At 46.7% G+C, this 57,671-nt stretch carries 48 protein-coding genes (2 of these 48 only partly in view); 35 read left to right on the top strand and 13 right to left on the bottom strand.

The features are described from left to right. The 8 genes from hppD to BLR32_RS25840 all read left to right on the top strand — a co-directional run. Window positions 1-61, top strand: partial view of a 4-hydroxyphenylpyruvate dioxygenase gene (hppD, locus tag BLR32_RS25875; RefSeq protein ID WP_089836071.1) — the end only. 1,076 nt of this gene lie to the left of the window's left edge; only the last 61 of its 1,137 coding nucleotides appear in the window; its start codon lies off the left edge, out of view; its stop codon occupies window positions 59-61. Between the two features lie 313 nt (window positions 62-374). Then, window positions 375-593, top strand: coding sequence for a hypothetical protein (locus tag BLR32_RS25870; protein WP_089836070.1), 219 nt, complete (start codon window positions 375-377; stop codon window positions 591-593). Between the two features lie 43 nt (window positions 594-636). Then, window positions 637-1,413 carry a L,D-transpeptidase family protein gene (locus BLR32_RS25865; protein ID WP_089836067.1) on the top strand — a complete coding sequence of 259 codons (777 nt, stop codon included), beginning with the start codon at window positions 637-639 and terminating at the stop codon, window positions 1,411-1,413. 160 nt (window positions 1,414-1,573) lie between these two features. Continuing rightward, window positions 1,574-2,149, top strand: coding sequence for a gluconate 2-dehydrogenase subunit 3 family protein (locus BLR32_RS25860; protein WP_089836065.1), 576 nt, complete (start codon window positions 1,574-1,576; stop codon window positions 2,147-2,149). Window positions 2,150-2,198: 49 nt separating this feature from the next. Then, window positions 2,199-3,896 carry a GMC oxidoreductase gene (locus tag BLR32_RS25855; protein ID WP_089836063.1) on the top strand — a complete coding sequence of 566 codons (1,698 nt, stop codon included), beginning with the start codon at window positions 2,199-2,201 and terminating at the stop codon, window positions 3,894-3,896. Window positions 3,897-3,977: 81 nt separating this feature from the next. After that, window positions 3,978-5,675 carry a GMC oxidoreductase gene (locus BLR32_RS25850; protein ID WP_089836061.1) on the top strand — a complete coding sequence of 566 codons (1,698 nt, stop codon included), beginning with the start codon at window positions 3,978-3,980 and terminating at the stop codon, window positions 5,673-5,675. Between the two features lie 716 nt (window positions 5,676-6,391). Continuing rightward, window positions 6,392-9,940, top strand: a complete 3,549-nt coding sequence (locus tag BLR32_RS25845; RefSeq protein WP_143011594.1) for a hypothetical protein — start codon at window positions 6,392-6,394, stop codon at window positions 9,938-9,940. A 262-nt stretch (window positions 9,941-10,202) separates the two neighbouring features. Beyond that, window positions 10,203-12,008 (top strand): glycoside hydrolase family 35 protein, encoded by a 1,806-nt coding sequence (locus BLR32_RS25840; protein WP_089836057.1) that lies wholly within the window; start codon window positions 10,203-10,205, stop codon window positions 12,006-12,008. A gap of 194 nt (window positions 12,009-12,202) precedes the next feature. Here the strand turns inward: BLR32_RS25840 and BLR32_RS25835 are convergent, their stop codons facing one another. Then, complete coding sequence (locus tag BLR32_RS25835) at window positions 12,203-12,562, bottom strand: winged helix-turn-helix transcriptional regulator (RefSeq protein ID WP_089836055.1); 360 nt, start codon at window positions 12,560-12,562, stop codon at window positions 12,203-12,205. A 151-nt stretch (window positions 12,563-12,713) separates the two neighbouring features. Here BLR32_RS25835 and BLR32_RS25830 point away from each other — a divergent pair, with 151 nt between their 5' ends. Continuing rightward, window positions 12,714-13,511 carry an SDR family oxidoreductase gene (locus tag BLR32_RS25830; RefSeq protein WP_089836053.1) on the top strand — a complete coding sequence of 266 codons (798 nt, stop codon included), beginning with the start codon at window positions 12,714-12,716 and terminating at the stop codon, window positions 13,509-13,511. Window positions 13,512-13,579: 68 nt separating this feature from the next. Here BLR32_RS25830 and BLR32_RS25825 read toward each other — a convergent pair whose 3' ends face one another. Both BLR32_RS25825 and BLR32_RS25820 read right to left on the bottom strand, forming a co-directional pair. Continuing rightward, window positions 13,580-15,526 (bottom strand): glycoside hydrolase family 97 protein, encoded by a 1,947-nt coding sequence (locus BLR32_RS25825; protein ID WP_089836051.1) that lies wholly within the window; start codon window positions 15,524-15,526, stop codon window positions 13,580-13,582. Window positions 15,527-15,561: 35 nt separating this feature from the next. Beyond that, the gene (locus BLR32_RS25820) at window positions 15,562-16,692 is read right to left on the bottom strand and encodes a glycoside hydrolase family 88/105 protein (RefSeq protein WP_089836049.1); all 1,131 of its coding nucleotides are present in this window, start codon (window positions 16,690-16,692) and stop codon (window positions 15,562-15,564) included. A gap of 190 nt (window positions 16,693-16,882) precedes the next feature. On the opposite strand from BLR32_RS25820, the gene BLR32_RS25815 reads away from it, so the two are divergent. After that, complete coding sequence (locus tag BLR32_RS25815) at window positions 16,883-17,323, top strand: CBS domain-containing protein (protein WP_089836046.1); 441 nt, start codon at window positions 16,883-16,885, stop codon at window positions 17,321-17,323. Here BLR32_RS25815 and BLR32_RS25810 read toward each other — a convergent pair. From BLR32_RS25810 to BLR32_RS25800, 3 genes are read right to left on the bottom strand one after another with little or no spacing between them, the layout of a single operon-like run. Beyond that, entirely contained in the window at window positions 17,320-19,737 is a 2,418-nt protein-coding gene (locus BLR32_RS25810; protein WP_089836044.1) for a TonB-dependent receptor, read from the bottom strand. The two genes, BLR32_RS25815 and BLR32_RS25810, sit on opposite strands and share 4 nt — an antisense overlap. Before the next feature lie 4 nt (window positions 19,738-19,741). Next, window positions 19,742-19,939, bottom strand: a complete 198-nt coding sequence (locus tag BLR32_RS25805) for a hypothetical protein (RefSeq protein WP_089836042.1) — start codon at window positions 19,937-19,939, stop codon at window positions 19,742-19,744. Between the two features lie 60 nt (window positions 19,940-19,999). Then, complete coding sequence (locus BLR32_RS25800) at window positions 20,000-21,265, bottom strand: aspartate kinase (RefSeq protein WP_089836040.1); 1,266 nt, start codon at window positions 21,263-21,265, stop codon at window positions 20,000-20,002. A gap of 174 nt (window positions 21,266-21,439) precedes the next feature. Here BLR32_RS25800 and fbp point away from each other — a divergent pair, with 174 nt between their 5' ends. The 5 genes from fbp (at window position 21,440) to BLR32_RS25775 (ending at window position 25,485) form a co-directional block, all read left to right on the top strand. Beyond that, window positions 21,440-22,444 carry a class 1 fructose-bisphosphatase gene (fbp, locus tag BLR32_RS25795; protein WP_089836115.1) on the top strand — a complete coding sequence of 335 codons (1,005 nt, stop codon included), beginning with the start codon at window positions 21,440-21,442 and terminating at the stop codon, window positions 22,442-22,444. Between the two features lie 93 nt (window positions 22,445-22,537). Beyond that, window positions 22,538-23,068 (top strand): CAP domain-containing protein, encoded by a 531-nt coding sequence (locus BLR32_RS25790; protein ID WP_089836038.1) that lies wholly within the window; start codon window positions 22,538-22,540, stop codon window positions 23,066-23,068. Window positions 23,069-23,229: 161 nt separating this feature from the next. Further along, entirely contained in the window at window positions 23,230-23,994 is a 765-nt protein-coding gene (locus BLR32_RS25785) for an ABC transporter ATP-binding protein (protein WP_089836036.1), read from the top strand. A 377-nt stretch (window positions 23,995-24,371) separates the two neighbouring features. After that, window positions 24,372-24,908, top strand: a complete 537-nt coding sequence (locus BLR32_RS25780; RefSeq protein ID WP_089836034.1) for a YfiT family bacillithiol transferase — start codon at window positions 24,372-24,374, stop codon at window positions 24,906-24,908. Between the two features lie 19 nt (window positions 24,909-24,927). Next, window positions 24,928-25,485 carry an NUDIX hydrolase gene (locus BLR32_RS25775; protein ID WP_089836032.1) on the top strand — a complete coding sequence of 186 codons (558 nt, stop codon included), beginning with the start codon at window positions 24,928-24,930 and terminating at the stop codon, window positions 25,483-25,485. 196 nt (window positions 25,486-25,681) lie between these two features. On the opposite strand, the gene BLR32_RS25770 is transcribed toward BLR32_RS25775, so the two are convergent. The 3 genes from BLR32_RS25770 to BLR32_RS25760 form a co-directional block, all read right to left on the bottom strand. Beyond that, window positions 25,682-26,968: a bifunctional folylpolyglutamate synthase/dihydrofolate synthase gene (locus tag BLR32_RS25770; RefSeq protein ID WP_089836031.1), complete on the bottom strand. Its 1,287-nt coding sequence runs from the start codon at window positions 26,966-26,968 to the stop codon at window positions 25,682-25,684. A gap of 81 nt (window positions 26,969-27,049) precedes the next feature. Then, on the bottom strand, window positions 27,050-28,519 hold the full coding sequence (locus BLR32_RS25765) for a DUF5723 family protein (RefSeq protein ID WP_143011593.1): 1,470 nt from the start codon (window positions 28,517-28,519) through the stop codon (window positions 27,050-27,052). A 128-nt stretch (window positions 28,520-28,647) separates the two neighbouring features. Next, on the bottom strand, window positions 28,648-29,523 hold the full coding sequence (locus BLR32_RS25760; protein WP_089836026.1) for a hypothetical protein: 876 nt from the start codon (window positions 29,521-29,523) through the stop codon (window positions 28,648-28,650). Between the two features lie 150 nt (window positions 29,524-29,673). On the opposite strand from BLR32_RS25760, the gene BLR32_RS25755 reads away from it, so the two are divergent. Beyond that, the gene (locus tag BLR32_RS25755) at window positions 29,674-30,918 is read left to right on the top strand and encodes an MFS transporter (protein WP_089836024.1); all 1,245 of its coding nucleotides are present in this window, start codon (window positions 29,674-29,676) and stop codon (window positions 30,916-30,918) included. A 273-nt stretch (window positions 30,919-31,191) separates the two neighbouring features. Here the strand turns inward: BLR32_RS25755 and BLR32_RS25750 are convergent, their stop codons facing one another. The 3 genes from BLR32_RS25750 to BLR32_RS25740 all read right to left on the bottom strand — a co-directional run bounded on the left by BLR32_RS25750 (window position 31,192) and on the right by BLR32_RS25740 (window position 34,267). Beyond that, window positions 31,192-32,493 carry a radical SAM family protein gene (locus BLR32_RS25750; protein WP_176842431.1) on the bottom strand — a complete coding sequence of 434 codons (1,302 nt, stop codon included), beginning with the start codon at window positions 32,491-32,493 and terminating at the stop codon, window positions 31,192-31,194. A 46-nt stretch (window positions 32,494-32,539) separates the two neighbouring features. Continuing rightward, window positions 32,540-33,130 (bottom strand): hypothetical protein, encoded by a 591-nt coding sequence (locus BLR32_RS25745; RefSeq protein ID WP_143011592.1) that lies wholly within the window; start codon window positions 33,128-33,130, stop codon window positions 32,540-32,542. Between the two features lie 93 nt (window positions 33,131-33,223). Beyond that, entirely contained in the window at window positions 33,224-34,267 is a 1,044-nt protein-coding gene (locus tag BLR32_RS25740; RefSeq protein ID WP_089836020.1) for an agmatinase family protein, read from the bottom strand. Between the two features lie 316 nt (window positions 34,268-34,583). Here BLR32_RS25740 and BLR32_RS25735 point away from each other — a divergent pair, with 316 nt between their 5' ends. The 19 genes from BLR32_RS25735 to BLR32_RS25640 all read left to right on the top strand — a co-directional run bounded on the left by BLR32_RS25735 (window position 34,584) and on the right by BLR32_RS25640 (window position 57,121). Beyond that, window positions 34,584-34,976: a cytochrome c maturation protein CcmE domain-containing protein gene (locus BLR32_RS25735; RefSeq protein ID WP_089836017.1), complete on the top strand. Its 393-nt coding sequence runs from the start codon at window positions 34,584-34,586 to the stop codon at window positions 34,974-34,976. Between the two features lie 85 nt (window positions 34,977-35,061). Further along, window positions 35,062-37,575 (top strand): cytochrome c biogenesis protein CcsA, encoded by a 2,514-nt coding sequence (gene ccsA, locus BLR32_RS25730; RefSeq protein ID WP_245705520.1) that lies wholly within the window; start codon window positions 35,062-35,064, stop codon window positions 37,573-37,575. A gap of 65 nt (window positions 37,576-37,640) precedes the next feature. Beyond that, the gene (locus tag BLR32_RS25725; protein ID WP_089836109.1) at window positions 37,641-38,645 is read left to right on the top strand and encodes an alpha/beta hydrolase; all 1,005 of its coding nucleotides are present in this window, start codon (window positions 37,641-37,643) and stop codon (window positions 38,643-38,645) included. 1,072 nt (window positions 38,646-39,717) lie between these two features. Continuing rightward, a complete protein-coding gene (locus BLR32_RS25720) occupies window positions 39,718-40,338 on the top strand; it encodes a DUF4294 domain-containing protein (RefSeq protein ID WP_089836015.1) in 621 nt (206 codons plus the stop codon). 272 nt (window positions 40,339-40,610) lie between these two features. Further along, window positions 40,611-43,016 (top strand): ABC transporter permease, encoded by a 2,406-nt coding sequence (locus BLR32_RS25715; RefSeq protein ID WP_089836014.1) that lies wholly within the window; start codon window positions 40,611-40,613, stop codon window positions 43,014-43,016. A gap of 65 nt (window positions 43,017-43,081) precedes the next feature. Continuing rightward, complete coding sequence (locus tag BLR32_RS25710; RefSeq protein ID WP_143011590.1) at window positions 43,082-43,606, top strand: hypothetical protein; 525 nt, start codon at window positions 43,082-43,084, stop codon at window positions 43,604-43,606. Between the two features lie 41 nt (window positions 43,607-43,647). Then, window positions 43,648-44,379 carry a bacillithiol biosynthesis deacetylase BshB1 gene (gene bshB1 / locus BLR32_RS25705; protein ID WP_089836010.1) on the top strand — a complete coding sequence of 244 codons (732 nt, stop codon included), beginning with the start codon at window positions 43,648-43,650 and terminating at the stop codon, window positions 44,377-44,379. 1,095 nt (window positions 44,380-45,474) lie between these two features. Further along, on the top strand, window positions 45,475-46,038 hold the full coding sequence (locus BLR32_RS25695) for a peroxiredoxin (protein ID WP_089836006.1): 564 nt from the start codon (window positions 45,475-45,477) through the stop codon (window positions 46,036-46,038). An 84-nt stretch (window positions 46,039-46,122) separates the two neighbouring features. Beyond that, window positions 46,123-46,710 (top strand): carboxymuconolactone decarboxylase family protein, encoded by a 588-nt coding sequence (locus BLR32_RS25690; protein ID WP_089836004.1) that lies wholly within the window; start codon window positions 46,123-46,125, stop codon window positions 46,708-46,710. A gap of 243 nt (window positions 46,711-46,953) precedes the next feature. Further along, entirely contained in the window at window positions 46,954-47,190 is a 237-nt protein-coding gene (rpmB, locus tag BLR32_RS25685) for a 50S ribosomal protein L28 (RefSeq protein WP_089836001.1), read from the top strand. Window positions 47,191-47,221: 31 nt separating this feature from the next. Then, window positions 47,222-47,404 carry a 50S ribosomal protein L33 gene (rpmG, locus tag BLR32_RS25680; protein ID WP_012790733.1) on the top strand — a complete coding sequence of 61 codons (183 nt, stop codon included), beginning with the start codon at window positions 47,222-47,224 and terminating at the stop codon, window positions 47,402-47,404. Between the two features lie 110 nt (window positions 47,405-47,514). Continuing rightward, window positions 47,515-47,688, top strand: coding sequence for a DUF4295 domain-containing protein (locus BLR32_RS25675; RefSeq protein WP_089835999.1), 174 nt, complete (start codon window positions 47,515-47,517; stop codon window positions 47,686-47,688). Window positions 47,689-47,809: 121 nt separating this feature from the next. Beyond that, on the top strand, window positions 47,810-48,772 hold the full coding sequence (gene ftsY, locus BLR32_RS25670; protein WP_089835997.1) for a signal recognition particle-docking protein FtsY: 963 nt from the start codon (window positions 47,810-47,812) through the stop codon (window positions 48,770-48,772). A 205-nt stretch (window positions 48,773-48,977) separates the two neighbouring features. After that, window positions 48,978-49,853 (top strand): cupin-like domain-containing protein, encoded by an 876-nt coding sequence (locus tag BLR32_RS25665; protein WP_089835995.1) that lies wholly within the window; start codon window positions 48,978-48,980, stop codon window positions 49,851-49,853. Between the two features lie 182 nt (window positions 49,854-50,035). After that, a complete protein-coding gene (gene rimO, locus BLR32_RS25660) occupies window positions 50,036-51,343 on the top strand; it encodes a 30S ribosomal protein S12 methylthiotransferase RimO (protein ID WP_089835993.1) in 1,308 nt (435 codons plus the stop codon). A 112-nt stretch (window positions 51,344-51,455) separates the two neighbouring features. Further along, window positions 51,456-53,198: a DEAD/DEAH box helicase gene (locus tag BLR32_RS25655; protein ID WP_089835991.1), complete on the top strand. Its 1,743-nt coding sequence runs from the start codon at window positions 51,456-51,458 to the stop codon at window positions 53,196-53,198. Between the two features lie 214 nt (window positions 53,199-53,412). Continuing rightward, complete coding sequence (gene glgB / locus BLR32_RS25650; RefSeq protein WP_089835989.1) at window positions 53,413-55,353, top strand: 1,4-alpha-glucan branching protein GlgB; 1,941 nt, start codon at window positions 53,413-53,415, stop codon at window positions 55,351-55,353. Window positions 55,354-55,510: 157 nt separating this feature from the next. Beyond that, a complete protein-coding gene (locus tag BLR32_RS25645) occupies window positions 55,511-56,413 on the top strand; it encodes a DUF4382 domain-containing protein (RefSeq protein WP_089835987.1) in 903 nt (300 codons plus the stop codon). Window positions 56,414-56,512: 99 nt separating this feature from the next. Then, window positions 56,513-57,121 carry a toxin-antitoxin system YwqK family antitoxin gene (locus tag BLR32_RS25640; protein WP_143011589.1) on the top strand — a complete coding sequence of 203 codons (609 nt, stop codon included), beginning with the start codon at window positions 56,513-56,515 and terminating at the stop codon, window positions 57,119-57,121. A 124-nt stretch (window positions 57,122-57,245) separates the two neighbouring features. On the opposite strand, the gene BLR32_RS25635 is transcribed toward BLR32_RS25640, so the two are convergent. After that, window positions 57,246-57,671, bottom strand: the 3' portion of a protein-coding gene (locus BLR32_RS25635; protein ID WP_089835982.1) for a phosphatase PAP2 family protein. Its footprint extends 243 nt past the window's final position; only the last 426 of its 669 coding nucleotides appear in the window; the start codon falls outside the window, past its right edge; the stop codon is at window positions 57,246-57,248.

Below are 57,671 nucleotides of genomic sequence, written 5' to 3'. Positions count from 1 at the left end.
CAATTTTAAGGCGCTGTTTGAGTCGATAGAAAGGGAACAGGCCCTGAGAGGGAATTTGTAGAGCCCTGGCTTTTGGAGGGATATACCGCTATAATGCCTCTTTGTGTGACTGGCCTCGAGACCGTATAATACTGGCCTTGTGACAGGTAGGGAATCCTTCCAGCGCCGACAGGCAACTATAAAGCTTTCATTTCTCTGAGAATAGATCAGGGATCTGGATATCATGCCGCTAATACTTCGGGTCCCCCGGGGTAGAAGCGGGCCAAGACCACTGGCAGCCATGATATTCCGGTTCCTGATTTTTCATTTGACCATTTCATGGTATTGTAAATGTTCCGGAATTTAAAATAATTTGCATAAGAGATCGTTTTCTTATGAGAGTACAAACTTTGTTAGGGGTATTATTTCTGCTGGGTGGAATTTTTCAATGTATAACGGCTGTATTGATCTACCAGGGCGAGCGTCACTACATTTTACGCTTTGCCAACCGTAAGGTAGGTATGGTTATATATGCTATTTTTGCATTGTTGCTTTTCTTCCTGGCTTACCGGACTTTCAATATGCAACCACAGCAAAATGCTCCCGTAAGATAGGTTTTAAGCGTACGTGAATTTGTAAAATTGTGTTAAAATATCTATGAAGCAGGTCGTTTTAGCAGTTTTAATCCTGTTGGGAATAGGCAAGGTGCAGGCCCAGCAGCAATCATTCCTGGACAACCAGAAAATGTTCCCGAAAGTGGGGTATGCCTACAGGGACAAAGAAGAACAGCTGAAGGAGGAATTTAAGAAGAAGGGACTGGTCTATCCGGCTAAATACATCTTCTTAAGATCTTTCAAACTGGACAGTGAACTGGAGATCTGGGTGAAAAATAAAGCCTCGGATACATTCCAGCTGTTTAAATCATACAGGGTATGTACGCTGTCAGGGAAAATGGGCCCTAAACGGAAGGAAGGAGACAGGCAGGTACCGGAAGGTTTCTACTATATCAACGATTTCAATCCAAATAGTAATTATCACTTATCACTGGGTATTAACTATCCCAACTTTGCCGACAGGATCCTGAGTGACCCGAAAAAACCGGGAGGGGAGATCTATATTCATGGCAGCTGCCTGACTATCGGTTGTATTCCTCTGACAGACGATTTTATCGAAGAAGTATATATCCTGGCGGTGAATGCCAAGAATGCCGGACAGGATTTCATTCCTGTACATGTATTCCCGGTTAAGTTCGGAAACTCCCGTTCTATGGACTATCTGACTAATTTCGCAACGAGAGAGAAAGAGAAAGATAAAGACAGCACAGCAGTAGCTGAGAAGCTGTGGGCTGAGCTGAAAGGGGCGTACGAATATTTTGAGACCCATCATAAGTTACCGGTTATACTGGTAGACGAAAAGGGCAAATACATCATGTAAGATATCTCAACCAAATGGATAGAAAGGGCGTTTCGTTTTAAATGAAACGCCCTTTCGCTTTTTTACATTTTTCAGATTTTAACCTTCCATTTGATTATTTTTTTATGAAAAGTCATTTTTTTTTTGAAACTTAGGGCGAAAGGTCAAATCAATTTACTATATGAATAGAAGAGAAGCCATCCGGAACGTTGCCCTGTTACTGGGCACCGCTATTTCCGCGTCCACGTTGTCAGCCCTGGAAGGCTGTAACCCGAAGGCACCTGATAACTATGCCCTGCAGGCGTCTGAGACTAAGAAAATCCTGGCAGAGATAGCTGAGACGATCATTCCGGAAACGACTACACCCGGAGCTAAAGCGGCTAAAGTAGATGAATTCATCGTTGTGATGCTGAACGACTGTTATAAGGCAGAAGACCAGAAAGTTGTACTCGACGGTCTGAAAAAGATCGATGAGGCGAGTGAAAAACAATTCAAGAAGCCTTTTGTAGACCTGTCTGACGAGCAAAAGAACACGGTACTTACTGCAATTGATAAAGAACGTGTTGACTACAATAAAAGGGAAAATAAGAAGGAAGGCGATCCTACCCATTATTTCCAGATCCTGAAAGAACTGACCCTGACCGGTTACTTTACTTCAGAACCAGGCGCTACGAAAGCCCTGCGTTATGTACCGGTACCTGGTAAGTTTGAAGGTTGTATCCCTTATAAGAAAGGGGACAAAGCCTGGGCTGTATAAGTCCTTGTAAGGAAGAGAATAAGTATGTCAACAAAAAAACAAGAATTCCATGAATCTGAATATGAAAGCTCAGGAGCAGAACACGTATGATGCAATCGTAGTTGGCTCCGGCGTAAGCGGTGGATGGGCTGCCAAAGAGCTCACCGAGAAAGGTCTCAAAGTATTAATGCTGGACAGAGGAAAAAAATTAGAGCACGTTAAGGATTACGAAACTGCCACAAAAGATCCCTGGGAATTTAAACATCGCGGACGTATTACCATTGATCAGCGTGAAACGCATCCTAAACTGAGCCGCGATTATCCATATAGTGAGCACAACGAGAAATACTGGATCAACGACTCTCAAAGCCCATATAATGAAGTGAAACGTTTTGACTGGTACCGTCCTGACATCGTAGGTGGTAAATCCATCATGTGGGGCCGTCAGTCTTACCGTTGGAGCGATATCGATTTTGAAGCGAACCTGAAAGATGGTATTGCGATCGACTGGCCGATCCGTTATAAAGACCTGGCGCCATGGTACGATTATGTAGAGAAATTTGCAGGTATCAGTGGTTCGGCAGAAGGTTTGCCGCAATTGCCTGATGGCCTGTTCATGCCTGCCATGGAAATGAACTGTGTAGAGAAAGATGTGAAGGGGAAAATAGAGAAGGCTTTCGCCGGTCGTAAAATGACCATGGGCCGTGTGGCTAACATCACGCAGCCATTACCAGGCCGTACGCAATGTCAGTTCCGTAACCTGTGTAGCAGGGGCTGTCCGTTCGGCGCTTACTTCAGCACACAGTCATCCACACTGCCGGCAGCTGTGGCCACTGGCAACCTGACCCTGCGTCCGGACAGTATCGTGAACTCTATCATTTACGATGAGAAGCTGGGCAAGGCTACAGGCGTGCGTGTGATTGACAAGCATAGCAAACAGATGACTGAATATTACGCGAAGGTCATCTTCGTGAATGGTTCTACACTGGGTACTACCTTCGTACTGATGAACTCTATCTCCAGCCGTTTCCCGAATGGTCTAGGCAACGATAGTGGTGTACTGGGTAAATACCTGATGGACCACCACTTCCGTACCGGCGCATCCGGTCGTGCTGAAGGCTTTGACGATAAGTACTTCTTTGGCCGCCGTGCGAATGGTATTTACATTCCACGTTACCGTAACATCGGCAGCGATAAACGTGATTACCTCCGCGGTTTTGGTTACCAGGGAGGCGCCAGCCGTGGTGGTTGGCAGCGTGGTATTGCTGAAATGGGTGTGGGTAAAGACTTCAAAGACGGACTGTCTGAACCTGGCTACTGGAGCATGGGACTGGGTGGTTTCGGAGAGTGTCTGCCATATGAAGACAACAAAGTAACGCTGGATACATCTGTGAAGGATGACTGGGGACAACCGGTATTGAAATTCGATGCAGAATTCAAGGAGAATGAAATGAAGATGCGTAAGGATATGATGAATGATGCAGCGGAAATGCTGGAAGCTGCCGGTCTGAAAGATGTAAAAACATATGACGGCGGTTCTTATCCAGGTATGGCGATCCATGAAATGGGTACTGCCCGTATGGGACGCGATCCTAAAACTTCCATCCTGAACGGCTGGAACCAGGTGCATACTGTAAAGAACGTATTTGTAACTGATGGCGCCAGTATGACGTCAGCAGCCTGTGTGAATCCGTCGCTGACCTATATGGCAATGACTGCCAGGGCAGTGGATTATGCGGTGAAAGAACTGAAGAAAGGAAATATCTAATATCGGTTAGGAATCAGGAATGGGTGATTACCGGAAATATTCCGGAACCCTTACTCCTGGTTCCTAATTTAATTTAAGACTATGCATCTCAACATTAGAGCGGAGAAAGAAAATACCTATGATGCTATTGTGGTTGGCTCAGGTATCAGTGGTGGATGGGCAGCAAAGGAGCTGAGTGAGAAGGGATTGAAAACACTGGTGCTTGAACGTGGCCGTAATGTAGAACATATAAAGGATTACACCACCGCTATGAAGGCACCCTGGGAGTTCCAGCACCGCCTTAACCAGACATTAGAACAGAAGGAGAATCATCCCATACAAAGTCAGTGTTATGCTTTTGACGAAGCAACACAGCAGTTCTGGGTAAACGACAAAGAAAATCCATACAATCAGATTAAACCATTCAACTGGCTCCGTGGCTATCACGTAGGCGGACGTTCCCTGATGTGGGGCCGCCAGGTGTACCGCTGGAGCGATCTTGATTTTGAAGCGAATGCGAAAGACGGTTTCGGTGTTGACTGGCCGATCCGTTATAAAGATATTGAGCCCTGGTATGATTATGTGGAGACATATATCGGTATCAGCGGACAGGCAGAAGGGCTGCCACAGTTGCCCGACGGGAAGTTTCTCAAGGCGATGGAAATGAACTGCCTGGAGAAACATGTAGCCGGCAGGATCAAAGAACAATACAAGGACCGTATCATGACCATCGGTCGTGTGGCCCATGTGACCGAGAAACATAACGACAGAGGGCCTTGCCAGTTCCGTAATCTTTGCGCCCGCGGATGCCCTTTTACGGGTTATTTCAGCAGCAATGGGGTAACATTGCCGGCGGCAGCCAAAACAGGGAATATGACCCTGCGGCCTGATTCTGTTGTGCTGGAAGTGATCTATGATGAGCAGAAAGGTAAGGCTACCGGCGTGAAGATACTGGATACACATACCATGCAGACGATAGAATATTATGCGAATATTATATTCCTGAATGCATCTACATTGGGTACCGCGTCTATCCTGCTGAATTCTGTTTCCCACCGTTTCCCGAATGGATTTGGTAATGACAGTGAGCAGGTAGGGCATAACCTGATGGATCACCATTTCGGCGTGGGCGCTGGTGGTGAGTTTGATGGTTTCCAGGATGAGTATTATAGCAGCGGACGCAGGCCTAATGGTATCTACATCCCCCGCTTCCGTAATGTGAACGCGGCTACCAAACGTACTGATTATGTGCGTGGTTTTGGTTACCAGGGAGGCGCTGATCGTAATCGTGGTACCTCTTTCGATGGTATTGGCGGTGCATTCAAGGAATCGCTTTCTGAACCTGGTACCTGGACATTCGGTGTCGGTGCATGGGGTGAGCACCTGCCTTACTATGAGAATAAAGTAACGCTGAATAAAGACAAAAAAGATAAATACGGTCTGCCTACTCTGGACATTGACTGTTCTTTCAAAGAGAATGAACTGGCTATGAGAAAGGATATGGCGGAGAGTGCGAAAGAGATGATGGAAGCTGCGGGGCTGAAGAATGTGGGTACTTATGATAGTATGCCGCCTCCCGGACACTGTATCCATGAAATGGGGACTGCGAGGATGGGACGCGATCCGAAGACTTCAGTGCTGAATGGCTGGAACCAGGTGCATGCAGCGAAGAATGTATTTATTACAGATGGTGCGTGTATGGCGTCTTCTGCTTGTCAGAACCCGTCTATTACTTATATGGCGTTGACGGCGAGGGCGTGTGATTATGCGGTGAGAGAGCTGAAGAAAGGTAATTTGTAGTTTGTTGAATTGAAATAATGGAAGTTGTATCAAAGGTAATTTGGTACAACTTCTTTTTTTATGCTTCTTTTTTGCGCTAAGTAGCTTCGGTTTACGCTAAGTAGCTTCGGTTTACGCTAAGTAGCTTCGGTTTGCGCTAAGTAGCTTCGGTTTCAGTATGGGATGTCGGTCGGCGCCTCTCCTGTCTGGAATACTATTTGGCGTTGTCAAGCGAATAGGGGCTGGAATTAGATTGGGCAGCATCGGTCGTGTCGCCGGAGAGCCGAAGGCCCGACATTCCCATCTGAAACCGCGTGCTACTTGCGCGCTCCTATTAATGGGTAGGTGGCTAACTTGTCAGAGGGAAGGAGTTTGAGGTTGAGATTGAGATTGAGGGTTGATATTGAGGGTTGATATTGAGATTGCATCAAATTACGTTTGATATAATCTCTTTTTGTTTGAAAGAATAGTGGTAATATTTTTTTTGTTGGATGTTTCTAAATTTATTTACTTCGTATAAACGTCGCTTTTTCTGTTAATCCTTTTTGTTCGCGTGCAATCATCATTTCAAATCTGACCATACGTAACGTACATGTGAATGTGTGATCGTTATAAGCTTGCTTATAATGACAATCGCGTGCTATTATTTTAGTAGTAGCCTGGCGAATATGATGTCGTTACTGCAGATAAATCAGATAATAGTTAATCCTGTAAATCCAATAAATAACCATACTGCTATGAGATACCATCAATGGATTGTTAACACAATTGCAGCGGCAACATTGTTTGTGAAAGTTGTATCAGGGCAACAACCAGCTATGCCTGATCCCTTTTCCAGATTGTCTGCACCGTCACCGACTACGGCTTCTTTAGTGAAGTTTACAGATATTCCTGTGAGTGGTTTTAGCGGCATGCCCGAGATCAATATTCCGTTATACGAGATCAGTACATCCTTTGTTAAAGTGCCTGTTTCATTGAACTATCATGCGGCTGGTATTACTGTTGGTCAGGAGGCATCCAATATTGGTCTTGGCTGGGCGCTGAATGCGGGTGGTGTGATATCGAGGACTGTTTACGGTAGTGCTGATAACAGTACCTGGCAGCTGTATCGGATGGGTAGGGAGAACGCTTTTGATGTCAGGGATCCTGTAGATTATCAGCAGGCATATTCTCTTTCGCAGAACACGATTGATGGAGTGCCTGATCTCTATATGTATAATTTCCCCGGCTATAGCGGGAAGTTTATTATTGCAGATCAGATCAGGCAATTACCAATGACTAATCTCAGGATAACGAAGGCCAGCAATAATGAATTTCATATCGTGACGCCTGATGGCAATAAGTATGTTTTTGGTGCCACGGAGAGCAGTTATAATAAGTCGGATGGCGCCGGGAACATGAATGTTGTAGGATGGTACCTGACTAAAATCCTCTCTGCGGATAGATCGGATTCTGTCGTTTTTACCTATGCAGATACCCATTATATCAATAGCGGAGGAGAGAGTTTCATGCAGGAATTCTATCAGGGTGGTACCGGTGCCTGGGATGGGGAAGGAGTGGAGTCGCATAGTTTCTTTACGAATACACTGAGTGGTAAACAGCTTACAAAGGTTACATTCAGCCAGGGTAGTGTTGAGTTCAATATTTCCTGGAATACAAGAGAGGATATTGCCGTAGGAGACGCTGGAATGGTACCACTGATCAATACAATGATGGTGAAAAATAAGATAGGAACAGTACTCCGGACGATTAGTTTCAGGTATGGATATTTTACCAATAATGGTACCGGAACGGACAATAAGCGGCTTAAATTAACTGGTGTATACATCAATGGTGGCAACAGTACGGATACACTGAAAGCACAGCGATATAACCTATTGTACAATGGAATGATGCTGCCGTCTAAAAGCTCCAAAGGAGAAGATCATTGGGGATATTATAATGGCGCTGATGGCAATACAACATTGATCCCTTCTTATACGAATTGTGTTGATCGGCCATCGCCGCCGGATTGTTATAGTTGTGCGGGACAGCTGGGTACCTTGCGCTTTACAGGTGCTAACAGGGAATCGGATGGCGCTTATGCAGCAGCAGGTATGCTGGAAAGGATCACTTATCCTACAGGAGGGTATACTCATTTTGAATGGGAACCACATGACGTGGTGAATAACGATCCACCTGTAGTTACTTATCAGACAAAGACTATTGGATCGACAGGATCTTATCCCACCAGTACGACTTTTAAAAGGGACAGCTCTGCAGATTATTATGTTGATCCTGTCGCCAATCCAAATGGTATTTGCGCCACATTTACCGGTAGATTGAATATCCCTGCAAATGCGATAGATGATGCTGCAAAGATAGATCATGCTGCGGGAAGTGTTACTGTTTACAGGCGTGCTGGCAGAGTAGCTGTGGCCACTTTTGTATTTTCTTACAATGAGAATAATCAGTATAACCAGACAAGTAACCTTAACCTGGAAGGTGGTCAGCGTTATTTTATAATGACAGAAGTGAGGGACAACGGGTTTTCCGTAGTGGGCAATCTGAGTGGTAAGGTAGGCAGCACTACTACTGCCACGCCGAATAAAATAATAGGAGGTTGCCGCCTGAAAAGAATGACCTTCCGGGAGCCTGTGGCTGGCAAGTATATTGTCAAATCATATACATACAGAATACCTGGCGATACCGCCCATTCAAGCGGAAGATTATACAGGACGCCGATGTACAACAGGCCCGTCGTGAAGTTTGTGCAAACAGGTACAGGATGTGCTTACGCGATGTATACGGGCATCCGTTTATCTTCGAATAGTATGATATCGTTGGGGGCTGGGACGCATATAGGATATACTTATGTGCAAGAGAAGATGGGAGATAGCGCGCAGAATGGATACATCCTCTACAACTATCAGAACAGTATGAGCTTTCAGGGAGAATTTAACCCGGCCTGGAGAAATGGTTATCTGCGTTCAAAGACAATGTACAATAACCTATCGCAGCCTGTCAGCAAAGAGCGGAACGTGTATAGCCTGGATAGCAGGGGATTTACGGCTTTTGCCTGCAGCACCGTTGACTACTATGTGAAGCACCCATGTGCACCTACTGACAATTTCGAAAGTGATAAACCTGTTTTCGCAGGAGGAAAGAACTGGTTGTATCCTTCAGAATGGTTCCACCTGGATTCTACGGTAACAGAAGTGTATGATATGGATGTTCCTTCAAGGGTACTTACTTCTTCAAAAGCGTTTTCTTATGATAATGTATTGCATCTACAGACAAGTAAGATTATCACAAAGATTTCCGATGGAACAGAGCTGAGTACGATTGTGCGTTATCCGCTTGATTATACACTGCCGGCCGGAACGCTCACGACAGAAGCACAAGCGATCAAAAATATGCAGGCCGCCAATATGCATCTGCCTGTTGAATCGTATGAACAGCGGAAACTGGCGTCGCAGGTATTGCAGACAAGAGAGGCAACTTATATGGCGTATAAGTCGCTTACTACAGCATCCGGCCCGGTAGTAGTATTTGACAAACAGTATGACGCCGAAACGGACCTTCTTCCGGGAACCTTTGTGCCGTCGGCAGTGTCAGGCAATGGTATCACGAAGAGCGCGGCTTATGTGTTAAAGGTAACAGCGCATAAATATGATGCAGGTTACAATATCACTGAAGCTGAAAAGCAAGGAAGTGATCTGAGTGCTTATATATGGGATTACAACGGCAATTACATGGTAGCACAGTTCAGGAATGCCCGGCAGGCAGACGTTGCTTATGCTGGCTTTGAAGCGGATGGAAAAGGGAACTGGACATATACCGGCGCTGCTGTTCCGGATGCGACAACTATCACCGGGAAGAATTGTTATAACCTGGCAGCGGGAGCGATCACTAAAACAGGATTGACAACCGCTAAAAGTTATACGGTATCTTACTGGACAAAAAATGCGGCGCCATATAGTATTACAGGAACGGTAGCTGGTTATCCGCTGAAAGGGGAGACGACTAATGGCTGGACCTGTTATGAACATAAAATAAGTGGTCAGCCGGCGGTAACTGTCAGTGGCGCGGGACTCATTGATGAGTTGCGTCTTTATCCAGCGGATGGGGCTGCGATCACTTATACGTATGAGCCAATGGTGGGAGTGACCAGTATCTGTAATGAAGGGAATAAAACCAGTTATTACGGGTATGATAGTGATGGCCGGTTGGTGACGATAAAAGACCAGGATGGAAAGATATTGAAGCAGATGGAATACCAGTATCAGGGGGCTGTAGGGAGATGACTTCAGGTGCAGCAGGGATGATACCGTCTGCATTTTCAGCGCCTGCTGGTTCCGCGGCCTTGTTTTCTTTGAAATGCTTGTCAGGGGGAACCATCCTGATATGAATGATCTCCGGGGAATAATGGTACCATGCTTCATGCAGATAACGCTCCCCGGAGGATAATCAATATTATTTTCACTCATCTCCCAACAATCTTCCCAACCTTTTTATTATGACAGTCACATTTCCTATTTTACTTCCTCACTCAAGTTTACAGGCTCAATGAGAAAGATTGTAGTAATGAGCGCATTGGCACTGTGCGCGCTTACCACCACGGTATCCGCCCAGTCTAAGCACTCTTTCACCCTCGCAAAAAAAGACTTCCTGCTCGATGGTAAACCTTACCAGATCATCAGTGGAGAAATGCATCCGGCACGTATCCCGAAAGAATACTGGCGACACAGGATTCAAATGGCTAAAGCCATGGGATGTAACACCATCGCTGCTTATGTGTTCTGGAACTATCACGAACAGGAGGAGGGTAAGTTCGACTTCGCTTCTGAGAACAGGGATATCGCCGCATTTGTGAAGCTGGTACAGGAAGAAGGCATGTGGGTGTTATTACGTCCGGGGCCTTATGTATGTGCGGAATGGGAATTCGGTGGCTTACCGCCGTACCTGTTGAGAATTCCTGACATTAAAGTACGTTGCCTGGACCCGCGGTATATGGCAGCCACTGAGCGTTATGTGAAGGCACTGGCAGAACAGGTAAAGGGCCTGCAGATAACCAATGGCGGTCCTATCCTGATGGTGCAGGTAGAGAACGAATACGGCAGTTTTGGTAACGATAAACAGTATCTGTACAAACTGAAGGAACTGTGGGAACAGAATGGTATTAACGTACCATTCTATACAGCGGATGGTCCCGCAGCGCCATTACTGGAAGCAGGCTCAGTACCGGGTGCTGCTATCGGACTGGATTCCGGTAGCTCAGAAGGCGACTTTGCCGCTGCTAACAAGCAGAACCCGGATGTGCCATCGTTCAGCAGTGAGTCTTATCCCGGCTGGCTGACACACTGGGGAGAGAAATGGGCCCGTCCTGATAAGGCAGGCATTGTGAAGGAAGTGAAGTTCCTCATGGATACAAAACGCTCCTTCAACCTCTACGTGATCCACGGAGGAACCAATTTTGGCTTCACTGCGGGCGCTAACTCCGGCGGTAAGGGGTATGAGCCGGACCTGACCTCTTACGACTATGACGCGCCCATAAATGAGCAAGGCGGGGCTACTGAGAAGTACATGGCATTACGTGAAGCGATCGGCTCTTATAGCAAGAAGAAACTGCCTGCTATTCCGGCGGCAATCCCAACTATCACTATCCCGGATATCACACTGAAGCCTTACACCAGCGTATGGGAAAACCTGCCTGCTGCGGTGAAGTCTGTTCAACCTAAAACCTTTGAGGCTTATGGACAGGACTATGGCTTCATGGTGTATAAAACAACCCTCGTCGGTCATAAGAGCGGTAAGCTGGATATTGTCGAATTACATGACTACGCAACAGTATTCCTGAACGGACAATATGTAGGTAAGATTGATCGCCGACTGGGAGAACACAGCATTGAACTGCCTAAATCAGACGTGAAAGATCCTGTACTGGAAATACTGGTGGAAGGCATGGGTCGTATCAACTTCGCACAGGCACTGATCGACCGTAAGGGGATTACTGACCGTGTGACCCTGAACGGTATGACACTGATGAACTGGGAAGTATTTGGTCTGCCAATGAAGAGCGAATTTGTACAGCAGCTGCAACCTGCTAAGTCAGGAGATATAAAGCCAGGTGAGTTCTTTAAAGGTACCTTTACCCTGACCAACACAGGTGATACCTACCTGGACATGACCAACTTCAAGAAAGGCATGGTATGGGTAAATGGGCATAACCTGGGTCGTTACTGGGAGATCGGTCCGCAGAAAAGACTATATTGTCCTGCGCCATGGCTGAAGAAAGGTGAGAATGTGATTGTGGTGTTGGATCAGCATCAGCTGGACGCTGCGACAGTGAAAGGGGAGAAGACATTGGAGTAAGACCGATGATCATCAACGCCAGGAAGACAAAACATTTAACTAAGCAATAGAAGATCATTTCAGCAATGAAACAAGGGTGTATCATACTTTTGATATACCCTTGTTTCATTCGTATACCTGATGGGGATAGGTAGCTATTTAAGCGATTCCGAGGACCTTCGTTTATTTTTGATACATCTTTTTTTAATACAGATTCATCCCCTCTGTTTAACACTATTCTTATACCGGGTAATAGCATCATGCATTTGCCCACCCAATTCTGTCATAGCCATTAAAACCGGAATAACTGTTTGGCCGATCTCACTTAACTCATATTCGACGCGCGGTGGTTTTTCGTTATAGCTATGCCGTAGGATCAATCCGTCATCCTCTAATTCCTTGAGCTGTTCAGTCAATATTTTGCGCGATATATCCGGTATTTGTACTGCGAGCTTTCCAAAACGAACAGCACCATTTACCAGCCGGCCCAGAATAATCGGTTTCCACTTTCCCCCGATATAGGTCATCGTGTGAACAATCGGGCAGGTCGATGTATGTTCTTTAAATTTCTTCATTGGTTACATGAATGTTACCACTTTTGGCCTTTTAGTTACATGAACGTTACCGCCTATTTATGTGGTGAGAACGAATAGCAGCAACCGTTTCGGTTACTTTGTGGACTAATGTAAATCAAAGCTAACGATAAGGTAATAAAAAACAAATAGCATGAAAAGTAAACCAACAATTGATGCGGTATTAGCGGGTAAAATAGCACTGGTAACCGGCGGAACAAAAGGAATTGGTAAAGCGGTAGTTAAAAGACTGGAGCTGGCAGGCGCCACTGTTATCGTCACAGCCCGTAATCAACCGGAAGAACCCGATGCAACATATACATTTATTGCAGCAGACCTATCACGGGCTGAAGAGGTCAGCAAAGTAGCGAATATTATTCATAAGCAGTTTGGGAGGATAGATATCATTATCAATAACATGGGAGCAAACGTGTATCCGGGTGGAGGATTCAGTACTTTGACAGACGAACACTGGGATCAGGCGCTGCAGGTTAATCTGCTTTCTTCTGTTCGGCTGGACCGGGCCTTGTTGCCTGCAATGCTGGCACAAAAGAGTGGTGTGATCATTCACATATCATCTACCAGCAGCCAGTTCCCAATATGGGAGTCGACGATGGCTTATAGTGTTGCAAAGTCTGCGTTGAATACTTATAGTAAAGCATTGGCTACAGAAGTAGCTGGTAAAGGGATAAGGGTAGTAACCGTATCTCCCGGCTTAAATAAAACTGAGGCGATGACGTACTTTTTGGAAGATTATGCGAAACAAAGCAATATCAGTGTGGAGGAAATGACGCAGAATCTTTTTGAAAGGGTAGGGGGTGTACCAATGGGCAGAATGGCGGAGCCGGAAGAAACGGCGGAGCTGATCTACTTCCTTGTTTCACCTGCAGCTTCTTATATCACCGGCGCGAATTTAGTTATCGATGGAGGGAACTTTCCGGTGGTGAAGTAATAGTGTGCTTAGTAGTTTTCTTGCCGGCGTTTTTCAGCAGCTGCGCCGGCAAGAAAACATTGAGTTAATTATTGCTTCGTAATCCTCGCTACATAACCACCACCTTTCGCCAGCTTCAAAGTGATCTTCGAATGATTGTCTATCGTGCCGGATTCCATTTTACAATCTTTTGCATTCCTGTCTGCATTGATCCCATCTTTCCAGCTATCGATCTTATAACTGCCTTCCGACAGGAAAGAGAGATCGATGGTCAGCTCGCGTGGTGTCCAGTTGGTCATCGCACCAATGTACCAGTCGCCGTTGGGGGCTTGTCTGGCGACAGCTACATATTCGCCCACTTTTGCGTGTAAGGGAATTGTTTGTTGCCAGGTGGTAGGCACTGTTTTCAGGAATTCCATGGCCACAGGCTCATGATAGTAATGTGTAGGCAGGTCGCACAGCATCTGCAGCGGACTTTCAAACACAACGTACATCGCCAGCTGGTTGCAGCGGGTACCCAGCGTCATTGGTTCGGAAGGTACTGCTGCCCAATCATCACGTTGTACATTCAGCATACCGCCGGGGGTGAAGTCCATCGGACCGGCCGCCATCCTGATAAAAGGAATGGTGGTAGTATGTTCCGGCGTGATCCAGTCGGCAAACTTACTGATCTCGTTACCCAATACGCCTTCGGATGTCAGCACATTGGGATAGGTGCGGAGCCAGCCGGTAGGTTTGTAGGCGCCATGAAAATCTACCATCAGCTGACGGGCGGCCGCCGCTTTGGATACCTTTTCGTAGTAGTTGACCATATCCTGGTCATCACGCTGCATAAAGTCGACTTTAATACCTTTTACGCCCCATTCCCGGAACTTGTCCAGGGCCATGTCCAGTTGTTTGTCAAGCACCAGCCAGCTGGTCCAGAGCAGGATGTTCACGTTCTTTGCTTTGGCATAGTCTACCAGCTCTTTCACGTTGATACCCGGTGTTAACTTCATCAGGTCGCGTGTATCGCACCAGCCTTCATCCAGCAGCACGTACTCAATACCATATTTCGAGGCGAAGTCGATATAATACCTGTAAGTATCGTTGTTGATACCGGCGCGGAAATCTACGTCGTAGATGTTGTTATAATGCCACCAGTCCCATTGTACCTTACCAGGTTTTACCCAGCTATAGTCGCCTGTAGCAGGTGGGGCCAGCTGATATACCAGTTGATTGGTCAGCAGGTCGCCATCCTGGCGGGCTATCATCACAATCCTCCAGGGGAAGGATTGAGGGCCCTGAATGGCAGCCAGGTAATTTTCACGGGAAGTAACCTGTTCGTCCCTGTCGCTGGTAACTTTCTTTTCATGCGGATAGGCGGGGAAGACGGCTTTCAATTTACCGCCACCCTGACCCAGCAGCCACATGCCGGCATAGTTGAACAGACCGGATTCTGTGATCAGCAGTTTGGTGTTTTTTACTTCAAATAAAGCCGGCAGACTGGCCAGCTTTTTATCATCCAGGCTGTCCAGCTTATAATGGATGTATTTGCGTTCGTTGTGGGAGAACATGGCATCTTCCTGCGGATACCAGGAGCGGCCTTCTTTATCCATTACGAAACCAGCCTGTTCATCCAGCACTTTATAAGGCTTCTTACTGCTGGTAATCCAGTGCCAGGCGATGCCATTATCATAGGCTCGCCATTCCAGCGCCAGGCCATTGGTAAAATCGAGATGCAGTTCATTGTACTTGTCGGCGATGGACTTCGTCTTCTGCATAATAACAGGAGTGAGGGTACCATCGTGAGTGCCGGGTTTGGCTTTGCTGACTTTCCATGCGCCCGGTTTTTCTGCGTCCGTTCTGAACGATACCACTGAGGGTGCGATCAGTTCCTTATTGTCCTGCGAGAGACTATAGGAAATGTCTGTACCAACGGTGACCCTGAGTGTTACCGATTTGTCGGGAGAAACAACGGTGTATTGTTGCTGGGCGTGGATTCCGGATAAGTAAAAAAGAAAAATTCCTGTTATGGACAGGCCTTTGTACGTCATTATTCGTGGAAGTTTAGTGTCTCTTTTTGGTGCGATCAGTTGGCTATCAGCGCGGCAGCAGCCCATAGTATAGGCGCCTGGCCGTGGAGATCGCCGGTCACACGTGAACGGTTCAGATAGTACTGCTGATCGTTCTTTTTGTTGGTGCCTTCGCAAACGTCTTTCACGTCGCCGGCTTCATTGATATACCTTACCAGTGCGGTCCATGCGTTCTTGGCTACAAGGCCGTACTCTTTTTCTTCCAGCCAGCCTTTCTTTACGCCCACTATTATAGCGTAAGTGAACATGCCGGAGCAGGAAGTCTCTGCAAAGGAGGTAGGATCGTCGAGTAGCTGATGCCACATGTAGTTTTTGTCCTGCAGTTTCTTCAGGGAGGCCATCATTTTCTTATAGCCGTCCATAATCCTTGGTCTGTCGGTATGAGCAGCTGGCAGAACGCTGAGCAGTTCTGTCATACCTGCGGCCATCCAGCCATTACCGCGACCCCAGAGAAAGGGAGCGTCTGTAGCATGGTAGAACAGGCCATCCGGCTGTTGGATAGCATCCAGGTATACGACCATTTCCCTGGCGGCACGGTCGAGGTACTCCTTATTGCCGGTAGCGCGGAAAGCTTCCACCTGCAGCAGGGTGATCATGTACATGTCATCGATCCACATACGGGTTTGCCAGGAGAGGCCTTTGGATTGCAGTTCCTGCTGATTGGGCAGGGGATTTTCAGGTAGTTCCCATTGCTTGTCAGCAAAGCTTTTACCTTCTTCCAGATACTTCGACTGGTTAGTCTGCATGTACAGTTCCAGAGGAACTGCGCCAAATACGCTGTGGTCTACATGGTCTGGCTTAGGCACCAGGCTGTGGGATTGTGCGGTCAGTGGTTCATAGCGTGCAGCCAGTTTTTCTGCCAGCTCTCTGTTACCGCTTGCTTTTGCAAACTGCAGCGCGCCATACCAGGTACATACTTCGGGATAGGTAATGGATTGCGGAGCACCGGGATTGCCAAAATTTGAAAATGGTCCCGCCACATAGTGATTGGCAACGAATAACCCAATTACGGCTGGCTCTGTCCCCATTGGCCAGTCTTTAAAAATCTTCTGAGCAGATACGGTACCAGACGGTACCAGCAGGCCCATTAAGGCCATGATTGCCAGGTGTATTCTCAATTTGCGCATACAATGCTAATTATCAGGGTTGTAAATAGTAACATAAAATTGACGAACGATTGCGTAAAGTAATATATTAATATTCTGCATGCAAATTGTGTGGGGAAAATTTATATGACGGAGGCAAATTTTGGCTATAAAAAGCTTAACTTAGGAATAAAGGGTCATTTTCCATTCTTCACACCTAAATTACCTCGTTATGGGAACAGTGCGTGACATCCTTCGGGTGAAAGGCCATGTGGTTTATTCAATCCAGCCAAATGATACCGTATTTGACGCTTTAAGCGTGCTCGTAAACAAAAATGTAGGGGCACTGGTCGTCCTCAGCGAAAACGACAAAGTAGTAGGCATCTTTTCAGAACGTGATTACGCCCGCCGGGTGATCCTCAAAGGCAGGGCATCCAAAGAGACACTGATCAGCGAAATTATGACGGAAAATCCCTTTACGGTTACGGAAGACGATAGTATCCAGGACTGTATGGTAAAAATGACGGATAAACATATCCGCCATTTACCGGTTACAGATGACCAGCATAGACTGGTCGGCATGATTTCCATTGGTGATGTCGTAAAATATGTGATCGATGAACAGCAGTTCATCATCGACAACCTGGAAGGTTACATAAAGGGTACGCGTTAACCGCCTACCCTTTGTTGTTCGCTACCGGCTTCCCTTTCACGGGCTGCCTTGATATTGCTGTTACCAAAATTCCATGTCAGGGCCAGGTTTACGCGCCTGTTCTGCCAGCGGTTGTTGATATACATATCAACGTTGTTAAACTTTGCAGAACCGCGGAATTGTTCCCTGTTGGTAATGTCTGAAACGTTCAGCTTAATGTTCAGCTTTTTGTTCATCAGCTGCTTCTGTACACCTAAGCCAATGGCATAGGATGGTTTTATTTTGTATACCCCCCATACGAACGGACTTTCATAATACGCGTTGATCTCAAATTTCCAGTCGTCCGGTAAAGTGAATGTGTGTGTGGTCTGGTAATTAAAGGCAAAGGTATTAGTAGTCAGGTTGACAGTAGTATCCTTGACATTAAAGTAGTTGTAATTGCCATTGATATTGTTGGTGATATTCCACCACTTGAAGGGATCGATCGGAATAGTCAGTGAGACATTGTACACATAACCGCTTTGGAAATTCCTGTCGTAGTAAGTAGTTACTTTAGTTGTATCGTTCTGTACCATATACTCCAGCACTATGTTTTTGGTCTGCGAGTAAGACAGCGCCATCACGTATTTCTGTTTGAAAGTATAGCTCAGCTCCACCTTATGCGTGTATTCCGGCAGCATGTAAGGATTTCCCTTGAAGTAATTGTATTTGTCGATATAAAACACAAAAGGATTCAGATCGCCGTAATTCGGCCTCGAAATACGCTTTGAATAATTCACCCCGATCTTATGCGATTCATTTATCTTCTGATCTAACGAGAAGCTGGGGAAGAAGTCCAGGTAAGATCTTTTCACATGCGATTGCAGTGTAACAGAATAACCGTCAGACTTTGTTTGTTCCGCGCGCAGACCCAATTGCAGGTCTGTATTATGGATCGTCTTTTTGAAGATGGCATAGGCGGCATAAACATCCTCGGTATAAATGAACTGGTTACTCTGGGTAATGGCGTTCACGTATTTCCCGTTTAGCAGGGAATCATACCTGAGATTATTATCCGTTTTAACAGAGCTGATCTTAAATCCGGTCTCCAGTTTGGTGGTCTTGTTGAATGGCAGCACGAGGTCTGCTTTCACACTTCGGATGGTCACTTCGTTAATGGGTCTGTTGAGGATCGCATGCGTGTTCTTAATGGGGTTTACTACATAATACATGCTGTCGTTCAGCGTCATGTAGTTATTGTCCTTGAATCTTGCCCAGTCGGCATCAAAGCCGATCTCGGTTCCCAAAGTATCCAGCTGGCCTTTATAGTTGAGGTTAAATGAGACATTGGAAAATTTGTTCCTGACATAGGTTCCCGCGTACAGTGTAGAATCCAGCTTACCATTGCTGCTGATAGGCGTGTGGTTGAAGCCGTCCTGGTTGAAGGAGTTGTCATATCCTCTCATCAGTACGCCGATGGTATGTTTGGAATTGAGGAAATAATCCAGTCCTACTTTATAGTTATTGTTCTTGAAATTGCGTCTGTTAAATGCATTTAGTTCAAAGAACTGCGGAACATCTCCCTGGATATGACGCGCCAGATAACGGGTCTGGAAGAAGCCTCTGCTACCGTTGTTGTAGTTACCGAAAGCGTTGAACTTTTCTGTCCGCCAGTTCAGGTTAATGCCTGCATTGTAGAAGCCATATTTACCGGCGCCTGCACCCAGGTTAATGGAACCATTGATACCGGTGATCACCGTTTTCTTGGTCTTGATATTAATGATCCCGCTTTTACCCGCGGCGTCATATTTGGCGGAAGGACTGGTAATGATTTCGATGGTAGCGATATTTTCCGCAGGAAGGCTTCTCAGCAGGTTAGCCAGCTGTTCGCCGGAAAGGTAGGTCAGTTTACCATCCAGCATGATGGTAGCGCCCTGATTACCCTGCAGGATGACGTTATCGTCTTTGTCTATCTGCACACCTGGTGCCCTTTTTAAGACGTCCAGGGCAGTACCGCCGGAAGCAGCCAGGCTGCTTTCTACGTTTAGTACAGTAGCGCCATTCTTTCTTTCAATGAAAGGCTTCTGAGCGGTAACATTCACTGCCTGCAATGTTTTGCTGGCTGGCGACAGACTTAAAGTGGGTAGTTGCACCAGCTTGTGGCTGGCATCAATGGAGAAGGCCGATGTACTGGCGGATGTATAGCCCATTAAAGTGGCTTCGATAAAATACCTGCCCTCGGTAACCTTATCGAAGGTGCAGCTTCCATCCTGGGAGCTAAGTTCTCCCTTTACCAGGGAGGAGTCCTTTACCTGACGTAGCAATACGTTTGTAAAGGGTAGGGGTTGCCCGTTTGTTTCTGTTGTTTTGACGGTGATTTTTCCCGAAACATTCTGGGCATAAATGGTCCCCGTTCCGGCAATAGCCAGGAACATAATAAGCAGAATTCTTTTCATAAGTTCAGATCTCAGAGTGATGGCATGGCTGTGTCTTAACTGGCGCTACCCACTCTTGCCCTATGCTGAGCAGGTAGAAAGGAAGCATCTCAGGGGTGTTACCTGTAGGTTCCGTTCTCAGTTGATGCAAAGCCCTGCCCTCCAGTACAATAATGGCAAGGATACCCAGGGTTATGACGACGATGATGGATACCTTTTTCATGCAGGTTGTTTTTAAAATAGACGACCGGGTACAGAAAAGGTTGCAAAAAGGTATGAAAAATTATTTCAGCAGGCGTTGAATTGTGATGAGTGATCTTTGTTCCAAAAGCACGGTTCTGTCTTTACTCAGTTCTTCCAGCAGGCCATCCTGGTTATAACGTACGGTCAGTAATTCCAAACCTTCGTTATATGAGATTTTAAAGTCATTGTGCAGCTCCTTCATCAATTGCTCGATCTTTTCCGCGTTATTATCGACACAGCAGGAGAAACTGATAGCTGCATTCTGCATTAAATTTATCTTGATCTTCAGCTTGTGGAAGCGCTCGTAAACGTCACTGATACGGTCTTCTGTAATGAAATCGAAGTTACGGGAAGTGATAGTGAGTAGTACCTGATTTTTCTTCAATACTATGATGGGCGGTAACTGCTTTGCGTCGGTTTCTTCCTTAATGACGGTGCCCGGCAGATCTTTGTTCAGAAAGCTCTTTACATAGAGGGGAATCTGTTTGTTCTGCAGCGGTTTGATCGTCTTGGGATGGATCACCTGCGCGCCGTAATACGCCATTTCAATCACCTCGCTGTAGGTGATCTCGGGGATATTGATCGTATTGGGAAATAATTTAGGGTCCGCGTTTTTCAGGCCTTCCACATCTTTCCAGATAGTCTGGCTTTCCGCATTCAGCAGGTTGGCAAATACGGCTGCGGAATAGTCACTGCCTTCACGGCCCAGAGTCACGCTTTCATTCTGGTCGGTACTGCCTATAAAGCCCTGGGTGATCACAATATTGTTATGCTTAAAGACCGGTAACACCTTCTCCTGCACATTCTGGCCGGTTATTGTCCAGTCGATATTGGCATCGCGGAAGGTATCGTCCGTGCGAAATACATCCCGTACATCCATCCATACGTTGTTTACGCCCGCCAGGTTGAAATAGGCGCTGACGATGGCAGTACTGAGCAGTTCACCCAGGCTCACCAGCTGGTCGTAATAGTAGTCGTAAGTACGGTTCGGCTTTTCTCCCAGGGTCCATTCAGCCTCAGTAAAGAATTGCTGTAACTGGGTGAATACAGGGTTGTCGCGGGTACCCAGCAGCTTATCCGCAACTTCGAGGTGCTGCTGCTCAATGTTATACAACAGCTGGGAGGCTATTTCACGTTTACGCAGATAGAAGTTCCGGGCGACCTTTTCCAGTTCATTCGTCGTCTTACCCATGGCCGATATAACGATCAGGATCTGCTGGTCCGGGAATGACTGTACGATGGCTGCAACCTGTTGAATTCGTTCAACACTTTCTAAACTTGCACCGCCAAATTTGAAAACCTTCATATATGCTTGAATCTTCCGTGAAAAAAATACGGGGCAAAGTAAGACAACTTTAAATTTGTTTTAAAATTTGTTTGCCTGAAAATGACAGTTCCATTAAAATAGCGCCTGTTTCGGTAAATTAGAGGAAGAATGCATGTGGCAGCTCACAGTTATGAGAAAACTAATCCATTATACATGAACAGAAAAGTAATGACCCTGGACGAATTTACTATCCAGGAGCTTAGGAATTACCCCGGTGCAACAGGACAACTATCTGGTTTACTGCGTGATATAGGTCTGGCCGCGAAGCGGGTCAATGTAGAGGTCAACAAGGCTGGTATTGCCGATATCCTCGGTGATGTAGGAAAGACCAATGTACAGGGGGAATCGGTCAAGAAACTGGACGAATTCGCCAATGATCAGTTCATCAGCTCCCTGCGTAGCAGCATCTATTGCTGCGGCGTAGCATCGGAAGAAGAAGAGAACTTCATCGCGTTTGATGACGAGTACTCAAAAAACTCTAAGTACGTCGTGTTGCTGGACCCTCTGGATGGATCGGGCAATATTGACGTGAATGTGTCTATCGGCACCATCTTTTCCGTATATCGCCGGCTTACGTCAACAGGCAGTGTCTGTGAACTGGAAGACTTCCTGCAGCCGGGTTATGTGCAGATCGCTGCAGGATATGTCATCTACGGTTCTTCTACCATGCTGGTATATGCTACCCGGCGTAGTGTACAGGGCTTTACCCTCGATCCTTCCATCGGAGAGTTCTGCCTGTCGCATCCTAATCTGAAATGCCCTCCGGAAAGCGATATCTTTTCTGTCAATATCGGTTACTACCATCTGTACGAGGATAAGATCCGTAAGGCGATTGACTATTTCCTGGCTAAGACTGAACATGACAAGATCTACCGTCACCGTTTTGTAGGGTGTATGGTTGCGGAGGTACATCGTACCCTGATCCAGGGAGGTATTTTCATGTATCCTGCTTTTGGAAAATATGCAGGGGGGCGTTTGCGTTTATGTTATGAGTGCAACCCCATGTCCTTCATCATGGAAAAAGCTGGTGGACTGGCAATGGCGACTGGTAAACAACGTCTTCTGGAGCTGAAGCCATCCAAATTACACCAGCGGGTACCTGTCTTTTTAGGGTCGAAAAACATGATGGATGTATGGCAGCGAATAGTAAATAGTTAGTAAAAAAGTGAAATATGAGCTTTTGGTATAACTATTGCTAAACCAGCACTGGTTATATTTGTCTAATTTTAATTTATTACCATACACACTACTATGACCCGGAAGCTCACATTTACCGTATTTTTATTCGCTTTGACCTTTCATTTGCTCGTATTTTCCTGTTCAAGGTCGGCCGTGCCTGCCAAAACTACGCCTGTTAAGGGGAATCCTCCTACGGCGGTAGGTGAGGAGCCCACCGGATCAGGAGACGCCAAACTGATAAAGGATATTCTTTACTACACGAATGAGTTCAGGGCATCGAAAGGATTGCCGCCACTGAAACTGGAATCGTATTGTTCACTGCTGGCACAGAAGCATAGCGAGAACATGGCGTCCGGGAAGGTGCCTTTTGGACATGACCAGTTTGAGATTCGTAATGACGCTGTGACACTGAAGTTCCATGGGGTGTCTGGTGTTGGTGAAAATGTCGCCTATGGTACCCTGGATGCGAAAGGCGTGGTTGATGGGTGGATTAAGAGTCCTGGCCACCGCCGGAATATGCTGGGAGATTTCAATATGATCGGTATTGGAGCTGCGCCTAAAGGAAGGATTACTTACTTTACGCAGTTTTTTGTTAAGAAATAAGCCGTAGGCTTGATTTAAGCGCCCTTTTCATCCTGGATTCGTTTTGGGTCCGGAGGAAAAGGGCGGTTTTATTTATGTCATAATCCTTTGTTTTATCGTCACAAAGGTGCTTTTTACCTTATGGGCTTGCAGCCTGTCGCTATTTGCATTAATTTAGACGCATGGAAAAGAGGAAGATTATTGAAGTAAAAGACCTGGTTAAGACATACGGCGATTTTACGGCAGTTAAAGGCATCAGCTTTGATGTATATGAAAATGAGATCTTCGGATTGTTAGGTCCCAACGGGGCTGGTAAATCCACCACCCTTGAGATCATTGAGACCCTCCGGGATAAGACCTCAGGTACAGTGATCGTAGATGGTATCGATCTCGACAAAGACCCCGAATCCATTAAAAAGCTGATAGGGGTACAGCTACAGAGCTCCGGTTATTATCCAAGGCTCAATCTGACAGAGCTGATCACCCTATTCTGCGGCTTGTATAATCACGATGTGAACCCGAAAGAACTGCTCGCCGCTTTCAACCTCGAGGATAAGGCTAAAGCCTATTTCAAAGACCTCTCCGGCGGACAAAAACAGCGGTTTTCTATTGCTACAACGCTTATCAATAAGCCTAAGATCATTTTCCTGGATGAACCTACTACCGGTCTGGACCCTCAGGCTAGACGCAACCTTTGGGATCTGATCCTGGAAGTACGTTCAAAAGGCACTACGGTTGTTATTACCACCCACTATATGGATGAAGCTGAATTCCTCTGCGATCGCTGCGCTATCGTGGATAGCGGAAAGATCATTGCGCTGGAATCTCCTGATACCCTCATCGATCAGCTGGTGGCAGGTGGCTTTGAGCGGAAGAAAGAAGTGAAAAAGGCGAACCTGGAAGATGTGTTTATTCATATGACAGGGAAGGGGTTGAGAGAAGAATAGAGGATAGCACTTTTGCAATTACCTGGACGCCTGATCAATATGACTCCGTAGGAGTCCTGCTCTTTGTCGCCCCGGGTTGCAACGCCCCGGGACAAAAATATAACATGGGTGCAACCGCCCACGGACCGAGGGACAGTGATATTCGATTGTGGGTAGCCATCGGGGAGAATTGATTCGGGATAAATGATTGTAGGTGATGGTTCGGATAACGGTTACAGATAATAATTCCAGATAGTGATAGCGGGTATGACTCTGGATGGTGATTACAAATGACGATTCCAGATGATGGTGGGTAATGACTCCGGATGTGATTGCAAATGTTGATTCCGGATTTTTTGATTCATGAATGATCAGTTTTAATTCCTAATATTTAGATAATGGATCTTGAGCAATTAAAATATCCTATTGGAAAATTTGAGGCGCCTGCTGAAATCAGCGCCTCCGTACTTAAGGGGTATATCAATGACATCAAATATTTGCCTTCGCTGGTGGAAATAGCCGTTCAGACATTGGATGCTGCACAACTGGCAACACCTTACAGGCCTGATGGCTGGACAGTAGCGCAGGTAGTGCATCACCTGGTAGATAGTCATACCAACGCAATGACACGTTTTAAGTGGGCATTGACAGAAGATAATCCAACTATCAAAGCATACAATGAAGCTGCCTGGGCACAGCTGCCGGATGTGGCAAAAACGCCGATCAATGTATCACTGACTTTACTACACGCTTTACATACCCGCTGGGTGAACCTGCTGGAAAACCTGACAGACGAGCAATGGCAACGTACCTTTGTTCATCCTGAAAGCGGAAAGACCCTCGTATTAAAGAGTGTTGCCGGCACTTATTCATGGCATGGTAAACATCACCTGGCACATATAGAAAGACTGAAGGAGAGAAACAACTGGAAATAAATCATTAAACAGACGGATTATGTCATCGTTAGAGTGGAAGACCTTAAGTTCGGAATACATTTACAAAAGCAATTGGTTAACAGCACGGAAAGATACATGTGAAACGCCCAGCGGAAAGATTGTTGACGCTTACTATGTACTCGAATACAACGACTGGGTGAACTGTGTAGCAGTAACAGCCGATGGACGTATCGTGATGGTGAGACAATTCAGACAGGGCATTGGAAAGACTTTACTGGAAATCCCTGGTGGCACCATGGATGATACAGATCCTAATCCGGAGTTTGCCATGCGCAGGGAGTTACTGGAAGAAACAGGATATGATTTTGAAAAGCTGATCCCTTTAGGCGCAGTAGCACCGAATCCCGCATCCAGCAACAATCTCACACACATGTTCCTGGCTACCGGTGGCAGGAAAGTACAGGATCAGGACCTGGATGAGAATGAAGAGATCGAAGTGGTGTTGATGGATCTGGAAGATGTGGAAACGCTGATAAAGGAAAATAAGATCATGCAAAGTCTGCACGTAACGTGCCTGTTCTATGCGCTGTTGAAGTTGAAGGAGTTGAAGTTGTAATTAATAGACTGATTAGCAAATGGATTAAATAATCAATTTGATCAATTGAATGAATGTTTGATTGACAACTTGATGAACTGATATATCAACAGATTGATAATAACGTTAATTGACTTCTTTATAACAATAAGGGCGCATCACATTCTGATGCGCCCTTATTGTTATAAATCGGGTAAGTCAGTTTAATGGTAAGTTATCACATCACCTCCGCTACAACAAAGAAACTTCCACACACCAGCACAATATCCTCCTTATGCGCATTTTGTCTCGCAGCCTGATACGCCTGTTGCACCGTCGGATAATCATGCCCACGCAATCCATGCTGGTGCGCTGCTTCCGCGAGTTCTTTCTCATCCATGGCCCGTGGTATCTGCGCCTTACAGAAATAATAAGTTGCTGCAGGTGGGAATAGTGGTAATACTTTACTCACTTCTTTATCCTTCACAAAACCGGTCACAATATGCAGGTGCCGGTATACCATATGTTCAAGTTGCTGAACAACTTCAGTAATTCCCGCCTGGTTATGTCCTACGTCAAAGATCGTCAGCGGGTCACGGGAAATAATCTCCCAGCGGCCACGTAAACCGGTTAGTTTTTTAACATGCGACAGGGCCGTCATCACCGTCTGTTCAGGCAATTCCCAACCTGCATGCTGTAAGATTTTCACCGCCGATAGAACGCCCATAATGTTCTTCATCTGGTACTGGCCGGTAAGATCTGTATTGATAGTTTTAAGATCACCGTTATGGCTATGCTGTAATCCTAATTTGAGACGTCCTTCTGAAAACTCGGACTGCTGCACCAGCCATTCCTGGTCTGCAAAATGAATGGGCGCGCCGAGTGCTTTGGCTTTGTCGGTAAATACTGACTCTACCTCAGACTGTGTTTCAGAGATCACCACTGGCACACCTGCCTTGATAATACCTGCTTTTTCAGAAGCAATTTCCGGCAGGGTATTACCGAGTATCTGCATGTGGTCATAGCTGATATTCGTGATGACAGACAGCTCAGGAGTGATGACATTGGTACTGTCAAGTCTACCGCCAAGGCCTACTTCGATAATAGCCACATCTACCTGTTCCAGTGCAAAGTACTGGAAAGCCATTGCCACGGTCAGTTCGAAAAACGAAGGTTCGAGCGATTCGATGGTGGGTTTGAGCTGCTCTACAAACTCAGTAACAAAGGTAGTTGGCACCATTTCTCCGTTGATGCGGATCCTCTCGCGGAAGTCGAGGAGGTGAGGAGAGGTATATAACCCCGTTTTATAGCCAGCCTGCTGGAAGATCGCTGCCAGCATATGGCTGGTAGAACCTTTGCCATTAGTCCCTGCTATATGAATGGATTTGAATTGGTGCTGGGGATCGCCCAGTTGTTTGCATAATTCGATCGTATTATGCAGGTCCTTTTTAAAGGCGCTGGCGCCTACCCGGGTGAACATGGGTAGCCGCTGATACAGATATTCTAGCGTTTCCTGGTAGCTCATATACTAAAAGTGATGCCGGAACAAAGTTATTTGTTCCGGCATCCAAATGTAAATCAACCAGGAAAATTATCGTTAAAATACTTAGAACTGAGCGGCAGGACATCCAATTTTTCCTTCACCCCGCTTGATTGGAATAATACGCAGGGCAATGAAGCCATCCAGACGGTTCTTGTTCTTCTGGAACAGGTTGGACAACATGGTAGATGAACCGATCACCAGCGGTCCCAGGCGAAGGCCGAGACCAGCGTCAAACTGACCATTCCTGTTGACAGACAGCGGCAGGTAGCCACCGATGTAACGGGAATCATAACGAGGCGTTACCTGGAAATAAGACACTACATAAGTTTTGCTCGGATCAAATTTACCAGCGTTCAACGCCATCCGGCCAGCTGCGTTGACGAAGAAGCGGCCATCGATATTATAATCTGCCATGAGGTTTAAGGCCGCAGGCGTATTCATACGGAATTTTTCGGAGGAGGCAACCGGCGTAAAGTAAGTCTGGATACGGCGATAATAATGCTGCCAGCTTTCGCCATTACGGAGACGGAGATCATCCGGATTGACATCTGTTGTACGCAGGTCCAGGTCAGTAACATTAGGCGCCTTCTTATATGTGATACCACCAAGGTCGGTAATGGACAGGCCTAAACGCAAGCGGTAGTCGTCGGCTTCAGGATTCCACTGTGAATCATCATAAGCGTTGAGGCCATCCATTGATTCACGCCATTCATAAGTAATGCCAACATCCATGCCCAGGCCCATGTTACCAAATACTTTATAGTTGCTCGCATTAGGTCTTTCCCAATTGGCGATCCCTTCACTGTAGCCTACTTTTAACGTACCATCGTTGATCTCACCGCTGGTGCGGGAATTCATCATGAAGGTAGCATTGTCAACCTGCGCATAGCCAGCTGCAACACCTGATAATAATTTCAGGGTAACGCCTCCCTTCAGTACGTTCGATCCATCATCTTTGAGCACACGGGCGTAGGTGAAGCCAAATTCATTCCACCAATGGAAACTACCGTTGGCGATTTCCATATCGTACCGACGCTTTGTAAAGTTTGGATTCGGGAAGTCCTGTGCGAAGAAGTTGGCTACATCAGTAGTCACGTTGCCGCCATTCGCCATAGCGCGTACACGCCAGGTGAAAGCCACTGACTGCAGTTCGTCTATAGAATAGAGCACAGAAGGCATCATCAGGTCTACGTTACCCCAGCCAAACTGTTTGCCGGTACCGGCAGTATCCAGGAAGTAGTCACGGTTTTTTTTCAGTGCTTCCAGTGAATCTGGCGGATGCAGCAGGATGGAGCGTGGGAAACGGATATACGTATTGCCTGCAGCAGCATTAATGCCGGCGATGTTGACATCCCACTTATAATGCGTGCCTGCGGCAGAAGCCGGATTGTTTGGAACACCGTGTATACCGGCGTAGTGGCTATTCGAATATCCCCCTAAAGTAAACTGAGCCTGGGCTTTGAACGACCCCAGTAATGACATAACGATAATAACACATAACAAGTAGGCGGCTCTAAACAGTCTAAATGGCATAAACAGTAATTAGTTGGCAGTTCGGTTTCCCCCCAATAACGCAAAAACCTGGCCGTTTATTGGCGGGCACTACAAAAGAAATAGGAAAAGACAGTTAGTCTTTTCCTATGCAAATATATTTAAATATATTATTGTACTTTAAAATAAAATCTTATAAGTGCGAATTGCACCTCAGGAGCATCGTCGTTAACGTTGTATTTTAACTGGGTAGCCGCTCTTTTGGCGATTTCTATCAGACGGGAATTATTCAGTGTGGAGCCTTTCAGGGAGTGGGAGGCTGCGATCACATTGCCCTGTCTGTCCACCTTGATATTGATGGCTATATAACCCGATTCATCACCGTCGTAGGTGAGAGAGGGTTTACTCAGCAGGGTACGTCCGTTGAGGCGGAAATCTGAACGTCCGCCACCGGTATAACCGCCGCCGTCAGGATTACCATTGATCTGTCCGCGGTCGCCGGGTTTGCCGGTATTGCCTTCCCCGGTAGAGTTGTTACTGCTCTGGGCATTGTTACCACTGTTGTTGCTGCTGGAGCTTCCACCGCTATATACGGCTTTAGGCTTTGGCGAAGGAGGTACAGGCGCCGGAGGATTATCTGAATTCTTTTTAGGCGGTGTTTTGGAAGGTTGCGGCTCCAGGTTTTTAGGTGTTTCCCTTGGTTTCTCTACCGGTTTTTCCGGTTTGGTGATCTCAGGGGCGTCTTCATTGTCCTGGGTAGCGATATCTTCCTGTGTAGCATTGTCAGCAGAAGGTACAGGCTCATTCTGCGGGGTGGAAGCGCTGGCTTCACCGCTGCTGGGTGGATTTGGGTTGAGAGGCTGTTCTTCTCCCATACCTTCATCCGAAGTACCGAGATTTACCTCCATACCAAGATCCTGATCCGGTAATGGGGGCGGGGCAGAGAAGCCTGCCAGCAGCAGCACAACTAACACCAATGCGTGTACGGCAATCGTGGCGCCGGCTGCTTTTAAATTCTTTTCTGTATTGTCTTCTTTTTTCGGCATATACCAAAAGTAAGAATATTTTTTAAAGTGTACATCGTCCGCCTGTACTGGAATGTAGCTTTATTACCTTAATAACTGTTTTCCAGTTAGAATTATTATTGCGGGCATCGGGTTTATTGAAGTACTTTTGTGTAGCCTTAGAGTTTTACGATGTCACTCATTTTTTCTCTGTATAGAAAAGCGTATGCCGGTCTATCTCCTTCTACCTGGTTATTGGCGGTTGTTTTATTGATCAATCGCAGTGGTGCGATGGCAATTCCTTTCATGACGGTTTACCTCACCCAAAAATTACACTTCTCTGTACAGGAAGCGGGGATGGTGATGGCCTGTTTTGGTATGGGCGCCATCTGTGGTTCGTTTATCGGTGGAAGGTTGTCTGACAGGATTGGTTTTTACCCTGTACAGTTCTGGAGTTTGTTAATGCAGGGATTGATCTTCCTGGTGCTGGGACAGATGCAGACATTGCCACAGTTCTGTGTCTGCATATTCATACTCAGCTGTGTGGGCGACACTTTCAGACCAGCTAACGTAGCGGCTACTGCTTATTACAGCTCTGTTGAGAACCGCACACGTTCTTACTCGCTGAACAGGCTGGCTTCTAACCTTGGATGGTCTGTAGGGCCTGCATTAGGCGGTATACTGGCAGGATATAGTTATCATCTGCTGTTCTGGGTAGATGGTCTGACCTGTATTATCGCGGTGACGGTGATGCGTTTCCTGCTGCCTCCTGTAAAGGCGAAACCGGTAACTAAGGCAACGCCGGATTGTACGATAACACCCGGTGCGCCTTCTGTCTATAAAGACTGGGTTTATATTGCTTTTATCTCACTGATCACCATATTCACGACAGGCTTTCTGCAGTTGTCCACGATGGTGCCTTTATACCTGAAGTCCATCGTGCATATGAAGGAAGCACATATTGGTATGCTGATGGGATTGAACGGATTGATCGTGGCATTTATTGAGATGATCCTGGTGTATAAACTGGAAGGAAAGATGCATAGTCTGCAATACATTACACGGGGTGTGCTGCTGGCAGGATTGGGCTACCTGAGCTTTAATCTGCTGCCTCCTGTTGCGGCTGCAGGTTTGTTCTTTATCCTGATGTTTACGGCAGGAGAGATGTTGAGCATTCCTTTTATGAACTCCTTCTTTGTGCAGCGGAGTGCTGACCATAACCGCGGACAATACGCAGGTTTATATACTATGGCGTTTTCGATTTCGAGCGTCTGTGCACCTACAATAGGGGCTTACATGGTTGGGCACTTCGGATTTTCCACCTGGTGGTATTGCACCGCAATCCTGTGCATGAGCACAGGCGCTGGCTTTTATTTCCTGTATAAGAAGGTGGTGACTGATAGCGTTACGACTGTGTTACAGAAGCTCCCCGATTAATAACATATGTCGACTTTCTTCGGATTCTCATACGGTATTTTTCGCTGCATTCAACTCCGGCAGGAGTTGCATTGTTTATAGCCCGGGTGCAACCCGGGGTAATGATATAACCCCAAGATAACGCAATCGGGGAACATGATACAACCCAGCACATAATGCAACCCAGGGAAATGATATACCCCGGAACATAACACAATCCGGGAGAATATAATGTACCCCGAATTACGTTATACCCCGGGGTATCGTGCAATCGCACCCCACGGAAATATTCAATTAATAATGTGCGAAATCCTGGGTATAATCACCCTTGATCCTTTCCATTGGAGGATTGAAATAACCATATTTCAGGTGAGGGAATTCCTCCCGGATCAGTTCCTGTAACTGTTTAATACCCAGGCAATCACCTACTTCGGTTACACCGAGGCGGCCAAGGTACCAGTCAGGATCGATATTGAAGTTCCTCCACTGGATCATCTGGAGGTCGGTTTCTTTGATCAGTTTACGCAGCGCTTCATATTCATCTACGCTATCGGTCATACCCGGGAAGGTGAAATAGTTGATGCTCGTCCATCCACCGAATTCACGCACCACTTTCAGGCTCTCGATGATATCTTCAAACACATAGTTGTTCGGACGGTAGTAAGGCGTATAGAATTTCTCCTGCGCTGAGTTGGTACTTACGCGGATGCTGTTCAGACCTGCCTTACAGAGCTCGCGTACTGCATCAGGCTTGCTACCGTTGGTGTTGATATTGATACTTCCCTTAGGGGTATGTTTACGTATTTCGATGATGGAATCGCGGATCGTTTCCCACATCAGCAGCGGTTCTCCTTCGCAGCCCTGTCCGAAGCTGACGATAGGGAAAGGCGCTGTTTCCAGGTGAGGAACGGTATATTCCACGATCTCTTCTGCTGTAGGCTTGAAACGCAGACGGTCCTGTGTGGAGACGATCGTTTCTTCTTCCGGCTGGAAGGAGATACAACCGATACAGTTGGCGTTGCAGGCGGGTGAAGAAGGGATCGGACATTCCCAGCGACCCATAAAGTAGTTACGGGCAGCAGGACAATGATATGTCAGCGCACAGTTGTCGGCCAGGTGTTGTACCAGGCGGTTGTGCGGATAGGCTTCCATCAATTGTTTTACGCCCTGTTTTACCTTTTTGTCGTCGAAGCCGGCACATTCCTGGCGGATGTCCTCTTCGATACGGGTAGCAGGTACGTAGAATTTCCCGTCCAGCCAGCCTACTGCGGTATAGCAGAACAGCGGGAGGGTAGGTGCATCCGGCATGGTTTCATACGCAGCCAGGTAATAGCCTGTATGTGCCGGAGGAATGAAGGCAGCTACTGCCCATCCTTTATCACAGAGTTCCATATCGCCGGTTTTGGCGTTGATACCAATACCACGGCGACCGGGCAATTCATACAGAGAACCGCCATCAGGCAGTTCTATCCACTCGTCCAGCTCAATAGGCCATGCGTCCCAGCCACTACGGCCGGTAGAGTGCATGGTCGTATCTTCAAAGATGTTGCCTTTCCCGTCAGAGTAAAGGATGTATGGAGACTGTTTCAGTTTCAAATGATCAAATCGTTTCTTGTTGAATTGGTAATATTCCCTTGCTTTATCAGAGTCGGCTTCTGAAAAATGCGTTCATTTCTTCCGTCGTAACGGCGCCTGTTTCGTCCAGTACTTCAAGCTGCAATACTTTATTGTTTTTGAAGTCTACTGTGAGCAGGTCATTCCGCAAAATTACGTTATTCAGTTGGTTCCAGCTAACCAGCTTGTCAGAAAAGGTACCCGGCAGCAGTACGCCCATCATGTCTATCTTCACAAAGCAGGGCTGGAAGATCTTGTATTCGGCCCATCCGATATAGGCAGAAGCGATACCTGTCAGGAACAGCAGCACAGCGATCAGCGGTTGCATATGGCTCAGGAAGTAGAGGCAGCCGGTCAGGCTCACAAAGGCCTGCACCATGCGCGCCAGGCTGTTGGCCGACTGTACATTGCGAAAGCGCTTCATGACAAAGGGAAAGGCCAGGCAGCCCAGACCCAGCAGGATAAAAAAGATGGCCATGCCCCAGTTGGGATTGGGGCCATTGTAAACACCTATTCCGTTCATTAAAAACAGGATGCCTGCCAGGCCGTGCATTACCGGTTGCAGACGAAGACGTGTGACTGCATTAGGGTGAAGTATCCGTATCTTATATTGTTTCATATCGTCGTTGATCCGCTATCGGGCTTAAGAATCTTTTATTTATCTGACACTGTCCGGTCGGGAATACACTCAAATCCGGTAGTCAGGCGATTGTTATTTATTGGAACATACCAGCAGGTTACACAATTTGAACAGCACACGTGCGCCTACATTGGCGTCCCATTCATCGTGGGAAGTGCTGACCTCATTCAGATCGAAGCCGATCAGTTTACGGCCGCTTTCTATGATCTTCCTGAAAAGATAGTAAAGCTGTTCTGTTTCGAAACCACCTGCCACAGGTGTACCGGTACGCGGACACAGCTTGGGATCCAGTCCGTCGATGTCAAAGCTGATATATACCTGTTGTGGCAATGCCGCAATGATATCGTCGCAGATCATTTTCCAGGTCTCTCCTTCATACTGACGGGTTTTGATGTCCCTGTCGAAGAAGGTCACCACCTTGCCATTGCTGTTATTGATATAATCTATTTCTTCTTCGCAGTAGTCACGGATGCCGATCTGTACCAGTTTGCTGAGCTGAGGTACTTCTTTGATGGCATTATACATAATGGAAGCATGGGAGTACTGGAAGCCTTCATACCCCTCGCGGAGGTCGCAGTGGGCATCTATCTGTAGTATACCGAAATCACCTTTGTGCTCGCCGATCGCTTTAAAAAAGCCCAGGGGAGTGCTATGATCGCCGCCTACCAGGGCCACCAGTTTGTCACTTCTGAGTAATTCTTTTGTGTGGCGGTACACCCATTCGTTCATGGCAATGGTACCGGTATTTACATCGACGAGCGTTTTCTTAAGGAATTCATTATCACTGACATCGCCGCCTTCGGTGAGGAATTTGAGGTAAAGTTCCGCTTCTTTCCTGAGGTAATCACTGCGCAACAAGAGCTGTTTGTCAATTTCACGCATGAAAAAGCCGGCTTTCCATCCATCTTTCACATCTGCATCGTAGAGATCCACCTGGTGAGAGGCCTTGAAGATCTGTTCGGGGCCCCTGGCCGTGCCATGGGAATAAGAAACCGTTACTTCCCAGGGAACTGGTAATAACACCAGTTTTGCATCTTCCTCAGTTGTAGGCAGCCCGAATATATTGTTAGACAGCAGGCTGACCGAATTGGGATCAAATTGAGATAAATCCGCCATGATAATGTAATTTGATAAAAAGAGGCCACCTCGTAGGCGGTCCGTCGTAGGTGATCGACCGTTTATAAAACGATTTTTCCGGCGCAAAGATAGTAATTTATGAACCACCGACCATGGGATGCACGCACAGTTGGGCTTGCATGGTTATGAGGGGTTTTTATGACAAATATCATGTCTTCTTTTGTGTAAAAAAATGAACTTGAAGTGCATTTTGGTGTAATTTTGCCGTTGATCAAGACTGTATATTGATTGTAAAACAAGGTGTACGACTTTTAACAAAGGAATGCATTAAGGAAGAATCTGAATTATTTGCGATATGAAGAAATCTAACATTATCCTGCTGATACTTATTGCTGTGGCTATAGGAATAATCGTAACGGTAGCAGGCGATTTCAGTACTTATGAGACTTTTGCCACTGCAAGGCAGAAGGAAGGAAAGGAATTCCAGGTAATTGGAAAACTGGATACTACTAAGGTGATGGAATACAATCCGCAGAAAGATGCCAACCTGTTCCGCTTCTATGTAATTGATAAAACAGGAGAAACAAGACCTGTTGTCTTTTATGGTACCAAACCTACTGATTTCGAGAAAGCAGAAAGCGTAGTACTGACCGGTAAAATGTCAAACGGAGAGTTCAAATGCAGCAAGATACTGATGAAATGTCCGTCCAAATATAAGAATGACCAGGTGGCTATGGGCAAAGCTTAGCAGCCGGCCGGAATATCGTGCGGAAAAACATTATTCATTTTATTGTCTGTGGACTGCCGTTCACGGGCTTTCATACTAATAGGTTTTGGATATAAAATATATAGGGGAACATCTGTTACCCGGACAGTTGGGGCATTTTTCAGCAGTACTGGCTTTTGTGGCGTCCATGGTAGCTACTGTGAGCTATTTCATGTCGGTACAGTCCAAAGAGGAGCTGTTAAAAGAATCATGGAAGAAACTGGCCCGCTGGGCCTTCATTATACAGGCGCTGGCTGTTTTCTCTACCTTCGGCACCCTGTATTACGCTTTATACAATCACTATTTCGAGTACAAATATGTATGGAGGAACTCTTCCCGCGATCTGCCGGTAAGTTACCTCCTGTCCAGCTTCTGGGCCGACCAGGAAGGTAGCTTCCTGTTGTGGTCCATCTGGCACAGCGTACTGGGGCTGATCCTGTTGCGCGTAGGTAAGAAGTGGGAAGCGCCAGTGATGACCGTACTGTCTTTTGCGCAGGTATGCCTCGGCAGTATGCTGATCGGTATTTACATATTAGGATATCGTGTGGGAAGCAACCCTTTCCTGCTGCTGCGTCAGGCGGAAGAGAACCTGGGACTGCCCTGGGTATCCAATGCTAATTACCTCGACTTCATCACCGATGGTAATGGTCTGAACCTTTCCCTGCAGAACTACTGGATGGTAATCCATCCGCCGGTACTGTTCCTGGGTTTTGCGTCTACCATTATCCCATTTGCATATGCGTTTGCTGGTCTCTGGACCCGCGACTACAAAGAGTGGATCAAACCGGCATTGCCATGGTCGCTGTTCTCGGCCATGATACTGGGTACAGGTATCATGATGGGCGCTGCCTGGGCGTATGAATCACTGACCTTTGGTGGTTACTGGGCATGGGATCCGGTAGAAAACGCCTCCCTGGTGCCCTGGTTAACACTGGTAGCGGGTATTCACACGCTGCTGGCGTTCAAATTCTCCGGTCATGCGCTGAAATCGACCTTCTTTTTCTTACTGATCACTTTTATCCTGATCCTGTATTCTACCTTCCTGACCCGTAGCGGTGTGCTGGGCGATACCTCTGTACACTCCTTTACCGACCTTGGTATGAGTGGCCAGCTGCTGCTGTACATGGCGGTATTCACGATACCTGGTTTTGCGATGCTGATCATGAGAAGGAAAGAGATCCCGTCTGTTGTAAAAGAAGAAAGCACTTACTCCCGTGAGTTCTGGTTGTTCATCGGATCGCTGGTCCTGATGATCGCTGCTATACAGATCACTTTCACTACTTCCATTCCGGTATGGAACAAGATCATTAACGGACTGGGTATCAAGAAACTGCTGAATCTCCAGCAGGATATTGCGCCACCGTCTGATGGTGTATTCCACTATAACAAGATCCAGATCTGGATCGCGATTGTACTGGGCCTCCTGACTGCTATTGTACAATACCTGAAATACAAGGATACACCGAAAGGTTTCTTTACAAAGAAAATCGCCATTCCTACTGTCGTGGCACTTGTGATTACCGGCCTGATAGGGATTTTCGGCAATATCAACTATGATGCTTATGGCGCCGGCTTCCTGGTAGCTATTTACATCATGCTGTTCTGTAGTGTATATGCCATCGTTGGTAATGCGGCATATATCTTCATTGGCCAGAAAGGCAAGCTGAAAGCAGCAGGTGCTTCCATTGCACACGTTGGTTTTGGCATGATACTACTGGGTATCCTGATCTCTGCTTCCAAACGTGAAGTGATCTCTATAGACCGCATGAAGATGCTGGATGGTGGTTTCTTTGGCAAGGAAAGTAAAGAGAATCCGAGGGAGAACCTGATGCTGCCAAGGAATTTCCCTGTGCAGATGGGCGACTACCATGTGACCTATGCGGGCGACTCTTTAGCTGCCGGTGACGCAAAAACGTACTACCTGGTACGCTACGAACGCCGTGATCCGGCGAATGGAAATATCCTGGAGAAATTCACCCTGCATCCTGATGCGTTCCTGAGCAACAGGGGCCAGCAGCAGTTAACGCCTAATCCGGATTCCAGGCATTATTGGACTAAAGATATTTTTACCTATATTACAGCCGTGCCAATTAAGGATGATCCGGCAAATGATACTGCTCAGTATAGTTCTCATGAGATAGCGCCGGGTGATTCCGTATTCTTCGCCAACGGTTATATGATCCTGGAAGGAATACAGCCGCAGCCAAACAATCCGAACTACAAAGCAGAGTCGAATGATCTGGCTGTAGGTGCGCAACTGAAGGTATTCACCAAGAATAATGAACAGTATAACCTGTTGCCTGTATACTGTCTGCGTGACAGCTCCCGCGAAATAACCGTTGCTGATACCGTAGCGCCGCTGTCGTTATATGTACGCTTCAGCAAGATCCTGCCGAAAGAGAAAAAGATCCTTTTGCAAGTAAAAGAATCTGACACTTTTAAGGACTATATTGTGATGAAAGCCTTCATCTTCCCTTTCATCAACGTATTATGGATCGGCATTCTGGTCATGGTTATCGGATTTGCGATGAGCATTGTATACCGGGTGAAGTTGAATAAGGTAAAAAAGATTCAGTCATAACGTTTTGATCCGGGATGCAGGGGCCAGCACATCCTGCATTCCGGATCAAAATAATACTTCCTCCCATGAAAAGCAGCTGGCTGCGAATATCCCTTATTGTAATTGCCATCCTGGTAATTATCTATTATCTGGGTCCAAGACCCGCCACTCCCCGTTACGATCCCTTATTACCTGCCGTACCCCATCAATCTGAAGCGCTGGAACAATATGTGAGCGCCAAAGAGCATCAGCACAAGCTCAAGCCCAACAACGAAGCCCGTGTTGTATGGTACGATTCCCTGCACCGCAAAACGCCTTATAGTGTGGTATACCTGCATGGCTTTTCCGCCAGCCAGGAAGAGGGCGATCCTGTACACCGCGACTTTGCCAAAAGGTATGGCTGTAATATGTACCTGGCCCGCCTGGATGGCCATGGTCTCGATACTTCCGAACCGCTGCTGACCATGACGGCCACCGGCCTGTGGAATGATGCCAAGGAAGCGCTGAGTATTGGTAAAGTACTGGGAGAAAAGGTGATCCTGGTGACCTGCTCTACCGGCGGTACCCTGGGGCTGAAACTGGCGGCTACCTATCCGAACGACATATTTGCGCTGATTAATATGTCGCCCAACATCGAGATCAACAACGACCTGGCGTTCCTGAGCAACAATCCCTGGGGCTTGCAACTGGCCCGGCTGGTCAGCAAGGGCAAATACCATGAATCTGCTGCTGAAAATCCGGAGGTGAAGAAGTACTGGTATTGCAAATACCGGCTGGAGGCTGTCGCTGAGCTGCAAAACCTGCTGGAAACTACTATGGAGCCGTCCACATTCCGTGCGGTGAAACAGCCGGCCCTGAACCTGTATTATTACAAGGATGAGCAGCACCAGGACAAGACGGTACGGGTATCAGCTATCCTGGATATGGAGAAGCAACTGGGTACGTCACCTGCATTAAAGGATGCGGTGGCGATTCCGGATGCGGGGGCGCATGTGATCGGGTGTTATCTGACGGGGAAAGATATTCCTTCTGTAGAGAAGGCGATCGATGCGTTTGCAGAGAAGAAGCTGGGACTGTTGCCAGTGAGATAAAGAACCTCCCAACAGGAGATATGTCAACCTTTTAACATTCATTAAATGGATTTAATTACACCTGGTTTAGGACCAATACTCTGGGGAATTGTTTTTGTCGTGGTAGCCATTATTGTATTCAGAAGAAGGCGAAACCGCTGATCTTTAGGTATTGATTTTACGTTCGTAGGATATTTGATCCGCAATGGTTGTATGACCGTTGCGGATTTTTTCTTTTTGGGGCCGTTCCAATCCATTTGCCGGATCGCCCGTTCCGTTCCCCGGGGTTATCACCCCGCGCTACAAACACGAACGCTCCTGACGGAGCTCAATGCAGCGAGTTGACAAATCAACCATCTTCCCAATTATTTCGGATATACGTTGGTTATCCCCTGCCATTTGACCCCGTCAGGGGTCTTATTGTTTGTAGCCCCGGGGTGATAACCCCGGGAACGAAAATTCATCCGCCCAGGCCACAACTACGTGGCCAGCGGAACGACCAATCCATCGGAAATTCATCCCAAACCTCTCTTATAACATCCATGAATAATACGGACTGTATTTATTACCAACAACTAACAAAACAACTATTTTAAACAATCCTTGTCAGGGCGCTATCCCAGTGAATTCGGTGAGATAACCCATATATAACCCATATATAAGCCATATATGACCCATATATAACCCATATTTAAAAGGTATGGGTTATATATGGGTTATATATGGATAGAGGATGGTTTATTAATGGATAACGATAAGGAAAGGACCCTGTTTGAAGGGAATCCGGATGCCTGACAAACCGGAAGGCAATAAAAGGCTCGTCAGCCTTATTGATGGATTGGTATGAGCCCGGGTATGAGTGAACGGGTAGGCGGGAATAGTTGAACCCTTATATAGGGAATGGTCTGTCATCGGGGAGAAAAATCAAACCTTATTCGGGGAGCGCTTACACCCCGTGTTACCGGGTCTGAATGCTGGAAAATAGCGCTGAGAAGGTGCAGTTTTATGACATGAGAGGGTCTGAATAAGATAATGCCGGCAATCGACTTTTTAGCATATCTTTAGTATAATTTTAAGATTAGTTTAGGAGTTTATGCGTCGTCTCATCGCTTTTATCATCCTGTCAGCCAGCTTGTTGTGCATCACAGGTCGCAGTAGGGTTAGTGCCCAGACGCGTCATGGAGCGGACAGTATTGCGGTGAGTGCAGTGATAATAGGCTCCGATACCATCCCTTCGATCACACTCCGGATCGTGGAAGTGATAGACAAACTGCCCAAAAAATTCCGTAAACAAAGAGAAGCCTGGACCCGACTGCGTAATGCCGTGTATGTGACGTATCCATACGCTAAATCAGCCGCCCGTATCCTGAGAGATGTGAACAGTCACCTGGCTACCCTGTCAGAGAAGAAGGACCGGAAACGATACCTGGCTGATATCGAGAAAAAGATGAAAGCAGAGTTCGGGGACAAACTGGAAAACCTATCCGTGTATCAGGGTAAGGTGCTCATGAAACTGATCAACCGGGAGACGGGAGAGAACTGTTATGAGATCATCAAGGAACTGAAAGGCGGATTTTCCGCCAGGATGTGGCAGACAGTGGCCTTCTTCTTCGGAGGTAACCTGAAGAGCGAGTACGACGCTCAGGAAGATAAAGATATCGAAGCCATTGTTCAGGAGATTGAGATGTACCGGGGTTCCAGAGCGTATAATTGATCTGCGCGTATGATCCGTGTGCAGATGATCTGCGACCGGGCAAGAGGTACTAAAAAAAGATCAGATTTTTCTACTTCAGATTGAAAGCAGCCTACCTGTATAATTACCCCTTCATTCCTCTGTTAAAGGAAATGCCTCCTTTCAAAAAACGGACAATCACTGTCATAAAAACGGACAGATCTTCTACCCATAGTATATGCATGGTATTGATTATGAACCCTGTAATGATGGGGTATATTTTTTGAGCGTGTAGCCATGCCAAAAAACCGGTTATGTTCAGCAACTACTGCAGGATTGCCTGGCGGAATTTACGCCGGCACTCGTTCTATACGATCTTAAATGTATTTGGGTTATCCCTGGGCATCGCCTGCTGTCTTATACTCTTCCAGTTTATAACATACCATCTCGATTTTGATGGGTATCACCAGAAAAGGGATTACCTGTACAGAGTCGTTTCCGATCTGCACCTGGACGACGGTTCCGTGCAATATGAAAAAGGTGCCTCACTGGCACTGGCAGCTGCCATACGTGCTGAAATACCCCAGGTAAAGAACCAGGCCTTTTTATTCTGCAACTACAGAGATCAGTCTTTGACGGTTACGGTACCCGGACAGGGGGGAGCCCGTCAGTTATTTGCTGAACATGGTAATGTGGCCTTTGCAGATCCTCACTGGTTTGAGTTGTTCGATTATGAATGGAAAGCAGGAGATGCCGGTACATTGGAAGAACCGAATACCGCGGTGCTGACCAGCAAACAGGCGGAGAAGTATTTCGGGCAGGCAGATCCTGTCGGTAAAACGATCCGGCTGGATGATAAAGTGGATGTAAAGATCACCGGTGTATTGAAGGATTATCCTGCCAGTACGGATACAAAGGTGGATGTCTTCGTGTCCCGGGCTACTATGAAAGTATTCTATGCTGATATGTACCCGGCTATTGAAACGGAATGGGGCTGGATCAATTCGTCCAATTCCCTGTACCTGTTATTGCCGGAAAATATTAGCGCAGCTGCCGTCAATCGTGCTATTGCAGCGGCGAAACAACGACATATGGGAGAGATGGCAAAGTATTATGATTTTCATCTGCAACCATTAAAAGAAATGCATTTTGATGCGCGATATGGAGGAACAATCTCCCGCTCGCTGCTGATGACCCTGGGTATCGTTGGGTTTGTGATCCTGATCATTGCCTGCGTGAATTTTATCAACCTGGCCACAGCGCAGAATGCAGTACGTGCAAAGGAAATCAGCACCCGCAAGGTGCTGGGGAGTAGTGTAATGGGTATCTTCTGGCAGTTCATGACGGAGACGGCCTTCATCACATTATCGGCTGCCTTGCTTTCTGTTTTATGGGTAGCGCTGGCCTTGCCTTTACTGAATCCCTGGTTAGGGACGGGATTGGAATTCCATCCTTTACAGGATATACCGCTGGCTGCAGCACTCTTGCTACTGATCATCCTGATCACCCTCATTGCCGGTATGTATCCGGCCCTGGTGCTTGGCAGGTTCCAGCCGGTGGCATTGCTGAAAAACACCTCCGGTGGCGCTAAACATCCATGGTTACGGAAAGGCCTGATCGTTTTTCAAAACCTGGTGGCGCAGTCGCTGATCATCTGTACACTGATCATCACCTTACAACTTAATTTCCTGAAGAATACCGATATCGGATTTGTGAAGGATGGCGTAGTGATGGTGCCGGTTCCTAAGCAGGGCAAAAGGGATCTCAGTTACCTGAAAAACCAGTTGCTGCAGGTACCGGGAGTGAAAGACGCCAGCTTCTGTTACCGGCCGCCGGCTTCGGCCAGTTTCAGGGCAGGCTCAGTGAAGTTTGATAACCGGGACTGGGAAGACTATACCGCCCTCTGTACCCTGGGGGATGCGCATTACCTCAATACATTCGGACTACACCTGCTGGCGGGAAGGAACCTGGTTGAAAGTGATTCTGTCCGGGAATTCCTGGTGAGTGAAGATATGGTCAGAAAACTGGGCTTCTCTGATCCGGCGCAGGTGATTGGTCACCAGATGGTGGCGGGGACATTGGATGATCATCCGGGGGCGATTGTAGGTGTGGTAAAGGACTTCAATCTGCATTCCCTGCATAGTCATGTTGAACCGGTACTGATGGCTACCCGAAGCCGGGATTACGCTTTTGTAGGGATTAAGATCGGCGGAGCAGGCGCCATGAAAAGTATCGGGAAGATAAGGCAGCTCTGGGAGTCTGTGTACCCGGATAATATTTTCGAGTACGATTTCCTGGACGACCAGATAGCGGAATTTTATAAGAAGGAAGACCTGCTGAACAAACTGACCACCAGTGCTGCGGTGCTGGCGATTGTGATCAGTTGTGTGGGCTTACTGGGATTGATCTCTTTACTGACGGTACAGCGTACAAAAGAAATTGGTATCCGTAAGGTGATAGGAGCATCGGTCATGAATATCATCCTCTTATTTTCGAATGATTTTCTCAAATTGATAGGGCTGGCATTACTGCTGGCAACGGCTGTGGCCTGGATAGTCATGAATAACTGGTTGGAGGCATTTGCCTACAGGATAGCTATCCCCTGGTGGATATTCCTGCTGGCAGGAGCGGGGAATGTTGTGCTGGCATTGGCAACCATTGCTTATCATGCCCTGAAGGTAGCGATGATGAACCCGGTAAAAAGCCTGAAAGCCGAGTGACAGGCTTTCAGGCCATCTATACCAGGGGCGAAGGCTATCTGATAATTCTGCCGTACATTCACGACATGCATTTGAGATTTATCATTATCGTATGCCTTCTTGTATGGAGGACTGCCGGTATGGCACAAGACCTGAGTTCGATACCGGGTGTTCCGGAGAATGCCCTGATTTTCGTGGACAGTGTGGAGAGTAAAAAGGGAATGGAAGGACTGGACCCGAGCAAAATAGCGCTGATAGACATTGTAAAAGGCGCGAAACTGAAGGAAAAGTATGGGCCGCGGGGAGAGAACGGGGTAATCTTTATAGAAACTGTTGATTTTGCCCGTAAACGTTACACCCGGATGTTCGGTGAACTATCTCAGCCTTACGCAAAGGCGTTAAAGGAGTATGGCAGCGATAGTAGTTTCCAGTATGTGCTGGACGGTTCCCCGATCAACAACAGTATTCCGCAGATGCTGGCTGCTATGGAGCGGAAAAATATAGAAAACATTGTTGTTATGCCACCCAAAATGGCGAAGGACACCGTAAAGGATTATGAGCCTAACGACAAATTACTGTGGGTGCTGATCCAAAGCAAGACGACGAAGTAAACCCTTATCTTTGCACTCCACCAAAAGAAAGGATATTTCCGATGAAACTAGACATACTGGCGATAGCTGCGCATCCTGATGATGTGGAGCTGGCCTGTGCAGGTACCCTCATGGTACATGCAGCACAGGGAATGAAGGTAGGCGTACTGGACCTGACAAGGGGAGAGCTGGGTACCCGCGGCACCCCCGAAACGAGAGCAGAAGAGGCGGCAGCAGCTGCCAAAGTAATGGGATTGGCAGTAAGGGATAACCTGGGCTTACGCGACGGCTTTTTCCGAAACGATACGGAAGAGCAAATGAAACTAATCGCAGCAATTCGAAAGTATCAACCCGATATTGTACTGGCAAATGCGTTTGAAGACCGTCATCCGGACCATGGAAGAGCAGCCCGTCTGATTGCTGATAGCTGTTTCCTGGCTGGTCTGAGAAAGGTAGAGACCTTTGAAGATGGAAAACTGCAGGCTGCATGGCGTCCGAAACAGGTGTTCCATTTTATGCAGGACCGCTATGAACGACCAGATTTCGTGGTAGATACGAGTGCGGTGATCGAGCGTAAGAAAGAAGCCATTAAGTGTTATAAGACTCAGTTCCTGGCACAGGGGGCAGATAATGAACCGCAGACCTATATTTCTTCCAACGCATTTTTTGAGAGTGTGATCAACCGGGATGTGACGTTTGGAAAGATTGTGGGAGTGTCTCATGCCGAAGGTTTTAAGACATCTAAGGTGCTGGGAATCAGTAGCTTTAAAGATGTCATTAACAATGTAACATGATGTCTTTTCCTGAGCATATGACCGTCAGCGGTCTAATTCTTTGCAGCCCAGGGATTTATCCCTGGGGAAATCGTAACGTTGGGAACGGGAAACCCCGAAACGTGAACCCCCGGAACGGAAAACCCGGGAACGGGAAATGCGGGAAACGGGAAACGCCTGGAACGGGAAATCCGGGAACGGAACCCCAGGAAACGGGAAACCCCGGATGGGAAACCCCCGGAACGAAGAACGCCGGAACAATGATTATGACGTTCGTGAAATCGGAAACACGTTGACGTTGAGAAACCGTTTGATTCCTGTGAGGACGTTTGGAAACACGATGATACGTGAATTGACGATGGTGAATTAGCGGCGGTACGTGAACTATCTGTTGACTTTACCGGATTAACACAAATAATAAAGCCCGGCCTGTAGGCTGGGCTTATATATTTTGACCCTGCGCCGTGCAGGGAGCCTTGTTGAATTAAAACAATAAGATGCCATCTTCTCCGGAGAGAAGCCGAACATTACAGGACATGGCACCACATTGCGCGTTAACCATTAGATGAACAGGTCTTGTGTAGCATCAAATTCATCATTTTTGCCGAGACTGTTTTTAATTAACGGGATGAGTGCAAGTCCGATCGTGAAAATCACCAAGAGTACGTTTTTAAGTTTCATAGCCTGTCGTTTTGTTATTTATTATTAAAATTTGGGTACTATATAATAACTAAATAGCGTGCCAAATTGTTCCGTTTGGCTGGAAATTATGTTAAGATTGTATTAATGCGCCCTTTTTTAGAAAAGAAAAAACGGGTATCGCAATAGGATAGCAGTTTTTACCCTTATATAGAGATTTTCAATGCCGGGAATTTGAAAATCTATTTGATTAATAAGTAATAGAGCCGCAATTTTGCACCCGAAATAACCAAACGACATATAGGCATTATAGTGAATGTATGCCTTGCTCCCATGGAGGATGTACACGCAGGGGGATCATGTATAAGCAGGATTGCAATGATAAACCAACCGAGGTATCGCGAAAGATATCAGGTACCAGCTGTGACATCATGTAAGCAGGTCAGGTATTAAACGTAAATAAATCATATACGCACAATGAAGAATGTAACATTATCATTAGGCTCAAAGTTTCCTGAGTTCAAAAAGACGGCTGTAGTATCTATCGAAAAAGGTAAGGAGTTCTATGAACTGTCTTCCGAAGAACTGAAGAATTCCGGCAAATGGCTGGTGATGTTCTGGTGGCCAAAGGACTTTACTTTCGTTTGTCCTACAGAGATCGCTGAGTTCAACAAGCACTACCAGGATTTCGTTGACCGTGATGCTATTCTGATCGGTGCTTCTACTGATACAGAATACGTACACGTTGCATGGAGAAGAGATCATGACGACCTGCGTGGTCTGCAGTTCCCGATGCTGGCTGACACTTCCAAGTCACTGGCTGACGAACTGGGTATCCTGGAAGCTAACGAGAAGATCGCTTACCGCGCTACATTCATCGTTGATCCGGAAGGTATTGTACGTTGGGTTTCCCTGTACGACCTGAATGTAGGCCGTAACGTGAAGGAAGTACTGCGTGTACTGGATGCACTGCAGACAGACGAGCTGTGTCCTTGTAACTGGGAAAAAGGTGAAGCTACCCTGACCAGCAAGGCTAACTAATTTCTACGGTCCATAGTCAGATGTCCTGTATAGGGTCCGGCTATGGACTTTTTATTTCCGCTAAATATTTAGAAAAATAATATTATGTTCGCAACTTCAAATACTGATACGGCTGTGCAGTTATTGCAGGCAGTAGGGCTAACAGAAGCTAACCTTTCTGATCGCCTGCGTACCCTGGCTGATACAGACGCCCGCTATCTGAAAGATCTTAAAATAAACGTAACCAACTCATTATCAGCCAGCACACTGAGCAAAAAGGAAGCATACCTGCTGGGATTGTCTGTAGCTGCCAATGAGAAACATGCGGAACTGCAGGCGGCTTTTGAAAAGCTGGCTACCCAGGAAGGTGCTACAGATAAGGAGATCGCTGAGATCTACAGCTGTACTTCCCTGATGAACGCCAACAACGTATACTACCGTTTCCGTCACTTTGTAAATAAGGAATTCTACACGGTGACACCGGCAGGTATCCGTATGAGCATTATGGCCAACCCGGTTTTAGGTAAAGAGTTCTTTGAACTGGTAAGCCTGGTAGTATCTGCACTGAATGGTTGTGAGATGTGTGTAACTTCCCATGAAGAGGCACTGCTGAAACATGGTACTTCACAACAGCGTGTACTGGAAGGTGTAAGATTGGGTGCTGTGCTGAGAAGTTTAGTTGTACTTTTGTAATCGTAATTGCCATAAAAGCGGCACTGTTGTAAAATAGATAGCTGATTTTATGTTTTTTTTAAAATGTGGATATCTTGGTTTGAGGTCTTTTTTTGGTAATCGTAACTAATGATATTCAAGTAATTAGGAAGTGTGATTTGTAATTTACATTTACACATTCCGCTATTGTTAATAAAATCGGATTGTAATTATTTGCAAAATCAATAAAAAAGAGCGACTTTTGCAATCCAAAATTTTTCTATCATGGCAAGAGTATGTCAGGTGACAGGAAAGAAGCCGATCACGGGTCACCATGTTTCCTTCTCTAATATTAAGACAAAGAGAAGATTTCTGCCTAACCTGCAGAAAAAGCGTTTCTTCCTGGCGGAAGAGGATCGCTGGATTTCTTTGAAAGTATCTGCTGATGGTTTAAGAACCATCAACAAGAATGGTTTGTATGCAGTAGTAAAGGACTTGCGTGCAGCTGGACAGAACATCTAATTGTAAGCATTCAACTTAATTTGTATACAAAATGGCAAAAAAAGGTAACAGGGTGCAAGTGATACTGGAATGCACAGAACATAAAACTTCTGGTCAGCCAGGTACTTCTCGCTACATCAGCACCAAAAACAAGAAGAACACTCCAGAGCGTCTGGAGCTGAAAAAGTACAATCCTATCCTGAGAAAGGTGACTGTACACAAAGAAATTAAGTAATTGATCGTTATTGTTGAGCGTTAATCGTTAGCATGTTAGTGCATTCCTTCGCGATTAGCAATTAACAGGTAACCATTGACTTTAACATTAACTTTTAATCTAGAAATATTATGGCAAAAGCAGCCTCCAAGAACGCGAAAGTAAAAGATGCTAAGGCAGCCGCGGAATCTAAAGTGTGGACTAAAGTGATCAGAGCGGTACGTTCTCCTAAAACTGGTGCATATACCTTCAAAGAAGCTATCGTGCACAAGGATAAGGTGCAGGAGCACATGAACCAGAAGTAATTCGGCTTTACCAATTATACTAAAAAAGCTGTCCGTTATCAGGACAGCTTTTTGTGTTCTCTCAAAATGGTGCCCGTCAATATTTTCTGTATTTTGCGCATCTTAACAACCGACTACCGTCATGAGTTTTTTCAATAAGCTATTTTCAAGGGAGAAGAAGGAAAGCCTGGACCAGGGATTACAGAAGACCAAAGAGAGTTTTCTTACCAAAATAGGCAGGGCCATTGCAGGCAAGGCCAGCGTTGACACAGAAGTACTGGACAACCTGGAAGAAGCGCTGGTATCTGCTGATGTTGGTGTGGATACTACCGTACAGATCATTGACAGAATAGAAAAGCGCGTATCGAAAGATAAATACCTCGGTACCGGTGAGCTGAACAAGATCCTGCAGGAAGAAATCGCAGGATTGCTGGTAGATGCTCCGGACAGCGGGTTCCGTGATTTTGACACGCCGGAGGGGAAGAAGCCTTACGTGATCATGGTAGTAGGTGTGAACGGAGTAGGTAAGACTACCACCATCGGTAAACTGGCCTATAATTTTAAAAAGGCCGGCAAGAGCGTGGTGCTGGGCGCCGCAGATACATTCAGGGCAGCAGCCGTTGATCAGCTGACCATCTGGAGCGACAGGGTAGGTGTACCTATCGTGAAGCAGCAGATGGGATCCGATCCGGGTGCAGTTGCTTTTGATACCGTACAGAGCGGAGCCGCTAAAAACGCGGATGTGATCATTATCGATACCGCAGGACGTTTGCATAACAAGACCCACCTGATGGATGAGTTAAGTAAGATCAAACGCGTAATGAAAAAGGTATTACCGGATGCACCCCATGAAGTATTGCTGGTGCTGGATGGTTCTACCGGACAGAATGCGCTGGAACAGGCCCGTCATTTTACAGCAGCTACCGAAGTAACAGCCCTGGCTATCACTAAGCTGGACGGTACAGCAAAAGGTGGAGTGGTGCTGGCCATCGCCAACCAGTTTAAGATACCGGTGAAATACATTGGTATAGGCGAAAAGATGGAAGACCTCCAGGTGTTCAACAAGGAAGAATTTGTGGATTCCTTATTCAGTTTAAATGACTGATAATTAATGTATAGCGAAAGACACTTCTAAAATAATAAGAGAGACCCGCCCAGGTCTCTTTTTTGTTGACTGACAGCCGCGGCATTATTATTGCGGACGTTGGTATAACCCGAAGGAACAGGTTGCCGTTGCTAATTTAGAGCCTCAGCGTAATATCATCTAAACGATAATTTGTTGTTTTAGAAATCCTTAATGTTTGTTCTTTATGCATTTAACCTCCATCGATCGCGTAGAGAATATCTCCGCGGAAGTATTCAGAAAGCAATATTATGAACCAAGGAAACCAGTAGTGATCACGGGCCTGAGCAGGAGCTGGCCAGCTTATGAGAAATGGACCTGGGATTATTTCAAATCCATCGTTGGGCAGCAGACCGTCGGATTATATAATAATGAACGCGCAGGGGCGAGGACCCTGGTAAACGGGGCTGACGCTTATATATCTTTTGGGGAATACCTGGACATGGTAAAAAAGGGCCCTGTACAACTGAGGATCTTCCTGTTCAACATCTTTCAGCATGCCCCTCAACTGGTAGAAGATTTTACCTGGCCTGACCACCTGGCGGGCGGTTTCCTGAAGAAATATCCCATGTTGTTTGTAGGAGGGGCCGGTTCAATAGCCCATATGCATTACGATATAGACCTGTCGCACATCTTTCATACCCAGTTTATTGGTCGCAAGCGCGTATTATTACTGGAGAATAGTCAGTCGCCCTACATTTACCGGATGCCATTTACCGTAGAGAGTGCCGCCAGCTTTGTGAACTGGCATGAAAGACTCGATACAGATCATTTCCCGGCACTGGAACAGGCGAAAGGGCTTACCACGATCCTGGAACATGGGGATACCCTGTTTATGCCGGGTGGCTACTGGCATCATATGGAGTATATAGATGGCGGGTTTGCCATGAGCCTGCGTGCGCTGGATGAGACATTGGCAGGAAAACTGAACGGGCTGTATCACCTGGTAGGATTGAGGGGCGTGAATAACCTGTTGATCAAACTGGCGCCGGAATGGTGGTATCATTATAAACGAAAGGTGGCGAAGCGGCGAGCCCAAAAGCTGTTAACACATAATTCGTAATGGAATAATTGACAATTCGCAATTTAATGTTACCTTTGCAATTCTTTAGTTAAATAACCCCCACTTAGGCTCATAGTCACATAACAGTAAGTCTCGCTGTTCTCTTCCGTTCGTGTCTGGATGTCTTCGTGGCGGTAAGCAAACGGGTATCAGGCCGGTTTGCCAGATTAAAATATTCGCGCTTGAAGACAAAAACTTTAAAGAAAGATAAGGTTAATATTATTACGCTTGGTTGTTCCAAGAACATGGTTGATTCCGAGGTACTCAGTGGCCAGTTACTGGCAAACGAGATCGATGTGGTGCATGAAAACACCAAAAAAGACCATAACATCGTTGTTGTGAACACCTGCGGATTTATCGACAAGGCCAAAGAAGAGTCTATCAATACCATCCTGGAGCAGGTTGAGTTAAAGAACCGCGGTCGTCTGGAGAAGGTATATGTTACCGGTTGCCTGAGTGAACGTTACCGTGGCGACCTGGAATCGGAGATACCCGGAGTGGACGCCTGGTTTGGTACTATGGAGCTGCCGCTTATTCTCAAGAAATTCGATGCTGACTATAAAGCGGAGCTGATTGGCGAACGTTTGCTGGCTACTCCCACACACTATGCTTACCTGAAAATTGCTGAAGGCTGTAACCGTACCTGCTCATTCTGCGCTATTCCGTTGATGAGAGGAGGACATGTGTCAAGGCCGATTGAGCAACTGGTAGCAGAGGCGGAGAAACTGGTGAATTCGGGCGTGAAAGAGATCATGCTGATTGCGCAGGAGCTGACCTATTATGGTCTGGACCTGTACAAACAACGCCGGCTGGCCGACCTGTTAAGGGCGCTGGCAAATGTAAAAGGGCTGGAGTGGATACGCCTGCATTATGCATACCCGCACAAATTTCCGATGGAAGTGCTGGACGTAATGAATGAATTCCCGAATATTTGTAACTATATTGACATGCCGTTGCAACATGCGGCTGATAATATGCTGAAATCCATGAAGCGCCAGATCACCCGCGCGGAAATGGAGGAACTTGTTACTGCTATCCGTGAAAAAGTACCTGGTATTTGTCTGCGTACAACGCTGATCACCGGTTATCCCGGAGAAACGCTGGAAGACGTGGAAGAACTGAAAGCATTCCTCGAAAAGATGCGCTTTGACAGGGTTGGCGTGTTTACGTACAGTCATGAGGAAGGCACCAGCGCATACGAGCTGGAAGACAATATTCCTGCAGAAGAGAAAGAACGCAGGGCGCAGGATATCATGGAAGTACAGCAGGAAATTTCCCTGGAGAAGAACCAGGAAAAAGTTGGCAAGGTTTTCCGTGTGATCGTAGACAAAAAAGAATCAGGCCGCTATCTGGCACGTACAGAGTTCGACTCTGTTGAAGTAGATAATGAGGTGATCATTAACACCAGCAAACGCCTGAAACCCGGAGAATTCGTCAATGTCAGGATCACCAAGGCATATGATTATGACCTGGAAGGGGAGCTGGTATAACACAGCCAGCGATGTCCATTGTGTTGACCACATAACTTTAAAAAATTAATCAGTTCAGGAGAGCTGAGATAGTATACCAAGGCTCCCGACGGAGCCTGATCAAAGCAAATCAATGACTACATTTGAAACATTAGGCTTACAAGAGCCAATTTTGAAAGGAATCCAGGACCTGGGATTTATTGCGCCTACGCCGATACAGGAAAAAGCTATTCCTGTGTTATTAGGGGGCGACAGAGACTTTGTAGGTTTGGCCCAGACGGGTACCGGTAAGACGGCAGCATTTGGCCTGCCGCTGTTACAGCAGATTGACATTAAACAACGTCATCCACAGGGATTGATCCTGTGTCCGACACGTGAATTATGTTTACAGATCACCAATGACCTGAAGAATTTCAGCAAACACCTGGGTGATGTGAGCATCGTTGCGGTGTATGGTGGTTCCAGCATCGTGCAGCAGCTGCGTGATCTGAAAAGAGGAGTGCACATCGTAGTAGCTACTCCCGGCCGACTGCTCGATATTATCGAGAGAAAAGCGGTGAATTTTGCCAACGTACGTTATGTTGTACTGGACGAAGCAGATGAAATGCTGAACATGGGTTTCCAGGAAGACATCAACAATATATTATCCAATACACCTGACGAGAAGACTACCTGGTTGTTCTCTGCTACCATGCCGCAGGAGGTTCGCCGTATTGCGCAGAAATACATGTCAGATCCTTTCGAACTGACTGTAGGTAACAAGAACAGTGGTAACGCGAATATCGAGCACGAATATTACGTAGTACGTCCGCGTGATAAATACGCGGCACTGAAACGTATCGTGGATTTCAATCCTGAGATCTTCGGTATCATCTTTACCCGTACCAAGATCGAATCTCAGGAAATTGCAGAATCACTTATCCGTGACGGTTATAATGCCGATGCACTGCATGGCGACCTTACACAGCAACAGCGTGACAAGGTAATGAAACGTTTCCGTGAGAAATCATTGCAGGTACTGGTAGCTACAGACGTTGCTGCCCGTGGTATTGACGTTGACAACGTAACACACGTTATCAACTACGAACTGCCTGATGACGTTGAGAACTATACTCACCGTTCCGGCCGTACGGCGCGTGCAGGTAAATCCGGTGTATCCATCGCTATCATCAGCGGTCGCGATATCGGAAAGATCCGCCAGATCGAAAGAGTGATCGGTAAGAAATTTACCAAAGTAGAAGTACCAGACGGTTTCGCAGTATGTGAAAAACAGCTGTTTGGACTGGTACACAAAGTACACAACGTAACAGTAAACGAAGAGCAGATAGAACCTTACCTGGAACGCATATTCGAAGAGTTTGCAGCCATGAGTAAGGAAGAGATCATCAAACGTTTTGCTTCCCTGGAGTTCAACCAGTTCCTGGAATACTACCAGGATGCGCCAGACCTGAATGTGAAGGAAGAAAGAAGATCTCTGGATGGTGGTGCTGACCGCAGAAGCAGCAGTGGTGGTAAATTTACCCGCCTGTTCATCAACCTGGGTTCTGTAGATGACTTTACCCGTGGTGATATGTTACGCTACCTGTGCGATACGAGTGGCGTGCGTGGTAACAAGATCGGCCGCATTGACCTGAAGGGTGTTTACTCCTTCTTCGAGGTAGAGAACGATGTGGTGGAGAAATTCCAGCAGACCTTCAAGAAAGCTGAATACAATGGCCGCAGCGTGCGTATCGAAATGTCACAGGATGGCGATAAACGCCGTTCTGGTGGCGGCAGCCGTCCTCCACGTGAAGGCGGTAGCGGTGGCAGACGTTGGGAAGGTAGTGGCAGCGGTAGCGGAGCTGGCCGTCCCGGCGGTTTTAAAAAGAGATATTAATAGCTGAGCGGTTGCAGGGCAGCGTCCCTGACCGGCAGGCATAATATTTAGTCCACAGATGGAAGTCATTCGAATGTATGACTGCTGTCTGTGGACTTTTTCATTTGGTGTTTACCGCAGCTGTAAATGGTCTGAAACTTGCGTTTTTCAGTATAGCATGCGGGACAAAATGCGAAAAATTACGTTATATTGTTACCCTTAGTGCACTGTAATTATGACAACAGAAAAAAAGCCGAAACTACAGCCAGTAGTACCGTTTTCCTTGTTCTCAGCCAGGGATGTAGAACTGTTCCAGGAAGGAAAACATGCGCATTTATATGAGAAATTCGGTGCACATGCAGTGGAGTATGAAGGGGTGAAGGGCACCTATTTTGCAGTGTGGGCGCCTAATGCCGCCTTTATATCCGTGATCGGCGATTTCAACGATTGGGACCATTATAGTCACACTTTGTACCCCAGATGGGACAAGTCCGGTATATGGGAAGGATTTGTGCCACATGTGAAGAAAGGAACCCTGTATAAATATTTTATCCGTTCCAATTCAGGAGAGGAGCTCCGTAAGGGAGATCCTTACGCCAACTACTGGGAGGTACGTCCGAGAACCGCTTCGGTAGCCTGGCACCTGGATTATAAGTGGAAGGATAAACGCTGGATGGAAAGTCGTAAGGCGCACAACAGTCTGGAAAGTCCGTTCACAGTGTATGAAGTGCACCTGGGCTCCTGGCGTCGTCCGGACAAGCATAATCATGAAGTATTCTATACATATGCGGAGATAGCAGAGAGGCTGGTGCCCTATGTCAAGGAAATGGGTTTTACCCATGTGGAACTGATGCCGGTAATGGAACATCCTTTTGATGGTTCCTGGGGCTACCAGGGTACAGGTTATTATGCGCCTACCTCGCGATATGGTTCACCACAGGATTTTATGGCTTTTGTGGATGCCTTTCACCATGCAGGCATCGGCGTGATACTGGACTGGGTGCCGTCCCATTTCCCGTATGATGCACATGGCCTGTACAGGTTTGACGGCTCGCATGTATATGAGTATGCAGATATGCGCAAGGGATATCATCCTGACTGGAACAGTTATATTTTCAACTATGCACGTAATGAAGTACGTTCATTCCTGTTGAGCAATGCTGTATTCTGGCTGGATAAATTCCATGTGGATGGCTTACGTGTGGATGCAGTGGCCTCCATGATCCATCTGAACTATTCCCGGGAAACCGGGGCCTGGGAGCCGAATATCCATGGGGGAGAGGAGAACCTGGAGGCGATCTCTTTCCTGAAACACATGAATGAAACGATCTATCATTTGTTTCCTGATGTGCAAACTATCGCGGAAGAGTCGACTTCATTCTATGGAGTGTCCAAACCCGTTTATATGGGAGGACTGGGTTTTGGTATGAAATGGATGATGGGCTGGATGAATGATACGCTGGCATATTTCAAACGCGATCCTTATCATCGTAAGTGGCACCAGGACCAGCTGACCTTCAGTATTGCCTATGCGTTTACGGAAAACTTCATGTTGCCCCTGAGCCATGATGAAGTGGTGCATGGTAAATCGCCCATGCTCTACAAGATGCCGGGAGACGACTGGCAGAAGTTAGCGAATCTGCGACTGATGTACAGTTATATGTTCACACATCCCGGCACGAAACTGTTGTTCATGGGAGATGAATTCGGGCAGACAAGCGAATGGAATTTCCGTTCAGAACTGGACTGGCACCTGTTGGTGCATGAGTCTCACCAGGGATTGCAGAAGTTCGTGAAGGAACTGAATCATCTGTACAGATCAGAGCCTGCACTTTATATCAAGCAGTTTGACTATTACGGTTTTGAGTGGATCAATTTAAGCGATCATGAGATCAGTGTACTGTCTTACCTGCGCAAGGGATATAAACCTGAAGAGGATATACTGATCATCCTGAATATGACGCCGGTAGCCCGGGAGCATTACGCTATGGGACTGGAAGGTGGTGGTGAATGGCGGGAGATCCTCAATAGTGATGACAGCCGTTTCTTTGGTAGTGGTGTAGTCAATACCGGTATCCTGACTGCACAACATGAGCCGTATCACGGTAAAAGTCATGTATTACGCCTGCGCATACCCCCGCTGGGCGCTACTATTTTAAAAAGAATCATACGATAAGAATGTAAGTGGTTGATAAGGATGTGCTTATAAAACATATATTAGTTTTTCCTTCTCTGTTAAACTTTTGTTTATTTTTGCCATCTAAATACTGCCTTTACTCAGGGAAGCAATCCTTCTGACGCGGGCGTATTATTAACCATAAACCATTCTTTTTATGAAGACCTATCTCCGAACTACCGGATGGGGACTAGCCACACTTGTACTGTTGGCTTTTGTTTTCCATGCCTGCCAGAAGGACAATTCCGCGTCCTTGACTCCTGGTGAAGGGCAACAAAGATTAAGTGTTTATTTCGCCGACGATCCGGGTTACTTTGACAATGTATTCCTGGACATCCGTAATGTGGAAGTACTGGTAGATACCTGTACAACTACTGCGGATAACGACGACGACGACCGTTGGGACAATGATTACGAACGCTGCGGATGGTGGGAAGACCACCATGGTGACAAGGATCACTGCGAAGTGTGGGATTCTCTGGGTATCCGTCCGGGCGTATACGATGTGTTATCCCTGCGCAATGGCGCTGACACGCTGTTGGGCGACGGTATCGTACCTGCAGGTAAGGTGAAGAAGATCAGGATCACCCTGGGCGACAACAACCACCTGGTGAAGGACAGCACTACTTATCCGCTGAAATCACCTTCAGGTCAGGTAAAAATTGTTATCCAGGTGCGTCAGGACGAGTGGGAGGAATTCTCTGACAAGAACTTCCGTCTCTGGCTCGACTTCGACATTGATCGTTCTATCATCCAGACCCGCCAGGGACAGTTCATTCTGCGTCCTGTGATCCATGTGTTCACTTTGAAACAGACCGGCAGCATTTCCGGAAAGGTTACTCCATGGAATGCTTTCCCTGTGATTACTGTGTACAACGACCAGGATACTTCTTATGCATTACCATGGAAAGACGGGCAGTATAAGGTGAGAGGATTGAAGGCAGGTACTTACAACCTGTTTGTAAATGCATCGAATGGTTACAAAGACACTACCATCACGGGTATTACCGTGAAGAGAGGTGATAATACGAAAGTAGAGGACATTAAATTGAGCAAATAGGAGAGAACAGGTTTAAACAAAAAGACGACTTATTGAGTACCGGCGCGACATTTGTTGCGCCGGTTTTTTTTTATGAGTAATTTTGCCGAAATTATTCCTATGAGAAAAGTGAGTGTTTTTTTATTTCTACAATTTATGGTGCTGGCTGCTTTTGCCCAGATGCCCCAGGTCAGGCCGAATAAGGTGGATGCGCAGCAGCGCAAACAGGGCGAATGGCAGGAGGAGATGCCAGAAGTGCGCGGGGAACCGGGTTATACCTGGGAGGGTGCTTATGTCGATAACCTGAAGGAGGGCGTATGGAAAAAGTATGCGTTATCCGGCGGAATCATTGCAGAAGAAACCTACAAACATGGGCAGCTGAATGGTTACTGCCGTTATTTTTATTCCAACGGCCTGGTAAGTGCTGAAGGATCTTTTGTGGCAATGGGTATTAATGGTGAGGTAGACAATTACAGGATCGTAGACCCTGTTACCGGTGAAGAGCGCTTTGAGGAAGTAAAGAGAGATGGTAGCTCTCAACGGAATGGCATGTGGAAGGTATATGATGAGGAAGGTAAGATGACGAAAGAATACTACAGGAGAGGAGAGCCGGTCACAGAAGAGGAATTCGGGAAGGATTCGACAAAACCAGCAGCTGCTACGCAAAAACAGGTGCTGCCACCACCACCTGCATCGTTGCCACATCAGAAGAAGAAAGGCAAATCTTAATTATTTCCGGAAGGAACTTTATAACCTGCAATTCTGCCAAAGGCAGACAACTGTTACAAGGTCTCATAACGAAAATCTTCAGGCTCCCTGGTCAATGGCCAGGGAGCTTTTATTTTATGGCATACTAAGCTGCATTCTTTTTCCTGCTCAGGGAGCCATTCCAGCGGGAATCACTCAAAAAAGGCCTGCTATCGAACCAGGAAAGCCATATGATAGTTACCACGGTGGCGAGGATAGACCCGGCGGTAACATCTTCCAGGAAGTGCTGGCTCATATACATGCGTGAATAGGCTACGAGAAGGGCCAGCAGGAGATAAAGGTATCCGAAGCTTTTCTTTGGCGTGATGTAAGTCAGTACGATGGCCATTGTGAAGGCGCATACGGTATGTCCGGAGGGGAAGCTGAAATTATTGGCCAGTACTTCCACATCGGGCACGTAGTAGATGGGGTGTTGAGAGCCGGCGAAATAGACGCGGGGCCTTGGTGCGAAGAAGAGGTTCTTCAGCGGCACATTGATGGCGGTAGTCAGTATCAGGCTGGTGGCCATGAG

This window comes from Chitinophaga filiformis, from assembly GCF_900102545.1.
In the GTDB taxonomy this organism is placed as follows: Bacteria; Bacteroidota; Bacteroidia; order Chitinophagales; family Chitinophagaceae; genus Chitinophaga; species Chitinophaga filiformis.
Note: the sequence above shows the minus strand (reverse complement) of the source record. Positions and strands in the feature narration are given on the sequence as shown.

Coding starts and splice junctions, on each gene's coding strand:
- BLR32_RS25870 (WP_089836070.1), top strand. CDS start 375: ATGAGAGTACAAACTTTGTTAGGGGTATTATTTCTGCTGGGTGGAATT.
- BLR32_RS25865 (WP_089836067.1), top strand. CDS start 637: ATGAAGCAGGTCGTTTTAGCAGTTTTAATCCTGTTGGGAATAGGCAAG.
- BLR32_RS25860 (WP_089836065.1), top strand. CDS start 1,574: ATGAATAGAAGAGAAGCCATCCGGAACGTTGCCCTGTTACTGGGCACC.
- BLR32_RS25855 (WP_089836063.1), top strand. CDS start 2,199: ATGAATCTGAATATGAAAGCTCAGGAGCAGAACACGTATGATGCAATC.
- BLR32_RS25850 (WP_089836061.1), top strand. CDS start 3,978: ATGCATCTCAACATTAGAGCGGAGAAAGAAAATACCTATGATGCTATT.
- BLR32_RS25845 (WP_143011594.1), top strand. CDS start 6,392: ATGAGATACCATCAATGGATTGTTAACACAATTGCAGCGGCAACATTG.
- BLR32_RS25840 (WP_089836057.1), top strand. CDS start 10,203: ATGAGAAAGATTGTAGTAATGAGCGCATTGGCACTGTGCGCGCTTACC.
- BLR32_RS25835 (WP_089836055.1), bottom strand. CDS start 12,562: ATGAAGAAATTTAAAGAACATACATCGACCTGCCCGATTGTTCACACG.
- BLR32_RS25830 (WP_089836053.1), top strand. CDS start 12,714: ATGAAAAGTAAACCAACAATTGATGCGGTATTAGCGGGTAAAATAGCA.
- BLR32_RS25825 (WP_089836051.1), bottom strand. CDS start 15,526: ATGACGTACAAAGGCCTGTCCATAACAGGAATTTTTCTTTTTTACTTA.
- BLR32_RS25820 (WP_089836049.1), bottom strand. CDS start 16,692: ATGCGCAAATTGAGAATACACCTGGCAATCATGGCCTTAATGGGCCTG.
- BLR32_RS25815 (WP_089836046.1), top strand. CDS start 16,883: ATGGGAACAGTGCGTGACATCCTTCGGGTGAAAGGCCATGTGGTTTAT.
- BLR32_RS25810 (WP_089836044.1), bottom strand. CDS start 19,737: ATGAAAAGAATTCTGCTTATTATGTTCCTGGCTATTGCCGGAACGGGG.
- BLR32_RS25805 (WP_089836042.1), bottom strand. CDS start 19,939: ATGAAAAAGGTATCCATCATCGTCGTCATAACCCTGGGTATCCTTGCC.
- BLR32_RS25800 (WP_089836040.1), bottom strand. CDS start 21,265: ATGAAGGTTTTCAAATTTGGCGGTGCAAGTTTAGAAAGTGTTGAACGA.
- fbp (WP_089836115.1), top strand. CDS start 21,440: ATGAACAGAAAAGTAATGACCCTGGACGAATTTACTATCCAGGAGCTT.
- BLR32_RS25790 (WP_089836038.1), top strand. CDS start 22,538: ATGACCCGGAAGCTCACATTTACCGTATTTTTATTCGCTTTGACCTTT.
- BLR32_RS25785 (WP_089836036.1), top strand. CDS start 23,230: ATGGAAAAGAGGAAGATTATTGAAGTAAAAGACCTGGTTAAGACATAC.
- BLR32_RS25780 (WP_089836034.1), top strand. CDS start 24,372: ATGGATCTTGAGCAATTAAAATATCCTATTGGAAAATTTGAGGCGCCT.
- BLR32_RS25775 (WP_089836032.1), top strand. CDS start 24,928: ATGTCATCGTTAGAGTGGAAGACCTTAAGTTCGGAATACATTTACAAA.
- BLR32_RS25770 (WP_089836031.1), bottom strand. CDS start 26,968: ATGAGCTACCAGGAAACGCTAGAATATCTGTATCAGCGGCTACCCATG.
- BLR32_RS25765 (WP_143011593.1), bottom strand. CDS start 28,519: ATGCCATTTAGACTGTTTAGAGCCGCCTACTTGTTATGTGTTATTATC.
- BLR32_RS25760 (WP_089836026.1), bottom strand. CDS start 29,523: ATGCCGAAAAAAGAAGACAATACAGAAAAGAATTTAAAAGCAGCCGGC.
- BLR32_RS25755 (WP_089836024.1), top strand. CDS start 29,674: ATGTCACTCATTTTTTCTCTGTATAGAAAAGCGTATGCCGGTCTATCT.
- BLR32_RS25745 (WP_143011592.1), bottom strand. CDS start 33,130: ATGAAACAATATAAGATACGGATACTTCACCCTAATGCAGTCACACGT.
- BLR32_RS25740 (WP_089836020.1), bottom strand. CDS start 34,267: ATGGCGGATTTATCTCAATTTGATCCCAATTCGGTCAGCCTGCTGTCT.
- BLR32_RS25735 (WP_089836017.1), top strand. CDS start 34,584: ATGAAGAAATCTAACATTATCCTGCTGATACTTATTGCTGTGGCTATA.
- BLR32_RS25725 (WP_089836109.1), top strand. CDS start 37,641: ATGAAAAGCAGCTGGCTGCGAATATCCCTTATTGTAATTGCCATCCTG.
- BLR32_RS25720 (WP_089836015.1), top strand. CDS start 39,718: ATGCGTCGTCTCATCGCTTTTATCATCCTGTCAGCCAGCTTGTTGTGC.
- BLR32_RS25715 (WP_089836014.1), top strand. CDS start 40,611: ATGTTCAGCAACTACTGCAGGATTGCCTGGCGGAATTTACGCCGGCAC.
- BLR32_RS25710 (WP_143011590.1), top strand. CDS start 43,082: ATGCATTTGAGATTTATCATTATCGTATGCCTTCTTGTATGGAGGACT.
- bshB1 (WP_089836010.1), top strand. CDS start 43,648: ATGAAACTAGACATACTGGCGATAGCTGCGCATCCTGATGATGTGGAG.
- BLR32_RS25695 (WP_089836006.1), top strand. CDS start 45,475: ATGAAGAATGTAACATTATCATTAGGCTCAAAGTTTCCTGAGTTCAAA.
- BLR32_RS25690 (WP_089836004.1), top strand. CDS start 46,123: ATGTTCGCAACTTCAAATACTGATACGGCTGTGCAGTTATTGCAGGCA.
- rpmB (WP_089836001.1), top strand. CDS start 46,954: ATGGCAAGAGTATGTCAGGTGACAGGAAAGAAGCCGATCACGGGTCAC.
- rpmG (WP_012790733.1), top strand. CDS start 47,222: ATGGCAAAAAAAGGTAACAGGGTGCAAGTGATACTGGAATGCACAGAA.
- BLR32_RS25675 (WP_089835999.1), top strand. CDS start 47,515: ATGGCAAAAGCAGCCTCCAAGAACGCGAAAGTAAAAGATGCTAAGGCA.
- ftsY (WP_089835997.1), top strand. CDS start 47,810: ATGAGTTTTTTCAATAAGCTATTTTCAAGGGAGAAGAAGGAAAGCCTG.
- BLR32_RS25665 (WP_089835995.1), top strand. CDS start 48,978: ATGCATTTAACCTCCATCGATCGCGTAGAGAATATCTCCGCGGAAGTA.
- BLR32_RS25655 (WP_089835991.1), top strand. CDS start 51,456: ATGACTACATTTGAAACATTAGGCTTACAAGAGCCAATTTTGAAAGGA.
- glgB (WP_089835989.1), top strand. CDS start 53,413: ATGACAACAGAAAAAAAGCCGAAACTACAGCCAGTAGTACCGTTTTCC.
- BLR32_RS25645 (WP_089835987.1), top strand. CDS start 55,511: ATGAAGACCTATCTCCGAACTACCGGATGGGGACTAGCCACACTTGTA.
- BLR32_RS25640 (WP_143011589.1), top strand. CDS start 56,513: ATGAGAAAAGTGAGTGTTTTTTTATTTCTACAATTTATGGTGCTGGCT.